Consider the following 56,254-nt stretch of genomic DNA (forward strand, 5'->3'; position numbering starts at 1 on the left):
ACCCGCGCCCGGCCCCGCTCCCCCCGTCGGTCCCCCGCTCCCCCGCTCACCCGTCGGTCCCCCGGCTCCCCACTCGGTCCCCGGGCACCCCCGTCGGTCCCCCGGATTCCGCGCTCCCCGTCCGGCGCCTGGTCAGGCCCCGGTGACCGCCCGCAGTCGGCGCCGTGTGCCCATCAGCACCGCGCCCGCCAGCAGCAGCCCGACCGCCATGGTGACGAGCATCGGGCTGGACTCCCCCGGCAGCAGCCCGGCGAGCGACCGCGAGGCGCTGCCCAGCACCAGGTAGAGCCCGGCCCAGGCCGCCGCGCCGAGCGTCGCGCAACCGAGGAAGCGCGGGTACGACATCCGCAGCCCGCCCGCCGCCAGCGGCAGCAGCGCGTTGAACACCGGCAGGAAGGGCGCGACCAGCACCATCCGGCCGCCCCCGCGCTGGAGCATCCCCTCCGCCGCTGCCCAGCGTGCCTCGCCGATCCAGTCGCCGAGGCGGCTGTGCCGCAGGCGGTCGCCGTACCGGCGGCCGGCGAGGAAGCTCAGCGACCAGCCGGCGAGGCAGCCGGCGACCACGACGGCGAAGGTGGCGGCCCCGGTGGTCGGGCCGCCGACCCCCATCGCGGCCAGGATCGCCACGTCGCCGGGGACCAGCACCCCGAGCAGCGGTACGGCGTCGAAGAGCATCACCACCCCGAGCACCCCCATGAGCAGGGTGGTGGGGAGCTCTCCGATCTGGGTCAGCCAATCCGCCATGCCCGTACGCTATGGCCGCCCGACCACCCGGGACATCGGGTCCGATCCCCCACCGCCCCCTGGTATCGGGCTCGGGGTCGACCCTGAGAGCCCGGGGTCACCGGGGGCGCAGCACCTGCACCCGGCGCACGGTCGAGTCCACGGAGGGCTCGGTGGTCGGCACGGGGTAGCTCGCCACCGTCGCCAGCACGCCCGGCGGCAGGTGGCCCCGCCCGGGATCGCCCACCAGCACCTCGGCGCCGCCGGCGGCGGCCCGCCGCAGGAAGGGCAGCACCCGCGCCGCCATCGTCGCGTCGTAGAGGACGTCCCCGGCCAACAGCAGGTCCACCCCCTCGAGATCGCTGTCGAGCAGATCGCCGCCGGTGGTCGCGACCGTCACGTCGTTGGCCCGGGCGTTGACGGTGACCGCCGCGACCGCGTACGGGTCGATGTCGTTGGCGACCACCCGCTCGGCGCCGGCGAGCGCGGCCGCGATCGCCACCAGGCCGGACCCGGCGGCGAGGTCGAGCACCCGGCGGCCGGCCGCGAGGTCGGGGTGGTCGAGCAGGTGGCGCGCGAGGGCCTGGCCACCGGCCCAGACCGAGGCCCAGTACGGCGCGGGCAGGGCGTGCCCGGCCTGCGCCTCCATCCGGGCCCACCAGACGATGGCGTCCTCGGCCAGGTGCAGCCGGACCTCGGGGACGAACGGGATCCGCACCAGCCGGAGCCGGTCCAGCCCGCCGCCGGGAGCGTCGATCTCCCGCTCGATCTCGGTCAGCGCGTCGGCTGTGGCACCCCTCATCGGGGCAAGCATGCCCCAGCCGACCTCGTCTCGCCCGGCTTTCGCGTCGCCGCGCCGGGAGTTCGGCCAGCGGATCGGGGTTCGGCCGGTTACTCTCGGGGTAGCACCGGGCGATCATCGGTCGATGACCGGGGTTCACCCGCTTTGGAACAGGGAGAGATGCATGGCAACCGGCACGGTTAAGTGGTTCAACTCGGAAAAGGGCTTCGGCTTCATCGAGCAGGATGGCGGAGGGCCGGACGTGTTCGTCCACTACTCGGCCATCGCGTCGAGCGGTTACCGGGAGCTGAACGAGGGCCAGAAGGTCGAGTTCGAGGTGACCCAGGGTCAGAAGGGTCCGCAGGCGGACAACGTCCGTCCGCTGTAGATCCCGTGCCGGTGGCGGCGGCCGGCTGACGGCCGCCGCCGCAGCGCGTATTCAGGGCCGCTTCGGCGCGACGGGCAGGTCCCATCGCCGCCGTAGCGGCCCGATCAGCAGGAGTGCCGGGGTGAGCGCGAGCCAGCCCGTCATCACCGCGATCGCGGTGCCCGCCCCGTAGGCTGCGCCCACCGCCCCGGCCGCGACCGCGGCCAGCGGGATCGTGCCGTAGTTGAGCATCTGCATGCTCACGGTGACGCGGCCCAGCAGGTGGTGCGGCGTGTAGGTCTGGCGGAAGCTGCCCTTGAGCACGTTGCCCACGGCCACCCCGAGGCTGACCAGCATCCCGCCGATCGCCGGCAGGGCGAGTCGGCCGCCGGGTCCGGCGAGCGGAATCAGCAACGCCGGCGGCCCGGTGAACACCGCCGCCAGGAGCATGGCCCGGGCGGTGCCGAGCCGACGGCCGAGCAGGGTGGCCGACAGCGCGCCGACGATGCCGCCGAGACTCATCGCCGCGACCAGCGCGCCCACCGGGGCCGGCGCGAGCCGCGCCTCGCGGACCAGGAAGACCACCAGGACCGCCTGATAGCCGACCAGGCCGACGTTGCTGGCGGCCCCGAAGGCGGTGAGCACCCGCAGGTACGGGTCCCGGGCGACGAACCGGATCCCCTCCCCGATCTCCCGCCGCAGCGACCGCGCGGGCCCGGCGCGCTCGGGGCGCCGCTCGACGGTGCGGATGCGCAGCAGGCAGGCGGCGGAGAACAGGAAGCTCAGCGCGTCGAGCAGCAGCGCCGTGACGGCGCCGGCGACCTGTGCGGCCACGCCGGCGAGACCGGGGCCGAGCACGTAGCTCGCGGTCTGGGTGGCCTGGAGCTTGGCGTTGCCCTCCGGCACCTGCTCGGGGCGCAGCAGCACGGGCAGGTAGACCTGGTCCGCCGTCTCGAAGAAGACCCGGGCCAGCCCGGCGCCCAACGCCACCACCAGCAACTGCGTCACGGTCAGCACGCCGAGTACGGCGGCGGCGGGGACGCTGAGGAACAGCAGTGCGGAGCCCAGGTCGCAGGCGATCATCACCGGCCGGCGCGGCAACCGGTCCACCCAGGCGCCGGCCGGCAGGCCGACGAGCAGCCACGGCAGCCAGGCGGCGGCGGTGAGCACCGCGACGACGAAGGTGCTGGCGTCGAGCACGGTCACCGCGACCAAGGGCAGCGCGACGGCGGTGACGTTGCTGCCGACGGCGCTGGCCGTCTGGGCGGCCCAGAGCAGCCGGAAGTCCCGGTGCCGCAGCAGCCCTCCCCGGGGCGCCGCTGCCGCCGGCCGACCGGCGGGCCGTACCGCCGGGTCGGTCGCGGGGTCGGCGCCCGGCCGGCGCGCGCCGGCGGCCGGGGCGCCGGCGGTACGGGGCGGCGGGGTGGCGCCGGCGGTACGGGGCGGCGGGGTGGCGCCGGCGGACGGCGTCACGGCATGGCCGGGATCCCGTAGGCGAACAGGAAGACCGGCTCGCGTTTCCGCCCGTCGTCGGGCACCTCCCGGTCGCCCCACCGGGCGAGCACCTCGTTCAGCTCGCCGGCCAACTGGGCGAGTTCGTCGTCGGTCAGGTGCAGCCAGCGGTCCGTGGAGAACGGTCCCTGCGACCAGGCGGCCCGGCTGGCCTCGTCGGTGGCGTGCCACGCGCGGGCGAGGGCGACGTGCCGGTCCAGGTTGAGCGAGGTGGCGGCATCGGCGACGGCCCGGGCGGCGGGATCGTCGAAGTCCGACTGGGACCAGCGGACGCCCCGGGTGACCAGCCGCCACCAGCGTTCCCGCCGGTCGCGGGCCAGCTCGGGCGCCTCCTCGACCAGCTCGGCGGCGGCCAGCACCTTGAGGTGGTGGCTGACGTTCGCCGGCGCCTGTCCGGTCCGCTCGGCGAGCACGCCGACGGTGGACGGGCCGTGCACCTTGAGCACGTCCATCAACCGGCGGCGCAGCGGATGGGACAGCGCGGCGAGCACCCGCGAGTCGGTCACGTGGCGTACGTCGGGGTTGGTCATGCCGTCAGCCTGACATCGGCAACGGCAGTTGCGCAACACCTATTGCGCAACTGCCGTTGCCGACTCGTGCGGGTCAGGCGGCGAGGCGGCGGGCCAGCTCGTCGGCGACCTGCTGGGCCATGGTGGCGGGGATCGCTGCGGCGATCTTCTCGGGCGTGAGCGCGGCGAGGACTCCCGTCACAATGGCCTGCTCGTCCGTGAAGTCCTTGTTGGACAACGTGTTGAGCTGGACGGTCAACGCGTCCAGGCGCTGCATCGCGTAATCCAGCTTGGCCACCACGCTGTTGCTGGCCGCCGCGGGGCCGCCTGCGTCGGGGTCGACGCTGCGCCCCATGCTCGACCCGCCCAGGAACATGCCGGCGTAGATGCTGTTGATCTTGCTCTCGGCCTCGGCGCTCATGTCGTCCTCCAGGAGTCCAATGGTCGTCAGGTAGCGGCGGAACAGGGGGGTCTGGTCCTGGTTCGCCTTGATCGAGTCGCGGAAGAAGCTGAAGTGGGTGTGCCACAGGTGGGAGTTGTCCCCGCTCGTCCGCTTGCGCAGGCGGTCCCACCGCCGGACGACCTTGCCGTCCGGGGAGTAGATGATCTCGCGGATGTCCCGGCTGTCCGTGGTGCCCGCGGTGCACTGCGCGACGCACCAGGTGGAGAAGCTACGGAGGTCGTGCGCCCGTCCTCCGACGCTGACCCGGAAGAGACCGACGTCGAGCGCCGCCGCGTCGAGGGTCAGGCCGGACGAGTCCCGGGGCGACTCGACGACGGAGTAGTCCCTGGGCACCACCCGGTCGGAGCCGCAGTGGTAGCCGCCCCGGTGGGCGGGGTCGCCGACGATGCCGACCTCGGCGGGTTCGAGGTCCTGGTCGCGTACGGCGTCGGGGTCGACGTTGAGGTGGTCGAGCAGCAGGCGGCGGACGGCCAACAGGTTTTGCGGTGCCCGCGTCATGGGTTCCCCCCTCGGGGATGCGTTCGAGGGCCGGGCACAGCAGTGACACCGCGTAGGCGGTGCGGGAGCCTCACACGCGAGCCCGACCGGCTGGTGCACGGCGTCGGGCAGTGGCCCAACCATAGCCCCGTCGATTGATAAATGCCCAGCTCAGAGCAGGTTTTTTCCGCCGACCGAAACCTGCGACCCCGGCGGCAGGACCGGTAGGACCACAGCGGACGGCCACTGTGGATCGTGCAGGATCTCCCGCCATCCGGCACGCAGGGTGACTGCCGTGCCGAGGGGCTCGCCGGTGCCGGGGTTGCGCGCGTAGCGGGGATGGGCGCCGCCGGAGACCTGCACCCGCAGCCGGTGCCCCCGCGCGAACCGGTGCGCCGCGGGCCAGAGCTCCACCGGCACCCGCACCACGCCGGCCGCGTCGGCGGGGAACCGGTCGGGCGCGACCCGGACCAGGCCGTCGCAGACGTTCCAGGACCGGCCGCGCCGGTCCACGTCGCACAGCCGCACGAAGACGTCCAGGTGGGACAGCTCGCTGCGCAGGTGGATCTCGGCGCGCACCGGACCGATCACCTCGACGGGCGCCTCGAGCGGGGCGCTGGTGAAGGTGAGCACGTCGGGCCGGGCCTCGACCGGGCGGTTGTCCACCGGCCCGGCCCGCTGGGCGACCAGCAGCGGCCCGCCGAGCGAGGGCGTCGGGTCGGCCGGGTCGTAGTGGAAGCCGTCCGGCGCCGACGGGACCGGCGCGGCGGTGCTCAGCCCGCCGTCCGGGTACAGGTGCCACGGGGTCGGCACCGCCGGGGGCGGCCAGTCGGGCAGGTCCCGCCAGCCGCCACCGGCACCGCCGACGTGCACCCGCACGGGGGCCGCCGCGCCGGCACCGGCCGGCCGCCCGGCGAGGTGGGCGTCGAGGTGGTCCAGCCCGTCGCGCAGCGCGGCGACGAAGAGCCCGGGGCTGCCGTGGGTCCACGGTCCGACGGTCAGCCGGGGCCGGGCGCCGGCCGCGCGCAGCGCCGCGAAATCGCGCAGTTGGGCCGGCAGGAAGATGTCGTGCCAGCCGCTCACCATCGCCACCGGCGCGTGGACCTCGGCGATCCGGTCGCCGAAGACGCGCGTGCGCCAGTAGCCGGCGTCCGGGGTGTGGTGGCGCAGCCACTCCTGGAAGAACGGCACGGTGACGCCGGTGGCCACCCGATCCGCCTCGGCCAGCGGCAGGTGGGCCAGCGCCGCGACCAGCCGGGGCTGGCCGCGCTTGAGTTCCCACTGCCGGGCCAGCCACGGCACGGTCTGCGCCTGGAGCAGCTCGGCCCAGGTGAGCACGGTGTCGAGGGCGAAGGACTCCCCGGCGTACGTCGAGTCGCGGGTGCCCGAGGCGGTCACCACCGCGACCATCGCGCGCAGCTCCTCCCCGGCGTCGGCGGCCAGGGCCCACTGCACGAAGCCCTGGTAGCTGGCGCCGAACATGCCGAACGCGCCGGACCACCAGGGTTGGCGGCGCAGCCAGTCGAGGGTGTCGAGGCCGTCCTCGCGCTCGTGCACCAGCGGGGCGAAGGTGCCGCCGGAGCCGAACGTGCCGCGGCAGGACTGGATCACCACGTGGAAGCCGCGTTCGGCGGCGAGCCGGCCGAGCAGCCGCATGGGTCCGCCCCGCCCGTACGGCGTGCGGATCAGCACGGTGGGCGAGCCGGGCAGGGCCGGGGCGTAGTGGTCGGTGCGCAGCGGCACGCCGTCGCGTACCCGCACCGCGATGCCCCGGGTGAGGGTGACCCGACGGGTGCGCGCGGGCGGCAACCGCAGCGCGGCGGTGGCGAGGCGGGCTGCCAGCCGGTCGAGCACGACGTCAGCCGTTCGCGCGCCGGGCCGGCTCGTCGCGGGCGGCGCGCACCGCGTCCCGGTGCTCCCCCATCGAGGCGGTCATCGCGGTCATGAACCGGTGCACCACCTCCAGCTCCTCGTCGCTGAAGCCGGCCATCACGTCGTCGGTGCGCCGGCCCAGGGGCCGGAAGAACTCCATGGCCAGCGCGGCGCCCTGCTCGGCGTAGTGCAGGAAGACCTTGCGCCGGTCGGTGGTGTCGCGGTCGCGGCGGATGTGCCCGGCGCGCTCCAGCCGGTCGATCAGGGCGGTGACCGAGCCGGACGACAGGTTGAGCGCCTCGCCCAGGCGGCCGGGGGTGATCGGCCGGCCGATCAGCTCGGCGTCCATCACCGCGATCAGCGCCTGCAGGTCGGTGGCGTTGAGCCCGTGCAGGGCGGCGAAGGCGTGCCCGATGTGCTGCGCGTCGACCGAGTAGCGCCGTAGCCCGGTCCCGATCTCGGCGACCAGTCGCTCGCGGCGCGTGTCGCGCCGCCGGTACATGCCGTGACCTGCCACGTCGGTCGCCGCCTCCCGCCTGTCCGTTCCGGTTGCAGCATAACTCAGCAGTCGATAATCTCGTTTATCGAGATACTCGACGGCCGACCCTTTGCGTCGTTCGCGAGGTCTTGACCGTCGAAGGAAATCCGTCGAGAGACCGTGAGGGCATCCGATGTCAGTGTTCACCCGCGTGGCGCGCGGACGGCTCGCCGCGTGGCTCACCGTGGCCGCGGCGATCGTGTTCGGGGCGGCCGTCTTCGTGCTGCCCAAGCCCGACAACCCGGCGGCCGTCTCCGCCACCGGCCTGTCCGTCGAGTGGCAGTCGACCCAGGTGGAGCGCCTCCAGGACCAACTGCCCTCCCGCGACGTCCAGCCGGCGATCGTCGTGGTCAGCCGCGCCGACCGGGCCGCCCTCACCGAGGCCGACCGCGCGGCCCTGACCGGTCAGTCGGGTGACCTCGGCCAGTTCGCCGTCGGCGGGCGCGTCAGCCCGCCGCAGGTCTCCCCCGACGGCACCGTCGCGCTCGTCGCCGTGCCGCTGTCCACCGCCGGCGGGCAGGAGGCGGTCGCGGAGCGGATCGACCAGCTCCGCGCGTCCCTGGACGACGCGCCGGCGGGGTTGACCGTGGAGGTCACCGGCGGGCCCGCCTTCGCCACCGACCTGACGAAGGTCTTCGCCGGCGCCGACACCACGCTGCTGGCCGTCACCGCCGGCGTCGTGGCGCTGCTGCTGCTCATCACCTACCGCAGCCCGTTCCTGTGGATCGTGCCGCTCGTCGTCGTCGCGGCGACGGAACAGCTCACGCTGCGCGCCCTCGACACGGTCGTCCCGGCCGTCGGCATCAACCTGCCCGGCGGCGCCGTCACCGGCATCGCCAGCGTCCTCGTCTTCGGCGCCGCCACCAACTACGCGCTGCTGCTCATCGCCCGCTACCGCGAGGAGCTACGCCGCGAGGAGGACCGCTTCGTGGCGATGCGCGCCGCGCAGCGGCGGGTCGCCGAGCCCATCCTCGCCAGCGGCTCCACCGTCGTCCTCGGCGTGCTCACCCTGCTGCTGTCGGAGCAGGAGCTCAACCGTGCCCTCGCCGTGGCCTGCGCGACGGGCGTCGTCCTCGCCATGCTCTCGGCGCTGTTCGTCCTCCCTGCGGTCCTGGTGATCTTCGGTCGCGGCCTGTTCTGGCCGTTCGTGCCCCGCGTCGGCGGGGAGATCCGCGAGGGCCGGCTGTGGGGCCGGCTCGGCGCCGCCGTCGAGCGTCGTCCCGTGCCGGTCGCCCTGCTCGCGACGCTGCTGCTCGCCGGGCTCGCCCTCGGCGGGCTGGGCATCCGCACCGGCCTGTCGGAGACCGAGCAGTTCCGGGTCAAGCCGGAGGCGGTCGCCGGCGCGGAGACCCTCGCGCGGTCCTTCCCCGCCGGCACGACCCAGCCGGTCGCCGTGCTCACCACCCCCTCGGCGGTGCGGGCCGTCACGGACACCGCCGCCGGGGTCCCCGGCGTCGCCTCCGCGCGTCCCGGTGAGGCCGGCGCCCAGGTCGCCCAGGTCGACGTCGTGCTGGAGGCCGAGCCCGGCACCGAGGCGGCGAGCCGGGCCGTCGAGGCGCTGCGGGACGCGGTCGCGGCGGTCCCCGGCTCCGCCCCGCCCGCGGTGGAGGGCGCGCCCGCGTTCGACGGCGCGGTGGTCGGCGGCAACGTCGCGGCCACCTACGACGAGAACGAGGCCAACGGCAAGGACCTGCGGTTGATCCTGCCGATCATCCTGCTGCTCGTCGGCGCGGTGCTGGTGCTGCTCCTGCGCGGCCTGGTCGCCCCGCTGCTGCTGGTGCTCACCGTGATCGCGTCGTTCTTCGCCAGCATCGGCGCGTCATGGCTGCTCTTCGACCACGTGCTCGACATGCCGGCGCTCGACAGCGGCGTCCTGCTGCTGGCCTTCGTGTTCCTCGTGGCGCTCGGCGTGGACTACAACATCTTCCTCGTCACCCGGGCCCGCGAGGACGCCCGGCGCAGCGGCACCCGGGCCGGCATGCTCTCGGCCCTGCGGGTCACCGGCGGCGTCATCACCAGCGCCGGTGTCCTGCTCGCCGCGGTCTTCGCGGTCCTCGGCGTCCTGCCGCTGATCCTGCTGACCCAGATCGGGATCATCGTCTGCATCGGCGTCCTGCTGGACACCCTGCTCGTGCGGACGGTCCTGGTGCCGGCGCTGGCGTTCACGCTCGGCGACCGCTTCTGGTGGCCGGGACGGGTCGCGCGCGAGCCCGCCGGGGACGGCGACGCACCGACGGGACGCGAGCAGGTGACCACCCGGGACTGACCGACCCGCCGGAAGGGGCCGTGGCGGCACCGCCACGGCCCCTTCGCGCGGCCCGGGCACGCCGACTGCCGACCGTGCACGCTGGTGGAGGCGGGCCTGGCCGCCCGCCCCACCGGTCCGCCAGGAGTCCTTGGTGCGCGGCTCGGCGATGGCGGTGGCGGCTCACGCGTCGGCGCGGGCCGCCACCGGTTCGGGCTCGGCCACGTCGCCGCCCGCCGCCCTGTCGCGGGTGGCCCAGGCGACCACGAACAACGCCGTCCAGGCCACCCCGAGCAGCACCGCCGTGGCGCTGCCGCTGGCGGTGCTCAGCCCCAGATAGAGGCGGGCGCCGACGATGCCGACCACGCCGGCCGCCGCAGCCGTCCAGGCGGCCACCGCCACCGGCCAGCGCGCCCCCCGGGACAGCAGCCAGGCCAGGGTGCAGAGACTGGCCGCCACCACGGCGTTCTGCGTCGGGAACAGGGCGGCGGCCCGGCCGTCCGGCCCGCCCGCCGTCGGCCCCGCCAGGTCGACCACCACGGCCAGCACCACCAGCGGCACGAACGCCCCCACCGTGCCGACCACGCTGAGCAGGTCCGCCCGCCAGGGCCGGTGCCGCCAGGCCAGCACCGCCGCGACGACGGCCACCAGCACGATCAGCGACGATCCGCGCAGCGCCGAGACCACCGCGAGCGTGACGTCGACCGCCCCGGGCGTACGCCGGTCGGCGAACCAGTCGGCGATCGCGCTGTCGAGCACCGCGAGGCCGCTGTGCCGGACCACCGCCCCGAGCACCCAGGCGATGGCGAGCCCGGCCAGGAAGAGCAGCAGCAGGCCCGCGACCAGGTTGATCAGCAGCGTCCAGGCCGGCCCGACGTGCATGGCGAGCAGGAAGAACAGCACCCCGTACCGGCCGCTGAGCCAACGCACCGGCCGCAGCCCCGCCGCCCGGGACGCCAGCGCCCGGGCCGGATCCGGGTTGCGGCCCAGCCACCGCCCCGCCAGCACCACCGCGATCAGCGCGGCCACCAGCACCAGCACCGCGCCGGTGGCCCGCCCGAGCAGCCGGGAGACCGTCTCGTACGACTCGCCGGCCAGGTTGCCGACGAGCACCGAGCCGCCCACCCAGGTCACCACCCCGGCCAGGTTCCACGGCGCGAACCGCCGGTACGGCATCCCGGCCGCCCCGGCCAACCGGGGCACCAGGGTGCGGGCGAAGGCCACCCAGCGGGCGGTGAGCACCCCGCGCCCGCCCAGCCGGCCGAGCATCGCGTCCGCCCGGCTCCACCGCTCGTGGCCCACCCGCGCGCCCAGCCGCCCGGCGCGCAGCCGGGGCCCGTGCCGCCGGCCCGCCCGGTACGCCAGTGTGTCGCCGATCACTGCTGCAAGGATCATCACCAGCAGCGCCGGTACGAGCCGCAGCGTCCCCGCGTACGCTAGGAAGCCGACCAGCAACAGGGTCGCCTCGCCCGGCACCAGCAGACCGAAGATCACGGCGGTCTCCCCCGCGACGACAATCGCGGCGATCACATAGATCAGCAGGGGCGGCAGGCCCTGCAGCGAGGTCAGCAGGTCGTGCATCGGGCCCCCATTCCCACGGGGGTCAGCATGCCAGGCGCTGAAACGGTCGGAACATCAGTTTCGGCAGAGATCCGGGTCATCTGGGGGTAACACCCCCCGACGCGTGCCCGGCAACCGCAGACAGGAGTATGGAGGGTATGCAGCTTCGCACCGACCTCCGCAACGTCGCCATCATCGCCCACGTCGACCACGGCAAGACGACCCTGGTCGACGCCATGTTGCGGCAGGCCGGCGCCTACGGCGCCCGCGGCGAGGTAACCGAACGGGTCATGGACTCGATGGACCTCGAACGGGAAAAGGGCATCACCATCCTGGCCAAGAACACCGGCGTGCGGTACATGCCGGCCGACGGCTCCGATCCGGTGACCATCAACATCATCGACACCCCCGGCCACGCCGACTTCGGCGGCGAGGTCGAACGCGGCCTGACCATGGTCGACGGCGTGGTGCTGCTGGTGGACGCCAGTGAGGGCCCCCTGCCGCAGACCCGGTTCGTGCTCCGCAAGGCGCTCAAGGCGCGCATGCCGATCATCCTGGTGATCAACAAGGTGGACCGTCCCGACGCCCGGATCAAGGAGGTCGTGGACGACACCTACGAGCTCTTCCTCGACCTGGACGCCGACGAGGAGCAGATCGACTTCCCGATCGTCTACGCCTGCGCCCGCGACGGCATCGCCTCGCTGACCCAGCCCGCCGACGGCGCGGTCCCCGACGACAGCACCAGCCTGGAGCCCCTGTTCCGCACCCTGCTGGACACCATCCCGCCGCCCTCGTACGAGGAGGAGGCGCCGCTGCAGGCGCACGTCACCAACCTCGACGCCTCCCCGTTCCTCGGCCGGCTGGCGCTGTGCCGGGTGCGGCAGGGCACCATCAGCAAGGGCCAGACGGTGGCCTGGTGCCGCACCGACGGCAGCACCCAGCGGGTCCGCATCTCCGAGCTGCTGATGACCGAGGGCCTGGAGCGCAAGCCGGCCGACTCGGCGGGCCCCGGCGACATCATCGCCGTCGCCGGCATCCCCGAGATCATGATCGGTGAGACCCTGGCCGACGCGGAGGACCCGCGCCCGCTGCCGCTGATCACCGTCGACGAGCCGGCCATCTCGATGACCATCGGCACCAACACCTCGCCGCTGGTCGGCCGGGTCAAGGGCGCCAAGGTCACCGCCCGGATGGTCAAGGACCGGCTCGACAAGGAGCTGGTCGGCAACGTGTCGCTGCGGGTGCTGCCCACCGAGCGCCCCGACGCGTGGGAGGTGCAGGGCCGCGGCGAGCTGGCGCTGGCCATCCTGGTGGAGCAGATGCGCCGCGAGTCGTTCGAGCTGACCGTCGGCAAGCCGCAGGTCGTCACCAAGGAGATCGACGGCAAGACCTGCGAGCCGGTCGAGCGGCTCACCATCGACGCCCCGGAGGAGTACCTCGGCGCGATCACCCAGCTGCTGGCGACCCGCAAGGGCCGCATGGAGCAGCTGGTCAACCACGGCACCGGCTGGATCCGGATGGAGTGGCTGGTCCCCGCCCGGGGCCTGATCGGCTTCCGCACCGAGTTCCTCACCGACACCCGGGGCACCGGCATCCTGCACCACGTCTTCGAGTCGTACGAGCCGTGGTTCGGCGAGCTGCGCACCCGCAACAACGGGTCGCTGGTCGCCGACCGGTCCGGTGCCGTCACGTCGTTCGCCATGATCAACCTTCAGGAGCGCGGCCAGCTCTTCGTCGAGCCGACCACCGAGGTGTACGAGGGCATGATCGTCGGGGAGAACTCCCGCTCCGACGACATGGACGTCAACATCACCAAGGAGAAGAAGCTCACCAACATGCGCGCGTCGACCTCCGACGAGACCGAGAAGCTGATCCCGCCGCGCAAGCTGTCGCTGGAGCAGGCCCTCGAGTTCTGCCGCGAGGACGAGTGCGTCGAGGTGACCCCGGCCGCCATCCGGATCCGCAAGGTGGTGCTCGACCAGCAGCTCCGCGGTCGGGCCGCCGCCCGCCGCAAGCACGCCGGCTGACGTACGACGGCAGTCTTCCCCGGAGCCCGGACCGCGCCACGCGGTCCGGGCTCCGCCCGTCACGGCCCCGTCCGGTGGCGTGGGCGCTGCACCGTCGCCGCCCCGCACCACGTCAGGCGGGGCGGCGCGGGCGTCAGGTGGGGCGGGTGGCGAGGAAGGCGAACAGGTCGGGCACCCGGCCGGAGCCGGCCTCGGTGGTGCGCCCCAGCGTCAGGCCGGCGTCGGTGACCGCGTTGAGCAGGCCGGCCATCGGGACGTGCCAGGCGCCGACGCGCACCCGCACCCCGTGCGGCGACCAGGCCCGGAAGCTGCGCTCCCGGTCGGCGTAGCCGCCGTCGATCACGATCCGCGCCGGATCGGAGCGGTCGGCGAACGCCCCCACGAAACACGGGTGCACCCCGACGTGCACGAACCGCCCACCGGGCGCGAGCACCCGCGCCGCCTCGGCGACCACCGCCGCGTAGTCGGGCACGTCGGTGTGGGCCAGCACGCACGCCACCGCCGGCACCGAGGCGTCGGCCACCGGCAGCGCCGCCGCGTCGGCGCGGGCCACCGGCAGGCGCGCGCGGGCGTGCCGCAGCTGCCCGCCGGAGAGGTCCACCCCCACCGGATCCCAGCCCAGCCGGCGCAGCTCCGCCGCCTGGAGCCCGGTGCCGCAGCACAGGTCGAGGCAGCGGCCGGGGCCGGCGCCGAGCAGGTCGCGGAGCTGGCCGCGAACCCGGGTCATGTAGTCGCTGGACGTGTCGGTGGCGAACGCCTCGTACCAGTCGGCGTGCGCGTCGTAGGCGGCAACCGTCATCCCCGCACGGTACGGCCGAACGCCCCGACCCGCCGCCCCGTCGGCGATCCGTTACGGTCAGCCGCATGACCTGGGACGAGCTCGACGCCCATCTGGACGGGGTGCCCGGCACGGTGTCGGCGTACGTGGGGCGGGTCGGCGCCACCCCCACCTGGACCCGGCACGCCGACGCGACCCACTACGCGGCCAGCACCATGAAGGCGGCGGTGCTCGTCGCGCTGCACCGCGCCGCCGAGGCCGGCGCCCTCGACCTGGACGCCCCGGTGCCGGTCCGCAACGAGTTCGACTCGGCGCTGCCCGGCACGCCCCGGTTCTCCTGCGCGCGGCACTACGACAACGACGAGGCGGTCTGGGAGCGCGTCGGCGCCGAGGCGACACTGCGCTGGCTCGCCCACCGCATGATCGTCCGCTCCAGCAACCTCGCCACCAACCTCGTCATCGGCCACGTCGGACTGCCGGCGGTGGCACGGGTGTGGGACCTCGCCGGGGCCCGGCACAGCGTCACCGGCCGGGGCATCGAGGACTTCGCGGCCCGCGAGGCGGGCGTCACCAACCTCGTCACCGCCGCCGACCTCGCCGCGTTGCTCGGTGCGCTGGCCGCCGGCGCGGAGACCCCGGGCCCGCTGGCCTCGCCGGCCGGCTGCGCCGCCATGCTCGACGTGCTGTTCGCCCAGGAACACCGGGAGGACCTGGCCGCCGGCCTGCCCGAGGGCACCCGCATCGCGCACAAGAACGGCTGGGTGCGCGGTGTGCGGCACGGCGCCGGGGTGGTCTTCCCCGACGACGCGCCGCCGTACGCCGTCGTCGTCTGCACCACCACCGACCTCGCCGACGGCGGCCCCAGCGGCGAGGAGGACGACGACGCCTGCCGCCTGATCGCGCGGGTGTCCGCCGCCGCCTGGGCCGCGCGGCACGACCTGACCTGAGGCCTCACTCCAACAGGTGTGTCCGCAGCGCCGTCACCACGTCGTCGGTCACGCCGAGCCCGTCGCGCAGGTACGCCCCGAACGACCCGTGCACCCGGCGCACCTCCGCGTACGCGGCGTCCAGGTACTCCTCGCGCACCTCCAGCACCGGGCGCACCGCCTCGACGTCCAGTTCCGGCATCCGCCGCCGCATCGCCTCCAGCAGGACCTCCCGCAGGCTCTCGGTCAGCCGGTTGTTGGCCAGGTAGTCCGCCCGGATCGCCGCCTCGTCCACGCCGAGCGCGCTGAGCAGCAGCACCGTCAACCAGCCCGTGCGGTCCTTCCCCGCCGAGCAGTGGTAGACCAGCGGCAGGTTCTCCGCCCGGGCCGCCAGCCGCACCGCCGTGCCGAAGTTGGCCCGCGCCGACTCCCCGCTGACGAACCAGCGGTAGATCGCCGCCATCGCCGCCGGCGTGCCCTCCTCCGCCAGGCCCGCGTACGCGCCCAGGTCGTGCCCGAGCAGCACCGCCGAGACGTACGTGAAGACGGGGTGCTCGGCGTCGTGCACCGGCAGGTGCACCACCCGCGGCTGGCCGGTCAGCCGGTCCGGCGGGGCGACCGCCGTCTCCGAGTGGTCCCGCAGGTCGACCACACAGGCCGGTCCGAGCTTGGCCAGCACCGGCAGGTCCTCGTCGGTCAGCCGACCCAGCGCCGGCGTGCGGATCAGCGCCCCCGGGCGCACCCTCCGGCCGTCGGCGCCGACCAGGCCGCCGAGGTCCCGCGCGTTCGGCGCGCCCACGAGTTCCCAGTCCCGCCCGCTCATGCCGGCACGGGGCACCACCGCCCCGCGCCCGATGATTCGCTCACTCCGCTCGCTCATGCCGGCCTCCCCTTCGCCTGCCCGTGCCCGTATAGGGTGCCGCACATGACGATCGCCGCGGTACGCACCCACCGGCTCTCTGCGCCCCTGCACACGCCGTTCGTGACCGCGCTGCGCCGCACCACCACGGTGGAGACCCTGGTGGTGGAGGTGGTCGATGCCGACGGCCGGTCCGGCTTCGGCGAGGCGCCGCAGGTGTGGCAGGTCACCGGGGCGTCGGTCGCCGGTTCCGAGGCGTGCGTGCGCGAGCTGATCGGCCCGGCGCTCACCGGCCGCGACGCCGACGACCTGGTGGCCCGCTGCACCGAGGTGCAACGGGCGGTCGTCGGCAACGAGGCGGCCAAGGCGGCCGTCGACGTCGCGCTGCACGACCTGGCCGCGCGGCGGCTCGGCGTACCGCTGGTGCGGCTGCTCGGGGGCACCGCCCTGCGGGTGCCCACGGACGTCACGCTCGCCGCGGGCGACGCGGTGGACCTGGCGGCGGCGGCCCGGCAGCGGCGGGCGGAGGGCTTCGGCGTGCTCAAGCTGAAGGTGGGCACCGACGCGGCCGGCGACCTGGAGCGGGTCCGCGCGGTGCGCTCCGCCGTCGGCGACGGGGTCCGCATCCGACTGGACGCCAACCAGGGCTGGACCCCGCGCGAGGCGGTCCGGGTGATCCGGGGCGTCGAGGACGCCGGGCTGGACGTGGAACTGGTCGAGCAGCCGGTCGCCCGCTGGGACCTGGACGGGCTGGCCTGGGTCAGCGACCGGGTGGACGTGCCGATCCTCGCCGACGAGTCGGTCTTCGGCGTCCGAGACCTGGTCGAGGTGATCCGCCGCCGGGCCGCCGACATGGTCAACGTCAAGCTCGCCAAGTGCGGCGGCCTGCATCCGGCCCGGACGCTGCTCGACCTCGCCGCCGCGCACGGCCTCGGCACCGTCGTCGGGTCGATGATGGAGAGCCAGGTGGGCATCGGCGCCGCCGCGAGCCTGGTGGGCGCCTACGGCACCACCGCGGTGGCCGACCTGGACGCCGCCTGGTGGCTGGCCTGGTCGCCGGTGCGCGGCGGCCTGCGGTACGACGGCGCGACAGTCGTGCTGCCGGACGCGCCGGGGCTGGGCATCAGCTCCGTGACTGAAGTAAAGATGCAGACTGCTGGTTGATGCTCGTCGAAAACTTTCATATGGTCGCGGGGACATTGGGCGCGAGCTGGGGGTGGACGTGGAGCTGCAACCGGGCCGGGAGGCCGTGGTCCGGGTCGCGGTCGCGACCCTCTGGAGCTGCCCCGAGGCGGTACGCCCCGTCGACGGCCCCGCCCTGGCCGCGCGTACGGACATCGCCGCCTGGATCTCCGGCATGGACACCGACCAGCAGGTCGGCGACTGCGTACTGAGCCAACTGCTGCTCGGCGAGCGGGTGCTGGTCACTGAACTGCGCCCGGACGGCTGGGCCCACGTGGTGGCGGTCGAGCAGCCGGCCCCCCGGCTGCACCCGCGCGGCTACCCCGGCTGGCTGCCCACCGAGCAGCTCGCCCCCGTGGCCGGCGACCCCGAGGCGGACCCGCTCGTGGTCGACGCCACCGTCACCGCGCTGCGTGACGCGCCGGGGGGCGCCGAGCTGCTCTCCGGGGTGATCCTGGGCACCCGGCTGATCCCGGCCGGGCCGGCGGTCGACGGCTGGCAGCCGGTGCACGCGCCGGGCCACTCCGCGCCGCTCTGGCTGCCCGCCGGCGACGCGGTGCCGGTGCCCACCACGCCTCCGTCGGCCGAAGAGGTGCTGGCCGTCGCGCAGCGCCTGGTCGACGTCGTCTACATCTGGGGCGGGGTGTCGGCGTACGGCATCGACTGCTCCGGCCTGGTCCACCTGGCCTGGCGGCGGCTCGGCGTGCTGCTGCCGCGCGACGCCAGCGACCAGGCGACGGTGACCACGCCGGTGCCGCTGGGCGCGGAACGCCCCGGCGACCTCTACTTCTTCGCCCGCCCCGGGCGCAGGATCCACCACATCGGGATCGTCACCGCCGACCCGCGCCCCGGCGACGACCGGCGGATGCTGCACGCCTGCTACCTGCGGCGCCGCGTGCTGGAGGAGCGGCTGCCCGACGAGCGCACCGCCACCCTGGTCGGCGTGCACCGCGTCTGACCCGCGTACGACACGAGAGGGGGCGCCCCACCGGGGCGCCCCCTCTCGTCGCGTCGCGTACGCCTCAGTGGCGGGCGTCGGTCAGCACCCGCCGCCGGTCGCGGGAGGACTTGACCAGGCTGGCCACGGTGGCCACCGCGAGGGTGCCGAGGATGATCGTCAGTGAGAGCCAGATCGGGATGTGCGGGGCCCAGGAGACGTGCTCGCCGCCGTTGATGAAGGGCAGCTTGTTGTCCGCGAGGGCCTCCAGCACCAGCTTGACGCCGATGAAGCCGAGCACCACGGCCAGGCCGTAGCTGAGGTAGATCAGGCGGTTGAGCAGGCCACCGAGCAGGAAGTAGAGCTGCCGCAGGCCCATCAGCGCGAAGACGTTGGCGGTGAAGACCAGGTACGGCTCCTGGGTGATGCCGAAGATCGCCGGAATCGAGTCGAGCGCGAAGATCAGGTCGGTGGTGCCGATGGCGATCATGACGATCAGCATCGGGGTGAAGATCCGCTTGCCCTTCATCGTGTGGGTGGTCAGCCTGGCGCCGTCGTAGTCCCGGGAGATCGGCAGTGCCTTGCGGCTCCACCGGATCAGCAGGTTCTCGGAGAACTCGTCCTCGTCGGGCTCGCCCTGCCGGGCGAGGTTGATCGCGGTGTAGATCAGGAACGCGCCGAAGATGTAGAACACGAAGGAGAACTGGGAGATCAGCGCCGCGCCGGCCGCGATGAAGCCGCCCCGCATGACCAGCGCCAGCACGATGCCGATGAGCAGCACCTTCTGCTGGTACTGCCGGGGCACCCCGAACCGCGCCATGATGATCACGAAGACGAACAGGTTGTCGACGGAGAGGCTGTATTCCGTCAGCCAGCCGGTGTAGAACTGCCCGGCCGCGCTGGCCCCGGAGGTCAGCCAGAGGCCGGCGCCGAAGATCAGGGCCAGGGCGACGTAGAAGCCGACCCAGAGGCTCGACTCACGCACGCTGGGCTCGTGCGGTCGCCGACCGACGATCAGCAGATCCACGAGCAGGATCCCGGTCAGGGCGACGAGCGTCCCCACCCAGACCAGTCCGGACACGTCCAAGGTTCATTCCTCCGGCAGACACGCAACGACGGGCACACCGTACGCCCTCGGTGGACGCGGTGTGCCGGCGACGCTGACTCTGGTGACTGTCGGAGGTCTCTTCCGTCGCCGTCCCCGAGGGGGCGGCGACCGACGGGCCGGGTCGTGCGTCCAGGGATCGGCGCTCGACCGTGCTGACGACTCCGTCGCGGGGGAATACTCCCCTCCTCGCCCGTCATTCTGGCCCACCGCCGCCAGTGGCCGCATCCCGGGTCGTGAGTGTCCTTTCCCACCCCGACGCATCGATGCCGGTCGGCGGCGGGCATCGAGACCGGCCGCACCATCCGTAGAGCGTCCTAGGAGGCTAGTGCTCCGAATCGGGCGCGACCAGCGGATCGGCGAGCGACCAGCCCGCCGCCAGCACCTTGTCGCAGGCGGCCACCGCCCGGGCCAGCCGCCGCCGGTGCGGGCCGGCCAGCTCGACCACCGGCACCCCGCAGCCGGCCAGTTCCGCCCGGAACCGCCCCGTCATCCACGCCCGCAGGTGCTCGCCGTCGCGCAGCCCGTCGTCGTCGAAGGGCACCCCGACGTGGTCGGTCAGCAGGTACAGCGCGGGACGCCGGGCCGTCGCGCGCACCCGCGCCGACGTCGACCCCAGGTACCGCTCCTCCCAGACGGCGGTGGCCCGCGCGTCCGTGTCGCAGAACAACAGCGGGCCGCACGAGCGCGCCGCGGCGTCCTCCGCCGCCTGCTGCTCCCGGACCACCTCGGCGAAGTCGTCGCGGTCCCACACCACGTCGAAGACCGTGGCCGCCGGATCCCGCCCGCGCAGCCGGGCCAGCTTCCGCGCGGTCAGCTCCCGGCCGTACTCCGGGACCCAGCGGTTGCCGTAGTGCGCGGCGAGGGCGGCGGCCATCGTGGTGGTGCCGGTCGACTCCGCACCGACGACCACCACCCGCCGGACGAACCACGCCCGCACCGGCGCGCTGAGCCGGTCCCAGTGGCCCGCCGGGTCCGCGCGCACCGCCGTCCCCGACACGGGCACGCCGCGCCGCCCCGGATCCACGCAGACCGACACCGCGTCGAACCGCCGGGCCAGCTCCTCGCCGTACGCCTCGGAGGAGAAGACGGCGTCCACCGGCGCCCCGCCCAGCGCCTCGCGGAACACCGCGCAGTGCAGGTCCCAGACCGCCGGGTCGGCGTAGTCCACCGGATGGTCGTCGTACCGGCCCACGAAACGGACCCACGGGGTGGCCGCGTGGACCTCACGCAGCCAGTCCAGCCGCAGCGCGAGCGGGATCGACTCCCGGCGGGACGGTGCCACCACCACGGTGACGGCCGCGCAGCGGGCGGCGGCGGCCTCGATCAGCGCGTGGTGGCCCGCGTGCGGCGGATAGAACTTGCCCACCACCATCGCGTGCCGGAACTCCGGCGCCGCCGGCCCGGTGCCGACGCCTTCCGCCGGCGTTCGGCCGGTGGCCGCCCCGGTCACGCCGCCGCCGGGGCCGGGCCCGGGGGCACCGGGGTCGGGGCGGCGCCGCGCCGCAGGTCCGCCCGCCACTCGCGCAGCCCGAGCACGCAGAGCCCGAGGAAGATCACGTAGAGGGCCGCGGTGAGGTACAGGCCCTTGTAGGCGTAGAGCGGGATGTAGATCAGGTCAGCGGCGATCCACAGCCACCAGCTCTCCACCCGCTTGCGGGTCTGCCCGTACGTCGCCAGCAGCGACAGCGCGGTGGTCAGCGCGTCCGGCAGCGGCACGGTGGAGTCGGTGGCCCCGTCCAGCAGCGCCCAGAGCCCGCCGGTCAGCACGACGCCCGCCGCCGCCAGCGCCCACCACTCCCGGCGGCCCGTCCGGCCGACCGTGAGCCGGGTGCGCCGCTCGCCGCCGTACAGCCACGCCCACCAGCCGTACAGGCCCAGGCCGACGTAGACGACCTGGAGGCCGGCGTCGGCGTAGAGGCCGGCCGTCCAGAACAGCAGCATCAGCAGCAGCACGTTGGCGATGCCGACCGGCCAGTTGGCGATCCGCTGCCGGGCCACCAGCCAGACGTTGAGCACCCCGGTGGCGAAGCCCAGCAGCTCCGCCCAGGTGGTGCCGGTGCCGGCCACGGTGAACGCCGTACCGGTCAGCCAGTCGATCATTCGCCTCCCCTTTCCGCGCGCCCACCCTAGATCCGCCCGGCCTGCGGGAACAGGCCCCCGCGGCGTCCGGCCCGCACGGCGGCGTGAAAGGCTCCGGGCATGGTGCTTGAGGTCGCGCTCATCGACGTACTGCCGGGACACGAGGACGAGTTCGCCGCCGCGTACGCCAAGGGGCATCCGGTGCTCGCCGGCACGCCCGGCTGCCGGTCGGTGCGGATGACCCGGGGCGTCGAGTCCCCGAGCCGGTTCGTGCTGCTGGTGGAGTGGGACTCCGTCGAGGCGCACAACGACAACTTCCGCGCCACCGAGCGCTTCGCGCAGTGGCGGGCGCTGATCGGCCCGTACTTCGCCAACCCGCCGCTGGTCGAGCACTTCGTGGACGTGCCGGCCTGAGCTGTCGTACCCCTGCCCTAGGCTGCGCCGTGCACGCGTCGGCCGCCGGTCCCGACGGGCTCGGGGGCGCCGGGCCCGGTTGCCGCGCGAAGATATCCGCTGGCGCCCGGTCGCCGACGCCGGTTGACTGCCCACCATGACGCAACGGGTGGCCCTCGTGACGGGCGTGAGTCGTCGGATCGGCATCGGCGCGGCGGTCGCCCGCACACTCGCGGCGGACGGCTGGCGGCTGCTGCTCACCGGCCTGCCTGAGTTCGACGACGCCCAGCCCTACGGCGGCGATCCCGAGGGCGTGCCGGCCCTGCTGGGCGAGCTGGGCGACGCCGGACACGTCCGCGCCGACCTGCTCGACCCGGCCGCGCCCGCCGGCCTGGTCGCCGAGGCGCTACGCCGGCACGGCCGGCTCGACGCGGTGGTCGCCGTGCACGCCTACTGCACCGACACGCCGTTCGGCGCGCTGGATCCGGCCGAGATCGACCGGCACCTGCTGGTCAACGTGCGGGCCACGCTGCTGCTCGCCGAAGCGTTCGCCGAGGCGTTCACCGCCGGATCGGGTGGCCGGCTGGTGCTCTTCTCCACCGGCCAGCGCCTCGGCCCGATGCCGCAGACCCTCGCCTACGCGGTCAGCAAGGCGGCGGTGGAGAACGCGACCTTCCAGCTCTCCCCGCTGCTGATGCCACGGGGCATCACCGTCAACTGCGTCCACCCGGGCCCGACGGACACCGGATACGCCTCGCCGGAGGCGTACGCCGAGGTCGCCAAGCTCTTTCCGAGCGGACGCTGGGGCACGCCGCAGGACGCCGCCCGGCTGGTGCGGTTCCTCTGCTCGTCCGACGCCGACTGGATCACCGGCCAGGTGATCGACTCGGAGGGCGGCTTCCGCCGCCACCTGTGAGCCCTGGCTCAGCCGCCCGCGACAATTCGGCGCAGCCCGTCGCCCTGACAGGCGCGCATGATGAAGGCCTCCGGATTGCCGGAGCGGATCCTTGTCGGCTCCACTGCACAACCGGAGGCCTTCGTCATCCCGCGATCTCAAGCCGTGGCGTTATTCGTGCCAATCGACCGCCTGCGAGGTGTTCCTAACCGCAGCCGGAGACCGACGCGTCGCTGAGGTAATCCTCCGCCGCCCAGCCATCGATGGACGTGGACCCGCCGTTGTTGTAGTGGATCCGAACCCAACGGTTGGTCGAATTCACGACATCGCCATAGACGTGGCACAGGTAGGTCACCCAGTGGCCGGTAGGAACCCGCCCCACCAAGCCGCAGGAGAGGTGCGGGCCGGTACGCACTGCCAGACCGGTCGTACCGGCGCCGATCACCTGCCCGCTCGTCAGCTCCTTGTCCACGTAACCGTGGCTGCAACTGGCGGACGCCGGCCCACCGCTCACCACGGCGACGCTGGTGGCGGCGGTGACCACGACCGCGACCTTCGCCAGGGTCGCCCTATTGATTACAGACCTCATCTAGCCCCCGCTTCCTGTGGGTGCGCCGGTGTTTCCGGACACAAGAAACCTATGACTTTGACAGGATCAGGTCAATATTGATTTCGATCGATTCCTGCGGTAGGGGCCGCCGGCGAGGCCGAAAAAGATGACTCCTCGCCCCGACCACAGATCCACCGGGATTCCCGCTATCGCAGGTCGCCCCCTGCCGACAATCAGCAAGAATCCTCAACACCATGTCGAACCGAGCGCCGACGAAGCCCGTCGAGGGCACCGTCCCGCCTTTCGGCAAGCGTCAGGCGAAGCGAAAACAACCTGCGATTCCCGACTCCACCGGTCGGCGCGACCATGGCCTATTCCATCGAGTCAACTGCTCGCGCCAGGCCTCAACGGGCGTTCTCCGGAAGTCATCTCAGCCGCCCTGCGGGGAGACAGCCCGGTCTGACTCGTGGCGGCCGTTGGCCGACCCGGCCGCGCGGTCCCGCAGCAGCGCCAGCGTCTCGTCACCGCCGAGGGCCACCGACGCCAGCCAGTCGCTCATCCGCTCGTAGCGGCTGACGTCGGCCTCGGAGACCAACCGCAGGTCGGAGGTCAGGGTCTCCAGCATGACCGTGCGCGGATCAGCCGGGTCGGGGAACACGTAGCTGGAGTAGCCGGTCAGTGGATGCAGCCCGGCGCGCGGCGCGGCGGCACAGGGCACCACCCGGACCGTCACGTGCGGCAGGTCGGCCAACGCGACCAGGTGCGCCATCTGCTCCCGCCACACCTCGGGCGACACGTCTCCCTGGTCACAGACCCGCTCGTCGAGCAGCGCGGTGTAGCGGGGCGGATCGGCGCGGCGCAGCACGTCCTGACGCATCAGCCGGGCCCGGATGTCGGCCTCGACGTTGACCTCGGGGTACAGCAGCCGGCCGGCCTCGACGCGCTGGCGGGCGTACCCGGGCGATTGGAGCAGGCCGGGCACGACGGCCGGCTGGTACTCCACGATGCTCGCCGCGCCCGCCTCCAGTTCGGCGTAGGTGCGCTGCCGCTCGCCCATCTCCCCCAGCGCCTTCCACCAGCCCCGGCTGGTGGCGGCGTCGCGGGCGATGACGATGAGCGCGTCGCGCTGCGGCGGCGGCACCTCGTAGACGTCGAGCAGGTCGAGCACGTCGGCCAGGTCCGGCCGGCTCTGCCCCAACTCGATGCGGGACAGCTTCGAGGTGGAGGCCCAACCCAGCCGGTCGCAGACCTGTTCCAGGGTCAGCGCCTCCCGCCGGCGCAGCTGACGCAACTCGGCGCCCAGCCGGGCGCGACGAATGACCGGACTCGTTGGCAACGGCATCCCCAGCCTCCCCACCGAGGGAGAGTAGGGCAGGACGATCACTCAGCGCAATAGCTTGCTCGCGTACCGCAATCAGAGGCCAGGTCGTCGTGGGTCGGCCCGCCCCGCCGACCGGGTCAGGCGGGGCCCGGGCCGCTCACTTCACCCCGGCGGCGTCCATGCCGCGCAGCTCCTTCTTGAGGTCGGCGACCTCGTCGCGGATCCGGGCGGCCAGCTCGAACTGGAGTTCCCGGGCCGCGGCCAGCATCTGGTCGTTGAGCTCCTGGATGAGCTGGGCCAACTCGGCCCGGGCCATCCCCTCCCGCGCGGGCCCGGCGCCGCCGGTCCGGGCGCGGCTGCGGGTCTCCTTGACCGGCGCCTTGCCCCGGGAGAGCTGCCGTACGGCTCCGCCGACGCGGCTGTTCTCGGTGTCCTCCGCCTCGCGGTAGATGTCGTCGAGAATGTCGTGGATCTTCTTGCGCAGCGGCTCGGGACTGATGCCGTGCGCCTCGTTGTGCGCGATCTGCTTGTCCCGCCGCCGGTTGGTCTCCCCGATCGCCTCGGCCATCGACGGAGTGATCTTGTCGGCGTACATGTGCACCTGACCGGAGACGTTGCGCGCCGCCCGGCCGATGGTCTGGATCAGCGACCGGCCGCTGCGCAGGAAGCCCTCCTTGTCGGCGTCGAGGATGGCGACCAGCGACACCTCCGGCAGGTCGAGACCCTCCCGGAGCAGGTTGATGCCGACCAGCACGTCGTAGTCGCCCTTGCGCAGCTCCCGCAGCAGCTCCACGCGGCGCAGCGTGTCGACCTCGGAGTGCAGGTAGCGCACCCGGATGCCGTTCTCCAGGAGGTAGTCGGACAGGTCCTCGGCCATCTTCTTGGTCAGCGTGGTGACCAGCACCCGCTCGTCGCGCTCGGTGCGCAGCTTGATCTCGTGCATGAGGTCGTCGATCTGGCCCTTGGTGGGCTTGACGACGACCTCCGGGTCGATCAGGCCGGTGGGCCGGATCACCTGCTCGACGAACTCGCCCTGGGCCTGCTCCAGCTCCCACGGGCCGGGCGTCGCGGAGAGAAAGACCATCTGGCCCACCCGCTCCAGGAACTCGTCGAAGCGCAGCGGCCGGTTGTCGGCGGCGCTGGGCAGCCGGAAGCCGTGGTCGATCAGCATCCGCTTGCGGGACGCGTCGCCCTCGTACATGCCGCCGATCTGCGGGATGGTCACGTGCGACTCGTCGACGACCGTCAGGAAGTCGTCCGGGAAGTAGTCGAGCAGGCAGTGCGGCGGACTGCCCGGCAGCCGGCCGTCCATGTGCATCGAGTAGTTCTCGATGCCGGAGCAGAACCCGACCTGGCGCATCATCTCGATGTCGTAGGTGGTGCGCATCCGCAGCCGCTGCGCCTCCAGCAGCTTGCCCTGCCGCTCCAGCTCGGCCAGCCGCTCGGCCAGCTCGGCCTCGATGTCGCGGATCGCCCGCTCCATCCGCTCCGGCCCGGCCGCGTAGTGGGTGGCCGGGAAGATGACCAACCCGTCGACCTCCTTGACCACGTCGCCGGTGAGGGGGTTGAGGTAGTAGAGCTTCTCCACCTCGTCGCCGAAGAGCTCGATCCGCACGGCCAGTTCCTCGTAGGCCGGGATGATCTCCAGCGTGTCGCCGCGGACCCGGAAGGTGCCCCGGTTGAAGGCCATGTCGTTGCGCGTGTACTGGATGTCGACCAGCCGGCGCAGCAGCTGGTCACGGTCCAGCTCCTGCCCGACCGCGACCCGCACCGCGCGGTCGAGGTATTCCTCCGGGGTGCCCAGGCCGTAGATCGCCGAGACGGTGGCCACCACGATCACGTCGCGGCGGGTGAGCAGCGACATGGTCGCCGAGTGCCGCAGCCGCTCGACCTCCTCGTTGATCGAGGAGTCCTTCTCGATGTAGGTGTCGGTCTGCGGGATGTAGGCCTCGGGCTGGTAGTAGTCGTAGTAGGAGACGAAGTATTCGACGGCGTTGTGCGGCAGCAGCTCGCTGAACTCCTTGGCCAGCTGCGCGCAGAGCGTCTTGTTGGGGGCCAGCACCAGCGTGGGCCGTTGCACCCGCTCGATCAGCCACGCGGTGGTGGCGCTCTTGCCGGTGCCGGTCGCGCCGAGCAGCACGGTGTTGCGGTCGCCGCGGCGGACCCGACGCTCCAGGTCGTCGATGGCCGCCGGCTGGTCGCCGGCCGGCTGGAACTCGCTGATGACCTGGAAACGGCCGTCGAGCCGGGGAATGTCGAGCGCCATGACCCCAACGGTACGCCGGGGGTCCGACACCGCGGCGCGACTACGCCCGGTCCGTGATCGGCTTCGATATTCGCATTGTGTGGCGCATCTCACCGGACTACGCTCTCCGTGTAGGCCGCTCGCGGCGGCCGACCGGGCAGGTGGCCAGGCCGTCACGGCCGGCCCGCCCCCGGCACAGGGGTCGCAGCACCCGGCACTCCCGGCGTGCGCACCCGACGTGGTCGCGCGTGAGGCGCTGACCGGCCGCCGCGAGCGCCCCTGCTCGTCACCCCACGGGGGTGAATCCCGTTCAACCTCCCGTGGAGACCTCCGCCGCCCGTTCCGGCCCGCCTGCCCCGCCGCAGGGCCCGCCGACGCACGACGACGCGCACACCGGCGGCATCCCACGGGTGGTGACCGGCCGCCGGCGTACCGTCCTGCTGGTGCTCGCGGCCATGGCCGTGCTCTCCGCCGCCGCGCTGGTCGTGGGGCTGGCGAGCTGGGCGCCCGCGCGGCCGGAGCAGCCGAGGGCGCTGACGGGCGACGAGCGCGAGCGACTGGCCGCGATGCGGGTCACCAACTACCGGGACCTGCGGGCCGGGGTACGCGTGACCGCGGGCACCGGCGCGGCGCGTACCGAACTGGTCGGCTGGGTCGACTGGTCCCGGCCGCTGGTCTACCTCGACGTCGGCGGGCCCGGCGCGGGCGCCGCGCGCGGGCTGCTCCAGGCCACCCCGACGGTGGTCCTGCTGCGCCCCGACCCGACGGCGGTGCCGACCCCCGCGCCGCCCCCGCTGGTGCCGCCGGCGGACCGCTGGCGGCTGCACGCCCCACCCGCCGGGCAGGGGCTGGCCGCCGTGCTCGACCTGCTCTTCCGCCTCGCCTCCGACCGTCCGGAGCCGCCGGTCGACGCCGCGCGCCGGATCGGTGGGGCCACGGTCGGGGCGGCGCCGGTCGACATCCTCCAGGCACCGCCGCCCGGCCCCGGCGTCCCGGCCCCGGACGTGCTCCCCCGCTACTGGCTCGACCACGACGCGCGGCTGCACCGGCTGGAGACCGGGCTGGCCGGCGTCGGCCCGGTGACCGTGCAGCTGAACCGGGCCGACCGGCCCACGCTGCGGCCGGTCGACGCCCTCGGCGGCCGTCCCGGGCAGCCCCGCGCCCTCACCGCCGCCGAGCGGGGCCGGCTGGACCGGCTGCCCGCCCGGCTGCGCGCGGGTGGCGGCGCCGCCGTGACCCTGACCGCGCCCGTCGCCGCCGCCACGAACCTGCGCGGAGCCGGCTGGGTGAGCTGGAGCGGGCGGGCCGCGTACCTGACCGTCGCCGACCTCGCCGAGCCGGGGCGCCGGACGCTGCTGCGCGTCGACGGCGCCGGCGTGCGCCGGGCGGAGGTGCCGGCCGCGACGGTCCCGGGCACCGCGGAAGCGCCCGGCCGGCCGCCGCTGCCGCCGCCCGCCCGGGGCTGGGGGGCCGACCCGCGGCGCGCGGGCGACCTGGGCCTGCTGCTCGACGCGGCGCTGCGGGCCGCTCGATCGCCCGACAGGCGGGGCGCCCCCCTTCGGGTGCGCGGCGACACCGTCGCCGGGAAGACCGTCGACGTGGTCGAGCTGCGCACGTCCCGGGGGCTGCTGCGCTACTGGATCGACCGGTCCGGCGCGCTGCGCCGCCTGGAGCTGCGCACCCGCACCGGCGCCTGGGCCCAGCTCGACCTGACGCCCACCACGGTGCCCCGGCTCGTCCCACCGCCCCGGCCCCCGGCCGGGGGCCGCTGACCGGTCAGGGACGCCAGCCGGTCTGCGCCGCCCACTGCTCGGCGCGCAGGTGTTCCTCGTCGAACCACGGGTCCTTCGCGGTGGTCCAGGTGGCGCTGTCCGGGGCGGATGCCGCCAGCTCCCGCTTCAGCGCCAGGTAGGCCGACCGCTGGTCCGGGTCGGCGCGCAGGTGGTCGCGCATCAGCAGCGCGTACCGCCAGCCGGGCGCGTCGGCCGGGCGGATGTGCAGGTGCACGGGGCGGCCCGGGTCGGCGCTGCCGTGCAGCCGCTTCTCCCACCGGCCGCTGCCGGGCGGGCGGGGGTCGTCCCACCACTCGCCGGGCAGGCGCGGGAAGCCCGCCTCCGTGAGCCGCTCGGCCAGCGGTCCGTCCGCGTCGGCGAGGGTCGGGACGGTGAGCTGGATGTCGATCACGTCCCTGGCGGCGAGCCCCGGGACCGCGGTCGAGCCGATGTGGTCGATACGCAGGTCGGCGGGGGCGAGCGCGTGCCGGATCCGGGCGGCCAGCCGCGCGTACTGCTGCGGCCAGGTCGGGTCGGCCTCCGTCAGGACGACGTGCTCCGAGGGGGCCGCCCGCTGCTCGCGCAGGTTCGCCTCGTAGGGCCGCAGCCGCTCGCGCCACAGCGCGTCGACGGCCGCGTGCAGGTCGTCGAGGCTGCCGTCGTTGGTCAGCAGCACGTCCGCCGCGCCCCGCCGCCGGGCGTCGTCGGCCTGTGCGGCGATCCGCCGCTCGGCCTCCGCCCGGTCCATCCCCCGGTCGCGGGCCAGCCGCGCCAACCGGGTGGCCACCTCCGTCTGCACCACGACCACCAGGTGGTACGTGGGCGCGAGCCCCACCTCCACCAGCAGCGGCACGTCGTTGACCACGATCGCGTCGGGTGCCGCCGCGGCGGCCAGCTCGGCGGCGCGGGCCCGTACGCGGGGATGGGTGATCGCCTCCAGCCGGCGGCGCGCCGCCTCGTCGGCGAACACCAGCGCGCCCAGCGCCGCCCGGTCGAGGGCGCCGTCGGCGTCGAGGACCCGCTCGGAGAAGGCGGCGACGATCTCGGCCAGCCCCTCCGTGCCCGGCGCGACCACCTCCCGGGCCACCCGGTCGGAGTCGATCAGCACCGCGCCGCACTCGGTCAGTCGCCTCGCCACGGCGCTCTTGCCGGACCCGATTCCTCCGGTCAGTCCCACCTTCAGCACGGCACCAGTCAACCGGATCATCACCGCGCCGCCGGCACCGGGGGCATCCCGGACCGGTCCCCCTGGGCCCTATTCTAGTACTAGGATAGGGCCCGTGGAGCTGACCACCGCCGAGCTGACCGTGCTGGGCCTGCTCATCGAACGCCCACGGCACGGCTACGACCTGGAGCAGGTGATCGCGCGACGCGGCATCCGGCAGTGGTCCGACGTCGGGTTCTCCTCGATCTACTACCTGCTCGCCAAGCTGGACAGGCGCGGCCTGGTCCACGTACCCGAGGCTCCCGCCGCCCCGAAGTCCCGCCAGGTGTTCCACGCCACCGCCGAGGGCCGGGCGGCCGCGGCGCGCACCGCGCTGGCGCTCATCGAGCAACCGCAGCCGGTCCGGCACCCGCTTCTCGTCGGCATCGCCAACCTGCCCCTGCTCTCCGACCGGGAGTACGCGCAGGCGCTGCGCACCCGGCTGGCGGGGGTCGAGGCCCGCATCGAGTCGCTCCGGTCGGCGCAGCAGGCGCAGGCCCCCCTCCCGCACCCGGCGCGGGAGGTCTTCTCGTACTCGCTGAGCCTCCTGGAGGCGGAAAGGCAGTGGCTCGCCGCCCGAGCCCAGGTGCCTGATGACTGACAAGACCGACTTCAAGAAGACGCTCGACGCCTATCAGGCCGGGCGCGGGCAGTTCCGGATCGTGGACGTGCCCGACACGCGGTACCTCATGGTCGACGGCCACGGCGACCCGAATGGCGCACCGGCGTTCACCGGCGCCATCGAGGCCCTCTACCCGGTGGCCTACAAGCTGAAGTTCGCCAGCAGGCGGGACCTCGGCCGTGACTACGTCGTCCCGCCCCTGGAGGGCCTGTGGTGGGCCGAGGACATGGACTCGTTCACCGCCCGGCGCGACAAGGCACGGTGGGAGTGGACGCTGATGATCATGGTCCCGGACTGGATCGGCCAGGACCTGTTCACCGCCGCCGTCGAGCAGGTGGGGGCCAGGAACCGCCCGGCGCGTCTCGACGACGTCCGCCTGGCGACGCTGTCCGAGGGGCGGTGCGTGCAGACGCTGCACGTCGGTTCCTTCGACGACGAGGCCGAGGTGCTGGCGCGGCTGCACGATGAGTTCGTCCCGGGCAACGGGCTGCGGATGGTGGGCAGACACCACGAGATCTACCTCAGCGACTTCCGCCGGGTCGCGCCGGAGCGGCAACGCACCATCCTGAGGCAACCGGTCGCCCCCGCATCGAGTGCGTAGGCGCGGCGAGGACGGAGCGGCTGCGGGGAAAGACGGGAGCCCCGCCCCCGGCGATCTCGCGATCGCGGGGACGGGGCCCGTCGTCGTTCAGCGGGTCACTTGCCGCCGGCGAGCTTCTCCCGCAGAGCGGCGAGCGCCTCGTCGGTGGCCAGGGTGCCGGCCGGCTCCTCGGCCTGACGGCTCGGGGCCGCGCTGGTCGAGGTGGTGGTGCCACCACCGGTGACGGGCGGAGCCGGGTTGGCAGCCGCCTCGGCGTCGGCGGCCCGGGAGGTCTGCACCTGCTTGGTGTGGGCCTCCCAGCGCTGACGCGCCTCGGCGTACTGGTTCTCCCAGGTCTCGCGCTGCTTGTCGTACCCCTCGAGCCACTCGCCCGTCTCCGGGTCGAAGCCCTCCGGGTAGATGTAGTTGCCCTCGGTGTCGTACGTCGCGGCCATGCCGTAGAGGGTCGGGTCGAAGTGCTCCTCGCCCTCGACGAAGCCCTCGTTGGCCTGCTTGAGCGACAGCGAGATCCGGCGGCGCTCCAGGTCGATGTCGATGACCTTGACCATGACCTCGGAGCCGACCTGGACGACCTGCTCCGGGATCTCCACGTGGCGCTCGGCCAGCTCGGAGATGTGGACCAGGCCCTCGATGCCGTCGTCCACCCGGACGAAGGCGCCGAACGGCACCAGCTTGGTGACCTTACCCGGCACGATCTGCTGGATCGCGTGGGTGCGGGCGAACTGACGCCACGGGTCCTCCTGCGTCGCCTTCAGCGACAGCGAGACCCGCTCGCGGTCCAGGTCGACGTCCAGGACCTCGACCTCGACCTCCTGGCCCACCTCGACGACCTCGGACGGGTGGTCGATGTGCTTCCAGGACAGCTCGGAGACGTGCACGAGGCCGTCCACGCCGCCCAGGTCGACGAACGCGCCGAAGTTGACGATCGAGGACACGACGCCCTTGCGGACCTGGCCCTTCTGCAGCTTGTTGAGGAACTCGGTGCGCACCTCGGACTGCGTCTGCTCCAGCCAGGCCCGGCGGGACAGGACCACGTTGTTGCGGTTCTTGTCCAGCTCGATGATCTTGGCTTCGAGCTCGCGCCCGACGTACGGCTGCAGGTCGCGCACCCGACGCATCTCGACCAGGGAGGCGGGCAGGAAGCCCCGCAGCCCGATGTCGAGGATGAGGCCGCCCTTGACCACCTCGATGACCGAGCCGCGGACGACCCCGTCCTCGTCCTTGATCTTCTCGATGGTGCCCCAGGCCCGCTCGTACTGCGCCCGCTTCTTGGAGAGGATCAGACGACCCTCCTTGTCCTCCTTCTGGAGGACCAGGGCCTCGATGTGGTCACCAACCGAAACGACCTCGGCCGGGTCCACGTCGTGCTTGATCGACAACTCCCGAGAGGGGATGACACCCTCGGTCTTGTAGCCGATGTCGAGCAGGACCTCGTCCCGATCGACCTTGACGACGGTGCCTTCGACAATGTCGCCGTCGTTGAAGTACTTGATGGTCTCGTCGATCGCGGCGAGGAAAGCCTCCTCGGAACCGAGATCGTCGTGGGTGACCCGGGTGGCGCTCGAGGGGGCCTCGATGCTGCTCGTCATGTGGGCGGTTGCTCCGGTCGGATGGTGTGTCACAGCAGGCTGGTGTGTCGCGGTGACCTGTTCGCGCCAGCGGATCCGTCGCCGGGCACACCGAAAGATCATCGCGTGAGATCATGGATGTGGCTCCGCCAGTGGTCCCGGAGACCGCGCACCTGCTCCCTGCCGAGGCACACGATCCGCGAGCGCATCATCTAGCCTACCCGCTGCATTACCACAGCGTGCAAGCCCTCCCATCCTCTCGCCGCCTCGTCAGCTGCGAAAGCGGAGATATCGGCAGGAAGGCGTCGCAGGTGTCGCGTCCGTCACAGGGGCATCACGGTGAACGGTAGCGCCGGACGCCGTACCCCGCACTCCGGGGGTCGCCCGGCGCACGGCGCGTGCGGGGCTAGCGTGGGCGGGTGGATGACGACAGCCGGGTGACCCGGCGCCGGGTCGGCAACGCCGAGGCCCGCCGGGCGAACCGCCGCTGGTGGGACGCCGACGCCGACGACTACCAGGCCGAGCACGGCCGTTTCCTCGGCGACCTGGACTTCGTCTGGTGTCCGGAGGGCGTGCGGGAGGCCGACGTACGGCTGCTGGGTGACCTGGCCGGACGGCGGGTGCTGGAACTCGGCTGCGGGGCCGCCGCCGCCGCGCGGTGGCTCGCCACCCGGGGGGCCCGGCCGGTCGCCCTGGACCTCTCCGCCGGCATGCTGCGGCACGCCGCGCTGGCGGCCGGACGCACCGGCGTACGCGTGCCGCTGGTGCAGGCCGACGCGCTGGCGCTGCCCTTCGCCGACGCCGCGTTCGACACGGCCTGCACGGCGTTCGGGGCGGTCCCGTTCGTGGCCGACTCGGCGGCGGTCATGCGCGAGGTGTTCCGGGTGCTGCGCCCCGGCGGCCGGTGGGTGTTCTCGGTGACCCACCCGATGCGGTGGATCTTCCTCGACGACCCCGGCGAGGGCGGGCTGACCGCCGTGCACTCGTACTTCGACCGCTCCCCCTACGTGGAGCAGGACGAGGCCGGCGACGCCACCTACGTCGAGCAGCACCGCACGCTCGGCGACCGGATCCGCGAGCTCGTGGGTGCCGGGTTCCGCCTGCTCGACCTGGTGGAACCGGAGTGGCCCGAGGGGCACGAGGGGATCTGGGGGCAGTGGAGCCCGCTGCGCGGCCGCCTCTTCCCCGGCACCGCCATTTTCGTCGCCGAGAGACCTGCCTGAGCGACGGACAGCCGGTGCGACGTCCGCCACGGCCGGCGGGGTTACGCTGAGCCGGTGAGCGCCGAACCGATCGCGACACCACCTGGCCCATGGTGTCCGGACCCGATCCGGCAGCAGCGTGCCGACTACACGCTGGAGGACCTGCTCAACCTGCCGGACGACGCCCCCCGCGTCGAACTCGTCGACGGAGTCATCCAGGTGACACCCTCCCCCACCCTGGGCCACCAGGACATTTCCAGCCTGCTCTGGCTGTGGCTACGAACCCACTGCCCCGCACACCTGCGTGCCACACAAGCCGTCGGCGTGGCCCTCAATGCGAACACCAGCCGGCAGCCGGACGTGCTGCTGTGCCGGACGGAGGTGACCGCCGACCGGTCGCTGCTCATGCCGGACGACGTCATCCTCGCGGTCGAGGTGGTGTCGCCCGGCACCCGCCGCACCGACCGGTTCGCCAAGCCCGGCGAGTACGCCGCCGCAGGCATCCCCTTCTACTGGCGGATCGAACAGGACCCCATCCACCTCTACGCCTACCGGCGGGGCGATCGGCTCGGGCCGGGCGGTGAGCGACAGTACGAACTGATCGCCGACAGCGCGGAGCTGATCGAGATGGTCGAACCATTCGAGATCAAGCTGCCGATCGCCGACGTCACGCCGTAGCCCGCGGGCCGTCGTTTCGGGGCATCGACGCCGGGTACCCGCGTCGCATGGCCGAGCAGAGCGAGTTCCGCAGCGGCGACCACGTCTCCTGGGCCAGCCACAGCGGCCGGGCGTACGGCGTGGTCAAGGAGAAGATCACCGAACGGACGCACGTACGCGGGCACGCCGTGAACGCGTCACCGGACGACCCGCAGTACCGGATCCGCAACGACGACTCGGGACGGGACGTCGCACACCGACCGGAGGTGCTGCGCCATGAGCAGGGCTGACGAGGGACGGGACACCTACCGGGAGTTCACCGAGGCGGTGAACATGAAGCCGGCCGAGCTGTCGACGTGGCTGGAGACCGACGAGTCGAAGCAGGTCGGCTGGCACAAGGGTGGGCGCTCCGGCGGCGGCGAGTCGGTCGGGCACGAGTCGGGCCGCAAGATCATCGAGCTGCTGCGGCGCAAGCGTGCCGAGCTCTCCGAGGGCGACTACCGGCACATGCGCAAGGTCGTCGGCTACGTCCGCCGGCACATGGCGCAGCGCCCCTCCGGCGACGTCCGCGACACGAAGTGGCGCTGGTCCCTGATGAACTGGGGCCACGACCCCCTGAAGCGCTGAGCCCGGCCGCTTGACCCTGCCACTGACGGCAGGGTCCGACGATCCGCACCATGAGTCGAGCGCAACGCAGGATCGTCGTCGTCACCGGTGCGGGCACCGGGATCGGACGGGCCACCGCCCGTGGGTTCAGCGCCCAGGGGGCGTACGTCGTGGCGGTGGGCCGACGGGCCGCGCCCCTGGCGGAGACCGCCGCCGGTCACCCCGGCATCGAACCGCTGGTCGCCGACGTCACCGCCCCCGGCGCCGCGGAGCTGATCGTCGGCACCGCCACGCAGCGGCACGGCCGCCTCGACGTGCTGGTCAACAACGCGGGCGTCGCCGGCGGCGGTCCGCTCGGTTCGCTCGCCCCCGAGACCGTCGCGCGCCACCTGGCGACGAACCTGGTGGCGCCGCTCCTGCTCACCCGGGCGGCGGTGCCGGCGCTGACCGACAGCCGGGGCGTCGTCGTCAACGTCACCACGTCGGTCGGGTCGCGGGCCTGGCCGGGCAGTTCGCTGTACGCGGCCGGGAAGTCCGCCCTGGACTCGCTGACCCGCAGCTGGGCGGTGGAGCTCGCGCCATCCGGAATCAGGGTGGTGGCGGTGGCACCCGGCGCCGTCGACACCCCGCTCGGCGCGCACCAGGGGCTGACGCCGCAGCAGCAGGCCGACGTCCGCCGGTGGCAGGTGGCGCGGACGCCGCTGGGACGCGTCGGGCGTCCCGAGGAGGTGGCGTGGGCGATCCTGCGCCTCGCCGACCCGGCGGCCGGCTTCGTCACCGGCGTCGTGCTGCCGGTCGACGGTGGTGCCGTGATCGCGTGACGGCACCGCCGGCCGGCCCCGTAGAAGTGCCGACGGCACCTGGCGGCCTGGTAGAACGGTGCCCGGAGGTGCGGACCATGCTGATCGGCGAGCTGGCGGAGGCCACCGGCGCCTCCCCGCGCGCGCTGCGGCACTACGAGCGGCACGGGCTGCTCGACTCCCGGCGCGCCCACAACGGCTACCGGATCTACGACGAGCGGTCGGTGGGCCGGGTGCGCAACATCCGTCACCTGCTGGCCGCCGGCCTGACGCTGGACGACGTGCGGACGTTCCTGCCCTGCCTGGACGGGGACGTGGCCGCCGCCCCGCCCGCGCCGGCCGGCGTCCGGGTCGCCCTGGACCGGCTCGCGGTGCTCGACGCCCGCATCGCGGCGCAGACGGCGGTACGCGACCGGCTGGCGGCGGCCCTGCGCGCGGCGGGCACGGCCGTCCCAGACGCCTGACGACGAGGCGGGCCCGCCACCCCTGCCCCGACCACGCCGTCGCCCACTGTTCGACGGCGACGCGGTCCTGCCGCCCTCCCCCGGCAGGGCCCGGTGCCGGCGCGGGGCGGGGCGGCGACCGTCAGTGGTCGGCGCTGTTCCAGTCCCGGCCCTCGCCGACGGAGACCTCCAGTGGCACCGACAGCGGGTGCGCCCCGCCCATCTCCCGCCGCACCAGCGCCTCCAGGGTCTCCCGTTCGCCCGGGGCGACCTCGAAGACCAGCTCGTCGTGCACCTGGAGCAGCATCCGCGAGCGCAGGCCCGCCTCGCGCAGCGCCGTGTCGACGTGCAGCATGGCGACCTTGATGATGTCGGCCGCCGAACCCTGGATGGGGGCGTTGAGCGCCATCCGCTCCGCCATCTCCCGGCGCTGCCGGTTGTCGCTGACCAGGTCGGGCAGGTAGCGGCGGCGGCCCAGGATGGTGGAGGTGTAGCCGTCGTGCCGGGCGCGGGCGACGACCTCCTGGAGGTAGTCGCGCACGCCCCCGAAACCGGCGAAGTAGTTCTCCATCAGCCCGCGCGCCTCCTCGGCGGTGATCCCGAGCTGCTGGGAGAGGCCGAACGCGCTCAGCCCGTACGCCAGGCCGTAGTTCATCGCCTTGATCTTGCGCCGCTGGTCGGCGGTGACCTCGCCGACCGGCACCTCGAAGACCGACGAGGCGGTGGCGGCGTGGAAGTCGGCACCGGAGTTGAACGCGTCGATGAGCGCCTCGTCCGACGACAGGTGCGCCATGATCCGCATCTCGATCTGGCTGTAGTCGGCGGTGAGCAGGCACTCGTAGCCCTCCCCCACCACGAAGGCGCGCCGGATCCGGCGCCCCTCCTCGGTGCGGATCGGGATGTTCTGCAGGTTGGGCTCGGTGGAGGAGAGCCGCCCCGTGGCCGCCACCGTCTGGTTGAACGTGGTGTGGATGCGACCGTCGTCGGAGACCGACTTGAGCAGCCCGTCGACGGTCGTCTTGAGCTTCGCCACGTCGCGGTGGCGCAGCAGGTGGGCCAGCACCGGGTGCGGGTTCTGCGCGTGCAGCCACTGGAGGGCGTCGGCGTCGGTGGTGTAGCCGGTCTTGATCTTCTTGGTCTTGGGCAGGCCCAGCTCGCCGAAGAGGATCTCCTGCAACTGCTTCGGCGAGCCGAGGTTGAACTCCCGGCCGACCGACTCGTAGGCCCCCTGGGCGGCGGCCTTCACCTCGGCGGCGAAGTGCGACTCCAACTCCGAGAGGTAGTGCGTGTCGGCGGCGATGCCGGTGCGTTCCATGCCGGCGAGCACCCGCATCAGCGGCAGCTCCACCCCGGCCATCAGCCGTGCCGACTGCTCACCGTCGCGGGACAGCTCGGCGTCGATCGCGTCGGCCAGGTCGAGGGTGGCGCGGGCCTGGAGCATGAGGTTCTGCTCCGCCTCGCCGTCGTTGCCGAGCCCCTCCAGGGTGAGCTGGCCGGTCTCCGGGGCGTCGACCCGCAGCTCGCGGTGCAGGTAGCGCAGGGCCAGGCCGGTCAGGTCGTAGGAGCGCTGGTCGGGGCGGGCCAGGTAGGCGGCGATCTGGGTGTCGCGGAGGATGCCCTCCAGGCGCCAGCCGTGCGCGGCGAACGCCAGCACCGCCGGCTTGCTGTCGTGCAGCACCTTGGGCCGCCCGGCGTCGGCCAGCCAGGCCGCCAGGGCCGCCTCGTCGGTCGGCTCCAGGGTGGCGGGATCGCACCAGGCCGCCGCGCCGCCGGCGGTGGCCAGCGCCAGCCCGGTCACCGAGGCGGTGTGCCGGCGGTTGGGGCCCGTGTCGAGCTTGGCCGCCACGCCCACCGGGGTGTCGGCCGGCGCGTGCGTCTCCAGCCACCCGGCGAGCGCCCCGGGCTCGGTGAGCACCTCGCCGGTCAGGTCGAACCCGGACTCGGCCTCCGGCTCCACCGCCTCCAGGTACTGGTAGAGCCGGTCGCGCAGGATGCGGAACTCGAGGGTGTCGAAGACCTGGTGGACAGCCTCGCGGTCCCACCCCTCCCACCGCGCGTCCTCGGGGCGCAGCGGCAGTTCCAGGTCGGAGACGAGACAGTTGATCTCGTAGTTGCGGATCACGTCGGCGAGCCGCTCGCGCAGGCTGTCGCCGGCCTTGCCCTTGATCTCGTCGGCGCGCGCGACGACGCCGTCGACCCCGCCGTAGGTGTTGATCCACTTCGCGGCGGTCTTCGGGCCGACGCCGGGCACGCCGGGCAGGTTGTCGCTGGTCTCGCCGACCAGGGCGGCCAGGTCGCGGTAGCGCTCCGGGGGGACGCCGTACTTCGCCTCGATCGCCGCCGGGTCCATCCGGGCCAGGTCGGAGACGCCCTTGCGCGGGTAGAGCACGGTGACGTTCTCGCCGACGAGCTGGAACGCGTCGCGGTCGCCGCTGCTGATCAGGACCGACATGCCCTGGTCGCGGGCCTGGCAGGCGAGGGTGGCGATGATGTCGTCGGCCTCGAAGCCCTCCTTCTCCACCACCGGGATGCGCAGCGCCGCGAGGACCTCCTTGACCAGGCTCACTTGGCCCTTGAAGTCGGTCGGGGTCTCGCTGCGGCCGGCCTTGTATTCCGCGTATTTCTCGGTGCGGAAGGAGCGGCGGGAGACGTCGAAGGCGACCACGATGTGCGTGGGCTGCTCGTCGCGCAGCACGTTGATCAGCATGGACGTGAAGCCGTAGACGGCGTTGGTCGGCTGCCCCGTCGTGGTGGAGAAGTTCTCCACGGGCAGGGCGAAGAACGCCCGGTATGCCATGGAATGTCCGTCGACGAGAAGCAGGCGCGGCGTCGTAGCTGTCACGGCAGCGACTCTAGCCGCCCGCTCCGACACTCCGGGACACCGGCACGGACGCCGGCGCGGCCCGAGGCGGACACCGGCGCGGACGCCGGCACGGCCCGGGGGTGGGCCGCGCCGGCGTACCGCTCAGAGCACCTTCGCCAGGAACGCCTTCGTCCGGTCGTGGCGGGGGTTGGCGATCACCTCGCGGGGCACGCCGGACTCGACCACGACGCCGCCGTCCATGAAGACCAGCGAGTCGCCGACCTCGCGGGCGAAGCCGATCTCGTGGGTGACCACGATCATCGTCATGCCGTCGCGCGCCAGGTCCTTCATCACGTCGAGCACCTCACCGACCAGCTCCGGGTCGAGCGCGCTGGTGGGCTCGTCGAAGAGCATCAGCTTCGGCTGCATCGCCAACGCCCGGGCGATCGCCACCCGCTGCTGCTGCCCACCGGAGAGCTGGCCCGGGTAGTTGCCGAGCTTGTCGCCCAGCCCCACCCGCTCCAGCAGCGCGGCGGCCCGGTCCCGGGCGGTGGCCTTCTTCTCGCGGCCCACCAGCACCGGCGCCTCGGCGACGTTCTCCAGGGCGGTCATGTGCGGGAAGAGGTTGAACCGCTGGAACACCATGCCGATCGCGCGGCGCTGGGCGGCGACGTCCTTCTCCCGCATCTCGTGCAGCTTGCCGCCGCGCTCGCGGTAGCCGATCAGGTCGCCGTCCACCCAGATCCGGCCGGCGTTGATCTTCTCCAGGTGGTTGATGCAGCGCAGGAACGTCGACTTGCCGGAGCCGGAGGGGCCCAGCAGGCAGCACACCTCGCCGCTGCGGACCTCCAGGTCGATGCCCTTGAGCACCTCGATCGCCCCGAACGACTTGTGCACCTGCTCGGCCCGGACCATCGGCGCGGACTCCACCGCCGCCCCGCCGGCCGCTGCCGGCACCGTCAGCTCGGTCATGCGCCGTCCGCCTTCCCGGTCGTGCCGCCGCTCTCCGCCGCGATCCCCCGCAGCTTGGTCTTCGCCCGCCCGCTGCGCCCGACGCCCTTGGAGAAGTGCCGCTCCAGGTAGTACTGCCCGACCATCAGCACGCTGCTCAGCAGCAGGTACCAGATGGTCGCCGCCACCAACATCGGGAAGACCTGGAAGGTCCGGCTGCCCACGGCCCTGATCTGGAAGAACAGCTCCATCGAGACCGGCACGAAGGCCACCAGCGAGGTGTCCTTGAGCATGGCGATGGTCTCGTTGCCGGTCGGCGGGACGATCACCCGCATCGCCTGCGGCAGCACGATGCGGCGCAGGATCTGCCCCCGCCGCAGGCCGAGCGCCTGCGCGGCCTCGGTCTGCCCCTCGTCGACCGACTGGATGCCGGCCCGGACGATCTCCGCCATGTAGGCGGCCTCCGACAGGCCCAGCGCCAACGCGCCGGCGACGAACCCGGTCAGGATGTCCACGGCGGAGAAGCCGAACAGCCGCGCCTCGAAGTCGTCGACCCCGAACAGGGCGCCGATCTGCCGGTCGAACGGTAGGCCGAACTCGATGCGCGCCCAGAGGATGCCCAGGTTGCCGAAGAGGATCGCCAGCACCAGCCGGGGCACCGCCCGGAAGAACCAGGTGTACGCCCAGGCGACGCCGCGCAGGATCGGGTTCTCCGACAACCGCATTACAGCGAGGACGATGCCCAGCCCGACACCGATCAGCATGGCGGTCACCAGCAGCGTGAGGCTGCCGCGCACCCCCGCCATGATCGGCGGGCGGAACATCTCGTCGACCATGAACGACCAGTTGAACGCCTTGTTCGTCACCAGCAGGTGCACGAACATGGCCACCAGCACCCCGATCACGGCGACGGCGACCCACCGCCCGGGATGCCGCACGGGCACGGCGCGGATGGGTTCCGGCCGTGCCCGTTCGGGTGTGTCAGTCTCGACAGACATCGTCAGCTGGTCGGGTTCAGCGCCGGGGTCGTGATGGCGCCGCCCTCGACGCCCCACTTCTTCAGCGCGCCCTGGTACGTGCCGTCGGCGATGACCGCCGTGACGGCCTCCTTCAGCACCTCGGCGAACGCGGCCTGGTCCTTCTTCACCGCGTAGCCGTACGGGGCCGACTCGTAGATGTCGCCGAGCAGCTCCAGCTGGCCGCTGCTCTGCTTCACCGCGTACGCCCCGACCGGGGAGTCGGCCAGCATGGCGTCGTTCTTGCCGCTGACCACGGCGGCCGTGGCGTCGCTCTGCGCCTGGTACTGGTCGATGGTGATGGCCGGCTTGCCGGCGTCGGTGCACTTCTTCGACCGGGCGGTGATGTCGTCGAGCTGCACGGTGCCGACCTGCACGGCGATCTTCTTGCCGCAGGCGTTCTCGGTGTCGACCTTGGCCGGGTTGCCGGCCTTGGTCGCCCACTGGGTGCCGGCGGAGAAGTAGCTGACCATGTTGACGGTCTTCATCCGCTCGGCGTTGATGGTGAACGAGGAGACGCCGACCTCGTACTTGCCCGAGTCCACGCCGGGCAGGATCGCGTCGAACGGCGCCGACTCGTACTCGGCCTTCAGGCCGAGCTTCTGCGCGACCGCGTTGAACAGCTCGATGTCGAAGCCGACGACCGTCTTGCCGTCGGCGTCGAGGAACTCCGCCGGGGCGTACGTCGAGTCGGTGCCGACCTTGATCACGCCGTCGGCCTTGATGGCGTCGGGCACCTTCGCGGCCAGCGCCGAGTCGGCGGCCGCGGTGACGCTGGGGCCGGCGCCGGGCTGCTCGGTGCTCTCCTTCTCACCGCAGCCGGCCAGCGAGAGGGCGAGCAGGGCGGCGCCGGTGACGCCGAGGGCGGCCCGGCGGCCACCACTGATGCGGAACATGGGGTACTCCTTGCGATGAGGGGTGACGGCCGGTCAGGCCACGCCGAGGTAGGCCTCTTTGACCGCCGGGTCGTGCAGCAGCTCGGCGCCGGTGCCGCTCTTGACGATCCGGCCGGTCTCCAGCACGTACGCCCGGTGGGCCCGGGCCAACGCCTGCTGGGCGTTCTGCTCGACCAGCAGGACGGTGGTGCCCTGCTGGTTGATCTCGACGATGATGTCGAAGATCTGCTGGATCAGCATCGGTGCCAGACCCATGGAGGGCTCGTCGAGCAGCAGCAGCTTCGGCCGGCTCATCAGTGCCCGCCCGACGGCCAGCATCTGCTGCTCGCCGCCGGAGAGGGTGCCGCCCTGCTGCCTGCGCCGCTCGGCCAGGCGCGGGAAGAGGCCCAGCACCCGGTCGAGGTCCTGGGCGATGCCGGCGCGGTCGCGCCGGGTGTACGCGCCCATGTCGAGGTTCTCCAGCACCGTCATGCCCGGGAAGATCCCGCGGCCCTCGGGGGCCTGGCACAGCCCCCGCCGGACCCGCAGGTCCGCCCGGAGCTTGGTGATGTCCTCACCGTCGAACCGGATGCTGCCGCTGGCGACCGGCCGGATCCCGGAGATCGCCCGCATCGTGGTCGACTTGCCGGCGCCGTTGGCGCCGATCAGGGCGACGATCTCGCCCTCGTCCACCGTCAGGCTGATGCCGTGCAGCGCCTGGATCCGCCCGTAGAGCAGGCTCACATCGTCGATCTCAAGCAGCATCGTCCGGCACCCCCAGGTACGCCGCGATCACCTTCGGGTTCTCCCGCACCTCGGCGGGCAGCCCCTCGGCGATCTTCTTTCCGAACTCCAGCACCACGATCCGGTCGGTGACCCCCATGACCAGGCGCATGTCGTGCTCGATGAGCAGCACGGTCACGCCGGTGTCCCGGATCTGCCGGATGAGCTGGAGCAGTTCCTCCTTCTCCGCCGGGTTGAAGCCGGCGGCCGGCTCGTCCAGGCAGAGCAGCACCGGGTCGGTGGCCAGCGCGCGGGCGATCTCCAGCCGCCGCTGCTCGCCGTAGGAGAGGTTGCGGGCGAACTCGTGCATCCGCTTGCGGATGCCGACGAACTCCAGCAGGCGCTCGGCCTTCTCCCGGCTCTCGCGCTCCTCCTTCCAGTACCGCGGCAGGCGGAACAGCGCGGAGATGACGCTCGTCTTGTTGTGCGCGTCCGCGCCCACCAGGACGTTCTCCAGCGCCGTCATCTCCGGGAAGAGGCGGATGTTCTGGAACGTCCGCGCCATGCCCATCTTGGTGATCTGGTGCCGCTTCTTGCCGCTGACCTTCTGGCCGCGGAACCGGATCTGCCCCTCGGTCGGCTGGTAGATGCCGGTCATGGCGTTGAAGCAGGTGGTCTTGCCGGCGCCGTTCGGGCCGATCAGACCGAGGATCTCGCCCTTGTAGAGGGTGAAGTCCACCTCGTTCAGGGCGACCACGCCGCCGAAGCGCAGCGTGACCTTGTCGACCTCCAGCAGCGGCTCCCGGGTGGGCACCGCCTCCACGGCCGGCGCGCCGGCCTGCGCCGGAACGACCGGCGTCTGCTCGGTGTCACTCACCGACGGTCACCTCCTTGCGACGATCCTTGAACTCCGCCGCACGTCGTCGGTTGGGGATCAGACCCTCCGGCCGGAAGATCATCATGACCACCAGCACCAGGCCGAAGAACAGGAACCGGTACTCGTACAGCTCGACGCCCAGCAGCTCGATGCCACGGAACCGCTCGATCATGTACGCCACCAGTCCACCGCCGACGATCGCGCCGACGATGTTGCCCGAGCCGCCGAAGATGACCGCGGCCAGGATGATGATCGAGTTCAGCAGCTCGAAGTTCTGCGAGTTGACGAAGTTCTGCTTGCCCGCGAAGAGCGCACCGGCGAGGCCCGCGATCGCGGCACCCGCGGCGAACGCCCACAGCTTGAACTTGAACGTGGGCACGCCCATCAGCTGCGCCGCGTCCTCGTCCTCCCGGATGGAGATCCAGGCGCGCCCGACCCGGCTGTGGGTCAGGTTCCGCACCCCGATGACCACCAGGATGATCAGCGTGAGCACCAGCCAGTAGTACGGCCGGGCGTCGAGCACGCCGAAGACCGGCTTGCCGTCGGCGAACTCGCCCGGCGGGTGCGGGATCTGGTTGAAGCCCCGCTGCCCCCTGAGGAACTCCGAGCTGACCGCGCCGATGCGGATCATCTCGGCGAAGCCGAGCGTCACCAGCGCCAGGTAGTCGCCGCGCAGCCGCAGGGTCGGCGTACCGAGCATCACGCCGGAGACCATGGTCAGGGCGATCGCCACCGGCACCGCCAGCAGCCACGGCCACAGCGTCTTGAGGTTGCTGCTCGGCGAGGTCAGCACCGCCACGGTGTACGCGCCCACGGCGAAGAAGCCGAAGTAGCCGAGGTCGAGCAGGCCGGCGAAGCCGACCACGATGTTCAGACCGACGGCCAGCAGCACGTAGATCGAGACGGTGAACATCACCTGCGTGAAGTTCGCACCGGGGGTCGGGATCGGCCCGAGGTACTGGTAGAACTCCTTGTTCGGCAGCGCGTAGAAGAACACGATCACCGCGGCCAGCAGCGCCCAGCGCACCCAGCGGGGCGCCCCGCGCCACCGTTCCCCGGCCGCCTCGCGGCCGGAGCGCACCTTGTCCAGAACGGTCGTCATGCCCGTGCCCTCCCCAGCGACTCACCCAGCAGACCGGTCGGCCGGAACATCAGCAGCACCACCAGCAGCGCGAACGCGGCGAAGTCCTTCCACTCGCTGCCGAACAGACCGGAGGCGTAGTTCTCGATCAAGCCCAACAGCAGGCCGCCGAGCAGCGCGCCGCGCAGGTTGCCGATGCCGCCGAGCACCGCGGCGGTGAATGCCTTCAGGCCGAGCAGGAAGCCGACGCTGTAGGTGAGGGTCTGGATCCGTACGTCGTAGAGCAGGCCGGCGACGCCGGCCATGCTGCCGCCGGCGATGAAGACGATCAGGATGATCCGGTCCTTGTTCACGCCCATCAGCGCGGCGGTGTTGGCGTCCTGGGCGACCGCCCGGATGCCGCGACCGACCCGGCTGCGGTTGATGAACAGGTCCAGCGCGATCATCATCACCAGCGCGGCGCCGAGGGTGAGCAGCTGCACCCCGTCGATCGGCACGCCGAAGATGTGGAAGAGCGGATCCTGACTGACCAGGATCGGGGCGCCCTCGGGGCGGCGGCGGGTCCAGATGCCGAACGCCTCGGAGATGGCGATGGACGCGCCGATGGCGGTGATCAGGAAGGCCAGCGGCGGCGCGTTGCGCTTACGCAGCGGCCGGTACGCCACCCGCTCGATCACGGTGGCCGTGCCGGCGGAGGCGATCGCCGCGACGATCATCGCCACCAGCAGGTAGAACATGATCGACCCGATGCCGCTGACCTGCGAGTTCTGGTCGAGCCCGAAGCCGTTCCAGGTCCAGATCGCCGCGAACGCGCCGGCGATGAAGACCTCGGAGTGGGCGAAGTTGATGAGTCTCAACACGCCGTAGACCAGCGTGTAGCCGAGCGCGACCAGGGCGTAGATCGCACCCTGCGTCAGGCCGGTCGTCGTGTATGTCCCGAAGTTGGAGAACAGGTCGTCGAAGTTCAATGAAGGGACGCTCCATCAGGGTCTGGAGAGAAAAGTGGGGCGCGGCCGGGAGCACAGCTCCCGGCCGCGCCCGCGATCACCACTCAATCGCCGTTGCAGCGACCGACGTCAGGACTTGGGGATCTCCTGGTCCGGAACGACCTTGCCGTCCTTGACCTTGAAGGCCCAGACCTTGACCTGCGCCGGGTCGAGCTCGCCGCCCTCGACGAACTTGTAGCTCGCCGCGACGCCCTCGCCGCTGTAGCCCTTCACGAACTCCAGCAGGCCCTCACGGGTGGTCTTGCCCGCCTTGATGCCGGCCAGCAGGATGTTCGCCGCGTCGTAGGCCGTGTCGCTGTAGGTGCCCGGGTCGGTGCCGTTGAGCGCCTTGTACTCCTCGATGAAGGTGCCGCGCGCCTCGGCGGCCGGCTGGCACGGGCAGGTGAGGATGGTGCCCTCGGCCGCCGCCGCACCCGCGGAGGTGATGTACGCGGCGTCGTTCACGCCGTCACCGGCGATCAGCGGAGCGGTGACCCCGGCAGCGGTGAGCTGCTTGCGGATCAGGCCGGCCTCCTGGTAGTAGCCGCCGTAGAAGATCGCCTTGACGTTGGCGGCCTTGACCTTGGTGACCACGGCCGAGAACTCGACCTGCTTGCCGTCGCCCTGGACCTTGTCCGAGCCGACGACCGCGGGGCCGAGCAGCTTCTTGACCTCGTCGGCCAGGCCGGCGCCGTACGCGGACTGGTCGTCGATGACGTAGACCTTGTCGGCCTTCAGCACGTTCTTGATGTAGTTGCCGGCCCCCGGGCCCTGGCTCAGGTCGTTGCCGACCGCGCGGAAGAAGGTCTTCCAGTTCTGCTTCGCGAGCGTCGGGTTGGTGGCCGACGGGGTGATGGTCACCAGACCGGCCTCGTTGAAGAGCGGACCGGCGGCCTCCGACTCACCCGAGTAGGCCGGGCCGACGATGCCGAGGATCTTGGTGTCGTCGATGGCCTTCTGGGCCAGCTGCGGGGCCTGGTCCGGGCTGCCCTGCGAGTCCAGGGGAACCAGCTCGACCTTGCAGTCGGCGTTCTCCTTGTTGTACTTGTCGACCGCCAGCTTGACGCCGTTGTTCTCGTTGATGCCGAGCGCCGCCGACGGGCCGGTCAGCGCGCCGAAGAACGCGATCTTGTTGCCGCAGGCGTCGCCACCGGACGCCGCGTCGTCGCTACTGGAGCATGCCGTGCCGCCGGCGACGAGCGCCAGCATGGCGACCCCACCGATAACGCGCGCGAGCTTCTGCCTCAAGGCCCGAACCCTCCTCCGTCCAATGGTCCGAACCACCCGCTGCCGATTGGCCCTTGCGGGGGCGGACGAACCAGACCGTCGTCGCCGGTCTGGGGCCGGACGCTATCCCACCTTTGAGCTGTGACGAAAGCCCCAGGGGAGCGGGTTGACCGAACCGTTACACGGCGTGGCGGGTTCGAAACGATCGCTGTAAGAACCGTCGGCGGCGAAAGCCCTTCGCCTTCGTTTCATCGGTAACGGGTCGAACCTCGTCCACCCCCTACCGATCGATGGTCGGCAAACCGACTGACCAGGCACGGGACGCCTCCCCGTCGTCAGACACCAACACCAGTCGATCACCCTGCGACGCGACCGCCACGGCCGTGTTCCCACCATCCGGCACCGGGGCCGGCATGGCCATCAGTCGCCACGAATCCCCCGCATCGGCGGAAAGCCACAGTCCGTGACCACCGCCGTCCCCCGTCACCGCGACCAGCTCCCGCCCGGCCGGCACCAGGGCGTCGACCGAGGACACCCCCGGACCGGCCGCGCCGAACCCGCCGGCCCGCCGCCACGCGTCGCCCGCCAGCCGCCAGGTCGCGAACCCGTCGCGCACCGGGCCGACGGCCACCACCGCACCGTCGACCGACGCCACCCGCTGCGCCTGGCCCCGCCCGTCCGGCACCGGCAACGCCACCCGCCGCCAAGCCCGCCCGTCGGCCGAGCTCCAGGCCAGGGGCGTCAGCGCCGTCGCGCCGGGCGGCAGCACCGCGCCCACCACCCACCAGCCCGACGGCACGGCCACCGCGTCGTACGCAACCGTCCGGCCCCGCCCGTCAGCGGCGAGTTCCGCGACGCCCTCCCGGATCGCGAACCGCTCGCCGTCCGACGACGTCCAGACCGCCGCCCCGTCGACCCGCGCCCCCGCGATCAGCCACCCGGCCGGGCCCGCCGCGAGCCGCGCCACGCTCACCGCGCGCGGGCCGGCGTACAGCTCGAAGGGCGCCGGCGCCTCCCGGAGCTGCCCGCCCGGCGACTGCGACCAGGTGCCCGTGCGCGGGTTGCCGTGCGCGCCGCCGTTCTTCGCCCCGAGCGCCGCCAGCCGGCCGTCGCGGCACGCGGCCGCGTAGAGCACGTGCTGGCGGCCGTAGTGGCTCGACGGCGACACCGGCAGCGCCGTCCACGACACGCCGTCGGTGCTGCGCCAGGCCGCCGGCCGGGTCTCCCCCGCCGCGTCGGCCAGCCCGCCGACCACGTACCACGTGCCGGCGCAGGCCACGGCGTCGCGCAGCAGCGGCCGACCGGGAACGCCCGGCGGCGTCGGCAGGGTCAGCGGCTGCCACCGCGGACGCAGCGGCTCGTCGGCGGGCTCCGCCGGGGTCCGTCCGCAGCCGGCCGGCAGCAGCGCGAGGACACCGAGCACCGCCACCAGCCGTCGGGTCCACATGGATCAGATGTTATCGATCAACCGGCCCCGCGAGGAGCCCTCGGAGCACTCCCCGGCGTGTCGCGTCGCCCCGGCGGCACCTCAGGACGCGGGCTGGGCGACCTCGCCGCCGGCGGTCTCGGCGAGGATCCGCTCGGCGACCTCCTTCATGGTCATCCGGTGGTCCATCGCCGTGCGCTGGATCCACTTGAAGGCCTGCGGCTCGGTCATCCCGTACGTCGTCATCAGCGCGCCCTTGGCGCGCTCGACCGTCTTGCGGATCTCCAGCCGGTCGGTCAGCCCCGCGACCTCCGCCTCCAGTGCGGCGATCTCCGAGTAGCGCGACAGCGCGATCTCCACCGCCGGCACCAGGTCGCTCTTCTGGAAGGGCTTCACGAGGTACGCCATCGCGCCGGCCGCCCGGGCCCGCTCCACCAGGTCACGCTGGCTGAACGCGGTCAGGATGATCACCGGGGCGATCCGGGCGCCCGCGATCCGCTCGGCGGCGGCCAGCCCGTCCATGATCGGCATCTTGATGTCGAGGATGACCAGATCCGGCTTGAGCTCCTCGGCGAGCCGGACGGCGGTCTCGCCGTCACCGGCCTCCCCGACGACCTCGTAACCCTCCTCGACGAGCATCTCGGCCAGGTCCAGCCGGATCAGCGCCTCGTCCTCGGCGATCAGAACGCGCCTGCGCTCGACGTCCGTCTGCGTCTCGGCCACGAGCCACTCCCACCATCGATCCCGGCACGGCTACCACCCATGCTCCCGTATGAGCCTAGTCGGGTACAGTGGGCCCGACCCCGCGCAGGGGTTGAGCCGGGATGGAGGAATCGGCAGACTCGGATGCCTCAAAAGCATCTGCCCGAGAGGGCGTGCGGGTTCAAGTCCCGCTCCCGGCACTTCTGTCATACGTCTGTTCGACAATTTCCGGGTGCACCCACCCGAGATGCGGGCCCGAGCCCGCGCGCTCCGCGCTCGCGGCAGCAACATCCGGTCGGTCGCCCGGGACCTGTCCCTGCCCTACAGCACCGTCTGGCACTGGTGCGTGGACCGACCCGAGCCGGTCATGGTCGGCACCGCCGCTCGCTGCTTCCGCTGCTTTCCCGATGTCGGTAATCCGACCGACCCGACGGCCTATCCCTACCTGCTGGGCCTCTATCTCGGGGACGGCCACTTGGTCACCACCGACCGCGTTCCCGTCCTGCGCGTCTACTGCGCCGACGCATGGCCTGATCTCATCGACGCCTGCGACGTCGCGATGAAGGCGGTGCTCGCCAACAAGGTCCAGCGAATCCAGAAGCAGGGCTGCGTGGCGGTCCAGAGCACCGGCAAGCACTGGCCGTGCCTGTTCCCGCAGCACGGTCCCGGCAAGAAGCATGAGCGACCGATTGTCCTCACCGACTGGCAGAGGGAGATCGTCGCCGCGCACCCCGGCGACTTTCTGCGCGGCCTGTTCCACTCCGACGGTTGCCGGGTGAGCAACCGGGTGACGGTGCGCGGCAGGAGCTACGTCTACCCGCGCTACATGTTCGTCAACGAGTCGGCCGACATCATGGGGCTCTGCCAGTGGGCACTGGACCTGCTCGGCATCGCCTGGCGGATGAACCGCCGCAACTCCCTCTCGGTGGCCCGCCGGGAGGCCGTCGCCGCCCTCGACCGTCATGTCGGCCCGAAGTCCTGACCCGTCAGACCCGGGAACCCCGACCCGCCACCACCCATGGACCACCGCCCCGCCACGTATCGCGCACCTGACGTGCCGCGCCACCTGCATGCCCTGCCCGCACGCGTGCCGCCGTGTTGGCCGGTCGGGTCACGAGTGGAACCTCATGGGTGTCACACGAACTCTTTGGCAACCATGGTGTTCCACCCGTGCGGCACGTCGTCGTTGCACGGCGGCTCGCGGCAGCGAGGGCGGGGCGACGGCGTCGGTCCGGTCAGCCGAGTTCAGCGAGGGCCGACCGACGGCGTCGGTGCGGGTCAGCCGAGTTCGGCGAGGGCCTGGGCCAGGTCGGCGCGCAGGTCCTCGGCGTCCTCCAGGCCGACGGAGACGCGCAACAGGCCCCCGCACGGCTTGGCCTCCCCCTCGACGGGGCGGTGGGTCAGCGAGGCCGGGTGCTGGATGAGGGTGTCGACGCCGCCCAGCGAGACCGCGTGGGTGATCAGCCGGCAGGCGTTCGCGACGGCGGCCGCGGCGGGCGCGCCGCCGCGTACCTCGAAGGCGAGGAGGCTGCCGGGGCCGCTCATCTGCCGTCCGACGAGCCCGGCGGGGTCGTGCAGCGACGGGTGGTGCACCTGCGCGACGGCGGGGTGGGCGGCGAGCCAGGCGGCGAGCTTCTCGGCGCCGGCCTGCTGGGCACGCACCCGCACCGGCAGGGTCTGCAGGCCGCGGTGCAGCAGGTACGCGCCGAGGGGGTGCAGGATCGCGCCGGTGAGCGCGCGGACCTGGCGCAACCGGGCGGCCCAGTCGGCGTCGCAGGCGACCACGCCGGCGAGGACGTCGCCGTGCCCGCCGATGCTCTTGGTGGCGCTGTGCAGCACGAGCGTGGCGCCGTGCCGGGTGGGCTGCTGGAGCACGGGGGTGGCCACGGTGTTGTCGACGAGCAGCGGCACGTCGCCGGCGGCGCGGGCGAGGGCGGCGATATCGACCAGGTCGAGGGTGGGGTTGGCCGGGGTCTCGGCGATCACCAGGGCGGTGTCGGGGCGGACGGCGGCGGCGACCTCGTCGGGGCGGGCCCAGGTGACGGTGGTGCCGAGCAGGCCGGTGGCGAGCACGTGGTCGGTGCCGCCGTAGAGGGGGCGGACGGCGACGAGGTGCCGCCTGCCGTCCCGGGTGGCGGCGAGCAGGGTGGCGGTGAGGGCGGCCATGCCGCTGGCGAAGGCGACGGCGTCGGTGGTGTCTTCGAGGTCGGCGAGGGCGGTCTCGAAGCGGGCCACCGTGGGGTTCCACAGGCGCTGGTAGACGGCGCTGCCGCCAGCGGGGAGGGTGCCTCCGGTCGCGAGGGCCTCGTACGCGTCGCCGCCGGCGTCGACGGACGGCAGCGGGTTGGTGGTGGAGAAGTCGATCGGCGGCACGTGGACGCCGAGGGCGGCGAGGTCGTCGCGGCCGGCGTGCACGGCTCTGGTGTCCACGGTCGTCATGCTGGAAGGATCGAACATAGCGCCAACGGGCGGCAATAGTTCCGAACATGATTCGGTAATTGCCCTTGGAAGTGCGGGCTGGTTCGGTGGAAGATGCCTCCATGCCCCTTGCTACGAATGATGTGCGGCGGTTCGCCGACCTGGACGACACCGACCGCGCGATCCTGTCGGAGCTGGCCGCCGACGGCCGCCTGCCGAACAACGCCCTCGCCGAGCGGGTCGGGGTGGCCCCCTCCACGTGCCTGACCCGCACCCGCGCCCTGCGCGAGCGCGGGGCGATCCGCGGGTTCCACGCGGAGGTGGACCCGGCGGCGGTGGGGCTGCCGTTGCAGGCGCTGGTGTCGGTGCGGCTGACCGCGCACGAGCGGGCGGCGGTGGACGCGTTCCGGGCCCGGTCGGTGCGGCTGCCGGGGGTGGTGGCCGTGTTCCACGTGGCGGGCGCGGAGGACTACGTGCTGCACGTGCGGGCGGCCTCGGCGGACGCCCTGCGGGACTTCGTGCTGGACCACCTGGCCGTGGACCCGGCGGTGCAGCACACCCAGACGAGCCTGATCTTCGAGCAGGCCCGCGGCATGGGCTGAGCGCGCCACGGGCCCGTGACAGGCGCGTGAGCCGGATCGCCCCGGGGAACAAACCCGAGGTGGGACGGGTTGGCCACCCTTGTGATCAACGTACCGCTGTCTGTTCTCGATCTTGCCCCGGTCGCGGCCGGCGCCACCGCCGGCGCGGCGCTGCGGCACACCACCGAGCTGGCCCGGCGCACGGAGGAACTCGGGTACCGCCGGTTCTGGGTGGCCGAGCACCACAACATGCCGGCGATCGCGAGCTCCGCGCCGGCGGTGCTGCTCGCGCACCTGGCGGCGCACACGTCGACGATCCGGCTGGGCTCGGGCGGGGTGATGCTGCCCAACCACGCGCCGCTGGTGGTGGCCGAGCAGTTCGGCACCCTCGAAGCGCTGCACCCGGGCCGGATCGACCTGGGCATCGGCCGCGCCCCCGGCACCGACCAGGTGACCGCGCTGGCGCTGCGCCGGACGATGGAAGGGCTGTCGGCAGAGGGCTTCCCCCGGGAGCTGGCGGACCTGATGAACTACTTCAGCGGCGAGCGGCCGGGGCCGATCACCGCCACCCCGGGCCTCGGCGAGCAGCCGGCCGTCTGGCTGCTCGGCTCCAGCGGGTTCAGCGCCCAGCTGGCCGGGCTGCTGGGCCTGCCGTTCTCCTTCGCGCACCACTTCAGCGCGCAGAACACGGTGCCCGCGCTGGCGCTGTACCGGCAGCACTTCCGGCCATCCAAGTGGCTGGACGCGCCGTACGCGATGGTGGCCGTGAACGCGGTCTGCGCGGACACCGACGAGCGGGCGGAGTGGCTGGCGGGGCCGGCGGCGCTGTCGTTCCTGCGGCTGCGCTCGGGGCGGCCCGAGCCCCTGTCGACGCCCGACGAGGCGGCGGCGTACCCGTACACGGAGGCCGAGCGCGAGTTCGTGCGGCAGCGCCGCGACGGGCAGGCGACGGGCTCCCCGGAGACGGTACGGCGGCAGCTCGGCGAGTTGCTGGCGCGCACCGGCGCGGACGAGCTGATGCTGACCACGCTGGTGTACGACGTGGCCGACCGGGTGCGCTCGTACGAGCTGATCGCCGAGCACGTGGCCGGTGGCCTGCGCCGCGAGGGCTGAAACACGATCTTCACGTCGGCGTCACCGGGGCGACGCGTGGCCCGCCTAGTTTTGTCCTCGGTGGTGGTACGGCATTCCCGGTCGGGACGGGTCGGGGATGCCGCGGTGTGGGGCACCGGGCCGGAGCTGTGCGGATTCCGCGGCTGCGGCCCGGTGCCTTTTCCGTCCCGCGACCGGCCGACCGCGTGCCCCGAAGGCACTGCCGCCGGCCGGTCGTCGGTTCACCGCAGGTAGACGTTGGGCGTGGGCGGGGCGGCCATGCCGTCGCCGAGGAAGAAGCCCGGGTGCGGGGGCTGGTTGTAGGCGGTGTTCTGCCAGGCGACCGCCACCCGGTACTGCGGGTCGTGCATGAGCGTGTGGATCCGGGTCGCGGTGGGCGTGGGCGTGCTGTAGATCCGCAGGGCACGGCTGTCGCTGGTGCGCCAGACGACCTCCTCCCGCCAGTCGCCGAACAGGTCGGCGGAGAGCGCCGGGGTGGACTTGGTGCCGTTGTTCGCCGCCACGCCGCTGGCGGTGAGCAGGCGGGTGTCGCCACCGGTGCCGTACTTGTCGATGCGGGTGCCGTCGAGCAGTTCCCGGACGGGGTCGCCGTCCCACCAGGCGAGGAAGTTGGCCGAGGACGGCCGGCGCCCGACGACGGCCCCGGCCGCGCTGTAGAGGTCGCCCATGTGGGTGCCGGCGCCCCAGACCTCGGCGCCGGGGCTGCCGGCGTGGATGTCGGCGGCGACGCCCCGGCCGGGGCCCTCGACTCCCCCGTTGTTCGGCCGCTGCCAGACGACCTGACCGGTGCGGGCGTCGTGCAGGTCGGCCGCCGGCTGGTTGCCGGACTCGTGGATGGTGAAGACCTCCAGGCCGGCGCGGCCGGGCAGGAGGTCGCCGACGTGCAGGGCGTCGCCGTGGCCGTAGCCGGTGGCGTACATCAGGCGGCCGTCGTCGTTGATGGTGGCCGACCCGTACACGATCTCCTGGCGCCCGTCGGCGTCGACGTCGGCGACGGAGAGGTTGTGGTTGCCCTGGCCGTGGGCGGCGCCGTTGCCCGAGGCGTTGGAGTCGAAGGTCCACCGCTTGCGCAGGGTGCCGTCGCGGAAGTCCCAGGCCGCCACGACCGCCCGCGTGTAGTAGCCGCGGGCCATCACCAGGGAGGGGCGCTGCCCGTCGAGGTAGGCGGTGGCGGCGAGGAAGCGGTCGACCCGGTTGCCGTAGTTGTCGCCCCAGGAGGAGACGGTGCCCCGCGGCGGGTCGTAGTTGACGGTGGAGAGGACCGCGCCGGTGCGGCCGTCGAACATGGTCAGGTACTCGGGGCCGGCGAGGACGTACCCGCTGGAGTTGCGGTGGTCGGCGGTGGCGGAGCCGATCACCTGGCCGGTGCCGGAGCGGGTGCCGTCGGCGGTCTTCATGGCCACCTCGGCGCGGCCGTCGCCGTCGTAGTCGTACACCTGGAACTGGGTGTAGTGGGCCCCGGCCCGGATGTTACGGCCCAGGTCGACGCGCCACAGCCGGGCGCCGGCGAGGGTGTACGCGTCGACGTACACGTTGCCGGTGTAGCCGGACTGGGAGTTGTCCTTGGCGTTGGACGGCTCCCACTTGACCACGAACTCGTAGTCTCCGTCGCCGTCGAGGTCGCCCACGGAGGCGTCGCTGGCGGAGTACGTGTAGCTCTCGCCGCTCGGCGTGCTCGCGCCCGCCGGCACCTGCAACGGCACGTCGAGGTAGCCGGCGGGGAACCGGAGCGCGGCTGCGGAGGCGGCCTGTTCGGTGCCGCCGACGACGGCGCGCACGGTGTAGGTCGCGTCGGCCGCCGCGCCGCTGTCGAGGTAGTTGGTCGCCCCGGTGATCGGGCTGCCGTTGACCCTGGTCGCGCCACGGTAGAGGTTGAAGGACACCCCTGAGGTCTCGGTGCCGAGCAGCCGCCAGGAGACCAGGTTGCCGGAGCCGGAGCGGACGCTCACCAGCCCCCGGTCGAGGTCCTCCATCTGCACCGCCCCGGCCGGCGGCGGGGTGGTCGGCGGCGGCGTGGTGGGTGGCGGGGTCGTGGGCGGGGTCGTGGGCGGCGGCGTGCTCGGCGGCGGTGGGGTGGTCGGGCCGCTGGTGGGCACCGCGCCGGTGCAGACCGTGCCGTTGAGGGCGAAGCTGGTCGGCGCCGGGTTGCTGCCGTCCCAGGAGCCGGTGAAGCCGAAGGCGGCACTGGCGCCGGTGGCGATCACGGCGTTGTAGTCGACGTTGCGGGCGCTCACCTGCGCGCCGGACTGGTCGACGACGGCGCTCCACGCCTGGGTGACCCGCTGGCCGGCGGTGTACGACCAGGTGAGGCTCCAGCCGTTCACCGGGTCGCCCAGGTTGGTGACGGTGACATCGGCGCCGAAGCCGCCGGGCCACTGGTTGGTGATCCGGTACTCGACGCGGCAGCCGGCGGCGGCAGCCGAGGCGGTGAGGGTCGGGAGCGTACCGGCGGCGAGTGCGGCCGCGGCGGCCGCGGCGAGCAGCGCGACGCGGCGGTGGGTGACGTGCATGGGGAGTGTCCTCCGGGGAGGTTGGGCGCGCGGCGACCGTCGCCGTCGGCCTGCCCGGGCCGGCGGGAGGAGACGCCGCGCTTGCGGCGGTGGTCCGATGCCGTCGGTGCGGCGTCGGTGTCGACGCCGCCGCTCCGGTGTCGGCACCCCGGCGCCGGCAGTACGGCGTCGGTGCTCCGGCGAGCGGCGTCGGGGGGTGGCTCCGCGCACCTGCGATGCTAGGGCAAGCGCTTTCAGCGGACAATCCGTCCTCCCGCCGCCCTGCTCCAGGTGTCCCCCGTGGCGGGGGGCACCAGGCACTTCCCTTGCCCCCGGCCCGGATTCTTGATCGACTCAGGGCGTGGCTGAGCACATGACCCCGGACGAGTTCCGACGCGCCGGGCACGCCGTGGTGGACTGGATCGCCGACTACTGGGCGACGCTGGAGCGGCGTCCGGTGACCTCGCAGGACCCGCCCGGGACGGTGGCCGCCCGGCTGCCCGCCGGCCCGCCCGAGCACGGCGAGCCGGTGGAGGCCGTCCTGGCCGACCTGGACACCCTGATCACGCCGGGGCTGACGCACTGGCAGCACCCGGGTTTCTTCGGCTATTTCCCGGCCAACACGTCGGGGCCCAGCGTGCTCGGCGACCTGGTCAGCGCCGGGCTGGGCGTGCAGGGGATGCTCTGGGCGACCGGGCCGGCGTGCACCGAACTGGAGACGGTGCTGCTGGACTGGCTCGCCGACCTGCTGGACCTGCCGAAGCGGTTCCGCTCCGGCTCCGGGGGCGGCGGGGTGATCCAGGACTCGGCGTCCTCGGCGACGCTGGTGGCGACCCTGGTCGCGCTGCACCGTGCCGGCGGCGGCCGGTGGCGCGAGGTCGGCGTCGACCGCCGCTACCGCGCCTACGCCTCCACCCAGGGCCACTCGTCCATCGAGAAGGCCGCGCGGATCGCCGGGCTGGGCGCAGACGGCGTACGGCCGGTCGAGGTCGACCCCGAGACGCAGGCGATGTCCCCGGCGGCGCTGCGCGCGGCGATCGAGGCGGACCTGGCCGCCGGCGTGGTCCCGGCGATCGTGGTCGCGACCGTCGGCACCACCTCCACGACCGCGATCGACCCGCTGCCGGAGATCGGCGCGATCTGCGCCGAGTACGGCGTCTTCCT

General features: G+C 73.0%; 52 protein-coding genes and 1 tRNA gene (1 of these 53 cut by a window edge). 22 read left to right on the forward strand and 31 right to left on the reverse strand.

Annotated elements, in window-relative coordinates:
• Nucleotides 1-132 precede the first annotated feature (132 nt).
• Both RM555_RS22245 and RM555_RS22250 read right to left on the reverse strand, forming a co-directional pair.
• A complete protein-coding gene (locus RM555_RS22245; RefSeq protein WP_311413559.1) occupies nt 133-744 on the reverse strand; it encodes a DedA family protein in 612 nt (203 codons plus the stop codon).
• 97 nt (nt 745-841) lie between these two features.
• Nucleotides 842-1,525, reverse strand: coding sequence for a class I SAM-dependent methyltransferase (locus tag RM555_RS22250; protein WP_396888824.1), 684 nt, complete (start codon nt 1,523-1,525; stop codon nt 842-844).
• Nucleotides 1,526-1,688: 163 nt separating this feature from the next.
• Here RM555_RS22250 and RM555_RS22255 point away from each other — a divergent pair, with 163 nt between their 5' ends.
• Nucleotides 1,689-1,892: a cold-shock protein gene (locus tag RM555_RS22255; protein WP_088961229.1), complete on the forward strand. Its 204-nt coding sequence runs from the start codon at nt 1,689-1,691 to the stop codon at nt 1,890-1,892.
• A gap of 51 nt (nt 1,893-1,943) precedes the next feature.
• Here the strand turns inward: RM555_RS22255 and RM555_RS22260 are convergent, their stop codons facing one another.
• From RM555_RS22260 to RM555_RS22280, 5 genes are all read right to left on the reverse strand, one after another.
• Nucleotides 1,944-3,344: an MFS transporter gene (locus RM555_RS22260; protein WP_311413561.1), complete on the reverse strand. Its 1,401-nt coding sequence runs from the start codon at nt 3,342-3,344 to the stop codon at nt 1,944-1,946.
• Complete coding sequence (locus tag RM555_RS22265; protein ID WP_311413562.1) at nt 3,341-3,913, reverse strand: ArsR/SmtB family transcription factor; 573 nt, start codon at nt 3,911-3,913, stop codon at nt 3,341-3,343. The genes RM555_RS22260 and RM555_RS22265 overlap by 4 nt, the downstream gene beginning before the upstream one ends.
• A gap of 73 nt (nt 3,914-3,986) precedes the next feature.
• Nucleotides 3,987-4,853, reverse strand: a complete 867-nt coding sequence (locus tag RM555_RS22270; protein WP_311413563.1) for a hypothetical protein — start codon at nt 4,851-4,853, stop codon at nt 3,987-3,989.
• Between the two features lie 150 nt (nt 4,854-5,003).
• Nucleotides 5,004-6,686, reverse strand: coding sequence for a CocE/NonD family hydrolase (locus RM555_RS22275; RefSeq protein WP_311413564.1), 1,683 nt, complete (start codon nt 6,684-6,686; stop codon nt 5,004-5,006).
• 4 nt (nt 6,687-6,690) lie between these two features.
• The gene (locus RM555_RS22280) at nt 6,691-7,206 is read right to left on the reverse strand and encodes a MarR family winged helix-turn-helix transcriptional regulator (RefSeq protein ID WP_311413565.1); all 516 of its coding nucleotides are present in this window, start codon (nt 7,204-7,206) and stop codon (nt 6,691-6,693) included.
• Between the two features lie 169 nt (nt 7,207-7,375).
• Here RM555_RS22280 and RM555_RS22285 point away from each other — a divergent pair, with 169 nt between their 5' ends.
• Nucleotides 7,376-9,508, forward strand: coding sequence for an MMPL family transporter (locus tag RM555_RS22285; protein ID WP_311413566.1), 2,133 nt, complete (start codon nt 7,376-7,378; stop codon nt 9,506-9,508).
• 162 nt (nt 9,509-9,670) lie between these two features.
• Here RM555_RS22285 and RM555_RS22290 read toward each other — a convergent pair whose 3' ends face one another.
• The gene (locus RM555_RS22290) at nt 9,671-11,068 is read right to left on the reverse strand and encodes a DedA family protein (protein WP_311413567.1); all 1,398 of its coding nucleotides are present in this window, start codon (nt 11,066-11,068) and stop codon (nt 9,671-9,673) included.
• Nucleotides 11,069-11,205: 137 nt separating this feature from the next.
• On the opposite strand from RM555_RS22290, the gene typA reads away from it, so the two are divergent.
• A complete protein-coding gene (gene typA / locus RM555_RS22295; RefSeq protein ID WP_311413568.1) occupies nt 11,206-13,074 on the forward strand; it encodes a translational GTPase TypA in 1,869 nt (622 codons plus the stop codon).
• A 133-nt stretch (nt 13,075-13,207) separates the two neighbouring features.
• Here the strand turns inward: typA and RM555_RS22300 are convergent, their stop codons facing one another.
• Nucleotides 13,208-13,873 carry a class I SAM-dependent methyltransferase gene (locus tag RM555_RS22300; protein ID WP_311413569.1) on the reverse strand — a complete coding sequence of 222 codons (666 nt, stop codon included), beginning with the start codon at nt 13,871-13,873 and terminating at the stop codon, nt 13,208-13,210.
• Nucleotides 13,874-13,938: 65 nt separating this feature from the next.
• On the opposite strand from RM555_RS22300, the gene RM555_RS22305 reads away from it, so the two are divergent.
• A complete protein-coding gene (locus RM555_RS22305; RefSeq protein WP_311413570.1) occupies nt 13,939-14,799 on the forward strand; it encodes a serine hydrolase in 861 nt (286 codons plus the stop codon).
• Between the two features lie 4 nt (nt 14,800-14,803).
• Here the strand turns inward: RM555_RS22305 and RM555_RS22310 are convergent, their stop codons facing one another.
• Entirely contained in the window at nt 14,804-15,601 is a 798-nt protein-coding gene (locus tag RM555_RS22310; protein WP_311413626.1) for a tyrosine-protein phosphatase, read from the reverse strand.
• Between the two features lie 102 nt (nt 15,602-15,703).
• Here RM555_RS22310 and RM555_RS22315 point away from each other — a divergent pair, with 102 nt between their 5' ends.
• Nucleotides 15,704-16,801 (forward strand): mandelate racemase/muconate lactonizing enzyme family protein, encoded by a 1,098-nt coding sequence (locus RM555_RS22315; RefSeq protein ID WP_311413571.1) that lies wholly within the window; start codon nt 15,704-15,706, stop codon nt 16,799-16,801.
• A 58-nt stretch (nt 16,802-16,859) separates the two neighbouring features.
• Nucleotides 16,860-17,777 (forward strand): C40 family peptidase, encoded by a 918-nt coding sequence (locus RM555_RS22320; RefSeq protein ID WP_311413572.1) that lies wholly within the window; start codon nt 16,860-16,862, stop codon nt 17,775-17,777.
• A gap of 64 nt (nt 17,778-17,841) precedes the next feature.
• On the opposite strand, the gene RM555_RS22325 is transcribed toward RM555_RS22320, so the two are convergent.
• The 3 genes from RM555_RS22325 to pnuC form a co-directional block, all read right to left on the reverse strand.
• Nucleotides 17,842-18,843: a TerC family protein gene (locus RM555_RS22325; RefSeq protein WP_311413573.1), complete on the reverse strand. Its 1,002-nt coding sequence runs from the start codon at nt 18,841-18,843 to the stop codon at nt 17,842-17,844.
• 343 nt (nt 18,844-19,186) lie between these two features.
• Nucleotides 19,187-20,314 carry an AAA family ATPase gene (locus RM555_RS22330; RefSeq protein WP_311413574.1) on the reverse strand — a complete coding sequence of 376 codons (1,128 nt, stop codon included), beginning with the start codon at nt 20,312-20,314 and terminating at the stop codon, nt 19,187-19,189.
• Entirely contained in the window at nt 20,311-20,964 is a 654-nt protein-coding gene (gene pnuC / locus RM555_RS22335; protein WP_311413575.1) for a nicotinamide riboside transporter PnuC, read from the reverse strand. Before pnuC ends, RM555_RS22330 begins: the two co-directional genes overlap by 4 nt.
• A 99-nt stretch (nt 20,965-21,063) precedes the next feature.
• On the opposite strand from pnuC, the gene RM555_RS22340 reads away from it, so the two are divergent.
• Both RM555_RS22340 and RM555_RS22345 read left to right on the forward strand, forming a co-directional pair.
• Nucleotides 21,064-21,357 carry an antibiotic biosynthesis monooxygenase family protein gene (locus RM555_RS22340; RefSeq protein ID WP_132240368.1) on the forward strand — a complete coding sequence of 98 codons (294 nt, stop codon included), beginning with the start codon at nt 21,064-21,066 and terminating at the stop codon, nt 21,355-21,357.
• 136 nt (nt 21,358-21,493) lie between these two features.
• Nucleotides 21,494-22,252 carry an SDR family oxidoreductase gene (locus tag RM555_RS22345; RefSeq protein ID WP_311413576.1) on the forward strand — a complete coding sequence of 253 codons (759 nt, stop codon included), beginning with the start codon at nt 21,494-21,496 and terminating at the stop codon, nt 22,250-22,252.
• A 184-nt stretch (nt 22,253-22,436) separates the two neighbouring features.
• Here RM555_RS22345 and RM555_RS22350 read toward each other — a convergent pair whose 3' ends face one another.
• The 3 genes from RM555_RS22350 to uvrB all read right to left on the reverse strand — a co-directional run bounded on the left by RM555_RS22350 (nt 22,437) and on the right by uvrB (nt 26,368).
• Complete coding sequence (locus RM555_RS22350) at nt 22,437-22,775, reverse strand: SH3 domain-containing protein (RefSeq protein WP_311413577.1); 339 nt, start codon at nt 22,773-22,775, stop codon at nt 22,437-22,439.
• 436 nt (nt 22,776-23,211) lie between these two features.
• Nucleotides 23,212-24,123 carry a helix-turn-helix domain-containing protein gene (locus RM555_RS22355; RefSeq protein ID WP_311413578.1) on the reverse strand — a complete coding sequence of 304 codons (912 nt, stop codon included), beginning with the start codon at nt 24,121-24,123 and terminating at the stop codon, nt 23,212-23,214.
• A 136-nt stretch (nt 24,124-24,259) separates the two neighbouring features.
• Nucleotides 24,260-26,368, reverse strand: a complete 2,109-nt coding sequence (uvrB, locus tag RM555_RS22360) for an excinuclease ABC subunit UvrB (RefSeq protein WP_311413579.1) — start codon at nt 26,366-26,368, stop codon at nt 24,260-24,262.
• A 299-nt stretch (nt 26,369-26,667) separates the two neighbouring features.
• Between uvrB and RM555_RS22365 the strand changes: the two genes are divergently transcribed.
• A complete protein-coding gene (locus RM555_RS22365; RefSeq protein WP_311413580.1) occupies nt 26,668-28,119 on the forward strand; it encodes a hypothetical protein in 1,452 nt (483 codons plus the stop codon).
• A 4-nt stretch (nt 28,120-28,123) separates the two neighbouring features.
• On the opposite strand, the gene coaE is transcribed toward RM555_RS22365, so the two are convergent.
• Nucleotides 28,124-29,305 carry a dephospho-CoA kinase gene (gene coaE, locus RM555_RS22370; RefSeq protein ID WP_311413581.1) on the reverse strand — a complete coding sequence of 394 codons (1,182 nt, stop codon included), beginning with the start codon at nt 29,303-29,305 and terminating at the stop codon, nt 28,124-28,126.
• Nucleotides 29,306-29,399: 94 nt separating this feature from the next.
• On the opposite strand from coaE, the gene RM555_RS22375 reads away from it, so the two are divergent.
• The gene (locus tag RM555_RS22375) at nt 29,400-29,924 is read left to right on the forward strand and encodes a PadR family transcriptional regulator (RefSeq protein ID WP_311413582.1); all 525 of its coding nucleotides are present in this window, start codon (nt 29,400-29,402) and stop codon (nt 29,922-29,924) included.
• On the forward strand, nt 29,917-30,546 hold the full coding sequence (locus tag RM555_RS22380) for a GyrI-like domain-containing protein (protein ID WP_311413583.1): 630 nt from the start codon (nt 29,917-29,919) through the stop codon (nt 30,544-30,546). Before RM555_RS22375 ends, RM555_RS22380 begins: the two co-directional genes overlap by 8 nt.
• A gap of 95 nt (nt 30,547-30,641) precedes the next feature.
• On the opposite strand, the gene rpsA is transcribed toward RM555_RS22380, so the two are convergent.
• Complete coding sequence (gene rpsA, locus RM555_RS22385; protein ID WP_151455503.1) at nt 30,642-32,237, reverse strand: 30S ribosomal protein S1; 1,596 nt, start codon at nt 32,235-32,237, stop codon at nt 30,642-30,644.
• A gap of 296 nt (nt 32,238-32,533) precedes the next feature.
• Here rpsA and RM555_RS22390 point away from each other — a divergent pair, with 296 nt between their 5' ends.
• The 6 genes from RM555_RS22390 to RM555_RS22415 all read left to right on the forward strand — a co-directional run bounded on the left by RM555_RS22390 (nt 32,534) and on the right by RM555_RS22415 (nt 35,843).
• A complete protein-coding gene (locus RM555_RS22390; protein WP_311413584.1) occupies nt 32,534-33,337 on the forward strand; it encodes a class I SAM-dependent methyltransferase in 804 nt (267 codons plus the stop codon).
• Nucleotides 33,338-33,391: 54 nt separating this feature from the next.
• Nucleotides 33,392-33,994: a Uma2 family endonuclease gene (locus RM555_RS22395; protein WP_311413585.1), complete on the forward strand. Its 603-nt coding sequence runs from the start codon at nt 33,392-33,394 to the stop codon at nt 33,992-33,994.
• 47 nt (nt 33,995-34,041) lie between these two features.
• A complete protein-coding gene (locus tag RM555_RS22400; protein ID WP_311413586.1) occupies nt 34,042-34,263 on the forward strand; it encodes a hypervirulence associated TUDOR domain-containing protein in 222 nt (73 codons plus the stop codon).
• Complete coding sequence (locus tag RM555_RS22405) at nt 34,250-34,600, forward strand: DUF3140 domain-containing protein (RefSeq protein WP_311413587.1); 351 nt, start codon at nt 34,250-34,252, stop codon at nt 34,598-34,600. The genes RM555_RS22400 and RM555_RS22405 overlap by 14 nt, the downstream gene beginning before the upstream one ends.
• Before the next feature lie 50 nt (nt 34,601-34,650).
• The gene (locus RM555_RS22410) at nt 34,651-35,400 is read left to right on the forward strand and encodes an SDR family NAD(P)-dependent oxidoreductase (protein ID WP_311413588.1); all 750 of its coding nucleotides are present in this window, start codon (nt 34,651-34,653) and stop codon (nt 35,398-35,400) included.
• Between the two features lie 77 nt (nt 35,401-35,477).
• Nucleotides 35,478-35,843 carry a MerR family transcriptional regulator gene (locus RM555_RS22415; RefSeq protein ID WP_311413627.1) on the forward strand — a complete coding sequence of 122 codons (366 nt, stop codon included), beginning with the start codon at nt 35,478-35,480 and terminating at the stop codon, nt 35,841-35,843.
• Nucleotides 35,844-35,964: 121 nt separating this feature from the next.
• Here RM555_RS22415 and polA read toward each other — a convergent pair whose 3' ends face one another.
• The 11 genes from polA to RM555_RS22470 all read right to left on the reverse strand — a co-directional run bounded on the left by polA (nt 35,965) and on the right by RM555_RS22470 (nt 48,510).
• Complete coding sequence (gene polA, locus RM555_RS22420) at nt 35,965-38,664, reverse strand: DNA polymerase I (protein WP_311413589.1); 2,700 nt, start codon at nt 38,662-38,664, stop codon at nt 35,965-35,967.
• Nucleotides 38,665-38,787: 123 nt separating this feature from the next.
• Complete coding sequence (locus RM555_RS22425) at nt 38,788-39,597, reverse strand: amino acid ABC transporter ATP-binding protein (RefSeq protein ID WP_311413590.1); 810 nt, start codon at nt 39,595-39,597, stop codon at nt 38,788-38,790.
• Entirely contained in the window at nt 39,594-40,574 is a 981-nt protein-coding gene (locus RM555_RS22430; RefSeq protein WP_311413591.1) for an amino acid ABC transporter permease, read from the reverse strand. Before RM555_RS22430 ends, RM555_RS22425 begins: the two co-directional genes overlap by 4 nt.
• A 2-nt stretch (nt 40,575-40,576) precedes the next feature.
• Complete coding sequence (locus RM555_RS22435; RefSeq protein WP_311413592.1) at nt 40,577-41,488, reverse strand: ABC transporter substrate-binding protein; 912 nt, start codon at nt 41,486-41,488, stop codon at nt 40,577-40,579.
• Nucleotides 41,489-41,521: 33 nt separating this feature from the next.
• Nucleotides 41,522-42,232 (reverse strand): ABC transporter ATP-binding protein, encoded by a 711-nt coding sequence (locus RM555_RS22440; RefSeq protein WP_101411744.1) that lies wholly within the window; start codon nt 42,230-42,232, stop codon nt 41,522-41,524.
• A complete protein-coding gene (locus RM555_RS22445; RefSeq protein ID WP_396888825.1) occupies nt 42,222-43,067 on the reverse strand; it encodes an ABC transporter ATP-binding protein in 846 nt (281 codons plus the stop codon). Before RM555_RS22445 ends, RM555_RS22440 begins: the two co-directional genes overlap by 11 nt.
• Nucleotides 43,060-44,169: a branched-chain amino acid ABC transporter permease gene (locus RM555_RS22450; protein ID WP_311413593.1), complete on the reverse strand. Its 1,110-nt coding sequence runs from the start codon at nt 44,167-44,169 to the stop codon at nt 43,060-43,062. The genes RM555_RS22445 and RM555_RS22450 overlap by 8 nt, the downstream gene beginning before the upstream one ends.
• Complete coding sequence (locus RM555_RS22455) at nt 44,166-45,116, reverse strand: branched-chain amino acid ABC transporter permease (RefSeq protein ID WP_311413594.1); 951 nt, start codon at nt 45,114-45,116, stop codon at nt 44,166-44,168. The genes RM555_RS22450 and RM555_RS22455 overlap by 4 nt, the downstream gene beginning before the upstream one ends.
• Before the next feature lie 108 nt (nt 45,117-45,224).
• Nucleotides 45,225-46,382: a branched-chain amino acid ABC transporter substrate-binding protein gene (locus RM555_RS22460; RefSeq protein ID WP_311413595.1), complete on the reverse strand. Its 1,158-nt coding sequence runs from the start codon at nt 46,380-46,382 to the stop codon at nt 45,225-45,227.
• Nucleotides 46,383-46,641: 259 nt separating this feature from the next.
• Entirely contained in the window at nt 46,642-47,808 is a 1,167-nt protein-coding gene (locus RM555_RS22465; RefSeq protein ID WP_311413596.1) for a beta propeller repeat protein, read from the reverse strand.
• 81 nt (nt 47,809-47,889) lie between these two features.
• Nucleotides 47,890-48,510 (reverse strand): ANTAR domain-containing response regulator, encoded by a 621-nt coding sequence (locus RM555_RS22470; protein WP_089003337.1) that lies wholly within the window; start codon nt 48,508-48,510, stop codon nt 47,890-47,892.
• Between the two features lie 95 nt (nt 48,511-48,605).
• On the opposite strand from RM555_RS22470, the gene RM555_RS22475 reads away from it, so the two are divergent.
• Nucleotides 48,606-48,689: transfer RNA gene (locus RM555_RS22475), tRNA-Leu, on the forward strand.
• Between the two features lie 146 nt (nt 48,690-48,835).
• Complete coding sequence (locus RM555_RS22480; protein ID WP_311413597.1) at nt 48,836-49,471, forward strand: transcriptional regulator; 636 nt, start codon at nt 48,836-48,838, stop codon at nt 49,469-49,471.
• Between the two features lie 296 nt (nt 49,472-49,767).
• Here RM555_RS22480 and RM555_RS22485 read toward each other — a convergent pair whose 3' ends face one another.
• On the reverse strand, nt 49,768-50,946 hold the full coding sequence (locus tag RM555_RS22485; protein WP_311413598.1) for a trans-sulfuration enzyme family protein: 1,179 nt from the start codon (nt 50,944-50,946) through the stop codon (nt 49,768-49,770).
• 83 nt (nt 50,947-51,029) lie between these two features.
• On the opposite strand from RM555_RS22485, the gene RM555_RS22490 reads away from it, so the two are divergent.
• Nucleotides 51,030-51,509 (forward strand): Lrp/AsnC family transcriptional regulator, encoded by a 480-nt coding sequence (locus tag RM555_RS22490; RefSeq protein WP_132236429.1) that lies wholly within the window; start codon nt 51,030-51,032, stop codon nt 51,507-51,509.
• Nucleotides 51,510-51,590: 81 nt separating this feature from the next.
• Nucleotides 51,591-52,601: an LLM class flavin-dependent oxidoreductase gene (locus RM555_RS22495; protein WP_396888826.1), complete on the forward strand. Its 1,011-nt coding sequence runs from the start codon at nt 51,591-51,593 to the stop codon at nt 52,599-52,601.
• Between the two features lie 221 nt (nt 52,602-52,822).
• On the opposite strand, the gene RM555_RS22500 is transcribed toward RM555_RS22495, so the two are convergent.
• The gene (locus tag RM555_RS22500) at nt 52,823-55,111 is read right to left on the reverse strand and encodes a rhamnogalacturonan lyase family protein (protein ID WP_311413600.1); all 2,289 of its coding nucleotides are present in this window, start codon (nt 55,109-55,111) and stop codon (nt 52,823-52,825) included.
• Nucleotides 55,112-55,451: 340 nt separating this feature from the next.
• Between RM555_RS22500 and RM555_RS22505 the strand changes: the two genes are divergently transcribed.
• On the forward strand, nt 55,452-56,254 hold the 5' portion of the coding sequence (locus RM555_RS22505) for a pyridoxal-dependent decarboxylase (protein WP_311413601.1). It continues 631 nt past the right edge of the window; only the first 803 of its 1,434 coding nucleotides appear in the window; it begins with the start codon at nt 55,452-55,454; the stop codon falls past the right edge of the window.

The organism is Micromonospora reichwaldensis (assembly GCF_031845925.1).
Classification (GTDB): Bacteria; Actinomycetota; Actinomycetes; order Mycobacteriales; family Micromonosporaceae; genus Micromonospora; species Micromonospora reichwaldensis.

What these genes read in the sequence shown, in the direction of transcription:
- RM555_RS22245 (WP_311413559.1), bottom strand. Translation starts at nt 744, where the DNA reads ATGGCGGATTGGCTGACCCAGATCGGAGAGCTCCCCACCACCCTGCTC.
- RM555_RS22250 (WP_396888824.1), bottom strand. Translation starts at nt 1,525, where the DNA reads ATGAGGGGTGCCACAGCCGACGCGCTGACCGAGATCGAGCGGGAGATC.
- RM555_RS22255 (WP_088961229.1), top strand. Translation starts at nt 1,689, where the DNA reads ATGGCAACCGGCACGGTTAAGTGGTTCAACTCGGAAAAGGGCTTCGGC.
- RM555_RS22265 (WP_311413562.1), bottom strand. Translation starts at nt 3,913, where the DNA reads ATGACCAACCCCGACGTACGCCACGTGACCGACTCGCGGGTGCTCGCC.
- RM555_RS22270 (WP_311413563.1), bottom strand. Translation starts at nt 4,853, where the DNA reads ATGACGCGGGCACCGCAAAACCTGTTGGCCGTCCGCCGCCTGCTGCTC.
- RM555_RS22280 (WP_311413565.1), bottom strand. Translation starts at nt 7,206, where the DNA reads ATGTACCGGCGGCGCGACACGCGCCGCGAGCGACTGGTCGCCGAGATC.
- RM555_RS22285 (WP_311413566.1), top strand. Translation starts at nt 7,376, where the DNA reads ATGTCAGTGTTCACCCGCGTGGCGCGCGGACGGCTCGCCGCGTGGCTC.
- RM555_RS22290 (WP_311413567.1), bottom strand. Translation starts at nt 11,068, where the DNA reads ATGCACGACCTGCTGACCTCGCTGCAGGGCCTGCCGCCCCTGCTGATC.
- typA (WP_311413568.1), top strand. Translation starts at nt 11,206, where the DNA reads ATGCAGCTTCGCACCGACCTCCGCAACGTCGCCATCATCGCCCACGTC.
- RM555_RS22300 (WP_311413569.1), bottom strand. Translation starts at nt 13,873, where the DNA reads ATGACGGTTGCCGCCTACGACGCGCACGCCGACTGGTACGAGGCGTTC.
- RM555_RS22305 (WP_311413570.1), top strand. Translation starts at nt 13,939, where the DNA reads ATGACCTGGGACGAGCTCGACGCCCATCTGGACGGGGTGCCCGGCACG.
- RM555_RS22310 (WP_311413626.1), bottom strand. Translation starts at nt 15,601, where the DNA reads ATGAGCGGGCGGGACTGGGAACTCGTGGGCGCGCCGAACGCGCGGGAC.
- RM555_RS22315 (WP_311413571.1), top strand. Translation starts at nt 15,704, where the DNA reads ATGACGATCGCCGCGGTACGCACCCACCGGCTCTCTGCGCCCCTGCAC.
- pnuC (WP_311413575.1), bottom strand. Translation starts at nt 20,964, where the DNA reads ATGATCGACTGGCTGACCGGTACGGCGTTCACCGTGGCCGGCACCGGC.
- RM555_RS22340 (WP_132240368.1), top strand. Translation starts at nt 21,064, where the DNA reads ATGGTGCTTGAGGTCGCGCTCATCGACGTACTGCCGGGACACGAGGAC.
- RM555_RS22345 (WP_311413576.1), top strand. Translation starts at nt 21,494, where the DNA reads ATGACGCAACGGGTGGCCCTCGTGACGGGCGTGAGTCGTCGGATCGGC.
- RM555_RS22355 (WP_311413578.1), bottom strand. Translation starts at nt 24,123, where the DNA reads ATGCCGTTGCCAACGAGTCCGGTCATTCGTCGCGCCCGGCTGGGCGCC.
- uvrB (WP_311413579.1), bottom strand. Translation starts at nt 26,368, where the DNA reads ATGGCGCTCGACATTCCCCGGCTCGACGGCCGTTTCCAGGTCATCAGC.
- RM555_RS22380 (WP_311413583.1), top strand. Translation starts at nt 29,917, where the DNA reads ATGACTGACAAGACCGACTTCAAGAAGACGCTCGACGCCTATCAGGCC.
- rpsA (WP_151455503.1), bottom strand. Translation starts at nt 32,237, where the DNA reads ATGATCTTTCGGTGTGCCCGGCGACGGATCCGCTGGCGCGAACAGGTC.
- RM555_RS22400 (WP_311413586.1), top strand. Translation starts at nt 34,042, where the DNA reads ATGGCCGAGCAGAGCGAGTTCCGCAGCGGCGACCACGTCTCCTGGGCC.
- RM555_RS22405 (WP_311413587.1), top strand. Translation starts at nt 34,250, where the DNA reads ATGAGCAGGGCTGACGAGGGACGGGACACCTACCGGGAGTTCACCGAG.
- RM555_RS22410 (WP_311413588.1), top strand. Translation starts at nt 34,651, where the DNA reads ATGAGTCGAGCGCAACGCAGGATCGTCGTCGTCACCGGTGCGGGCACC.
- RM555_RS22415 (WP_311413627.1), top strand. Translation starts at nt 35,478, where the DNA reads ATGCTGATCGGCGAGCTGGCGGAGGCCACCGGCGCCTCCCCGCGCGCG.
- RM555_RS22425 (WP_311413590.1), bottom strand. Translation starts at nt 39,597, where the DNA reads ATGACCGAGCTGACGGTGCCGGCAGCGGCCGGCGGGGCGGCGGTGGAG.
- RM555_RS22430 (WP_311413591.1), bottom strand. Translation starts at nt 40,574, where the DNA reads ATGTCTGTCGAGACTGACACACCCGAACGGGCACGGCCGGAACCCATC.
- RM555_RS22435 (WP_311413592.1), bottom strand. Translation starts at nt 41,488, where the DNA reads ATGTTCCGCATCAGTGGTGGCCGCCGGGCCGCCCTCGGCGTCACCGGC.
- RM555_RS22440 (WP_101411744.1), bottom strand. Translation starts at nt 42,232, where the DNA reads ATGCTGCTTGAGATCGACGATGTGAGCCTGCTCTACGGGCGGATCCAG.
- RM555_RS22450 (WP_311413593.1), bottom strand. Translation starts at nt 44,169, where the DNA reads ATGACGACCGTTCTGGACAAGGTGCGCTCCGGCCGCGAGGCGGCCGGG.
- RM555_RS22465 (WP_311413596.1), bottom strand. Translation starts at nt 47,808, where the DNA reads ATGTGGACCCGACGGCTGGTGGCGGTGCTCGGTGTCCTCGCGCTGCTG.
- RM555_RS22485 (WP_311413598.1), bottom strand. Translation starts at nt 50,946, where the DNA reads ATGTTCGATCCTTCCAGCATGACGACCGTGGACACCAGAGCCGTGCAC.
- RM555_RS22490 (WP_132236429.1), top strand. Translation starts at nt 51,030, where the DNA reads ATGCCCCTTGCTACGAATGATGTGCGGCGGTTCGCCGACCTGGACGAC.
- RM555_RS22500 (WP_311413600.1), bottom strand. Translation starts at nt 55,111, where the DNA reads ATGCACGTCACCCACCGCCGCGTCGCGCTGCTCGCCGCGGCCGCCGCG.